At 55.4% G+C, this 57,346-nt stretch carries 57 protein-coding genes and 3 tRNA genes (1 of these 60 only partly in view); 8 read left to right on the top strand and 52 right to left on the bottom strand.

The features are described from left to right. The 3 genes from argS to DWZ54_RS00925 all read right to left on the bottom strand — a co-directional run. Positions 1-128, bottom strand: partial view of an arginine--tRNA ligase gene (gene argS / locus DWZ54_RS00935; protein ID WP_118474114.1) — the start only. It extends 1,528 nt beyond the left edge of the window; the window shows 128 of its 1,656 coding nt (coding positions 1-128); it begins with the start codon at positions 126-128; the stop codon falls past the left edge of the window. 101 nt (positions 129-229) lie between these two features. After that, complete coding sequence (locus DWZ54_RS00930; protein ID WP_118015561.1) at positions 230-682, bottom strand: DUF1934 domain-containing protein; 453 nt, start codon at positions 680-682, stop codon at positions 230-232. A 126-nt stretch (positions 683-808) separates the two neighbouring features. Further along, complete coding sequence (locus DWZ54_RS00925) at positions 809-2,188, bottom strand: NAD(P)/FAD-dependent oxidoreductase (RefSeq protein ID WP_199497539.1); 1,380 nt, start codon at positions 2,186-2,188, stop codon at positions 809-811. A gap of 331 nt (positions 2,189-2,519) precedes the next feature. On the opposite strand from DWZ54_RS00925, the gene putP reads away from it, so the two are divergent. Then, complete coding sequence (gene putP, locus DWZ54_RS00920; protein WP_370245700.1) at positions 2,520-3,998, top strand: sodium/proline symporter PutP; 1,479 nt, start codon at positions 2,520-2,522, stop codon at positions 3,996-3,998. A 301-nt stretch (positions 3,999-4,299) separates the two neighbouring features. Here putP and DWZ54_RS00915 read toward each other — a convergent pair whose 3' ends face one another. The 8 genes from DWZ54_RS00915 to DWZ54_RS00880 all read right to left on the bottom strand — a co-directional run bounded on the left by DWZ54_RS00915 (position 4,300) and on the right by DWZ54_RS00880 (position 9,395). Further along, entirely contained in the window at positions 4,300-5,583 is a 1,284-nt protein-coding gene (locus tag DWZ54_RS00915; protein ID WP_118474112.1) for an ArsB/NhaD family transporter, read from the bottom strand. A 21-nt stretch (positions 5,584-5,604) separates the two neighbouring features. Next, a complete protein-coding gene (locus tag DWZ54_RS00910) occupies positions 5,605-5,910 on the bottom strand; it encodes a hypothetical protein (protein WP_118015557.1) in 306 nt (101 codons plus the stop codon). A gap of 34 nt (positions 5,911-5,944) precedes the next feature. After that, positions 5,945-7,621 (bottom strand): glutamine--tRNA ligase/YqeY domain fusion protein, encoded by a 1,677-nt coding sequence (locus tag DWZ54_RS00905; protein WP_118474111.1) that lies wholly within the window; start codon positions 7,619-7,621, stop codon positions 5,945-5,947. Between the two features lie 51 nt (positions 7,622-7,672). Next, positions 7,673-8,470, bottom strand: coding sequence for an HD domain-containing protein (locus DWZ54_RS00900; RefSeq protein WP_118474110.1), 798 nt, complete (start codon positions 8,468-8,470; stop codon positions 7,673-7,675). A gap of 85 nt (positions 8,471-8,555) precedes the next feature. Beyond that, positions 8,556-9,098, bottom strand: a complete 543-nt coding sequence (locus DWZ54_RS00895; protein WP_118474109.1) for a transcription repressor NadR — start codon at positions 9,096-9,098, stop codon at positions 8,556-8,558. Between the two features lie 65 nt (positions 9,099-9,163). Beyond that, positions 9,164-9,239, bottom strand: a tRNA-Val gene (locus DWZ54_RS00890). A gap of 3 nt (positions 9,240-9,242) precedes the next feature. After that, a tRNA-Glu gene (locus DWZ54_RS00885) sits at positions 9,243-9,317 on the bottom strand. A gap of 2 nt (positions 9,318-9,319) precedes the next feature. After that, positions 9,320-9,395, bottom strand: a tRNA-Asn gene (locus DWZ54_RS00880). A 177-nt stretch (positions 9,396-9,572) separates the two neighbouring features. Here DWZ54_RS00880 and DWZ54_RS00875 point away from each other — a divergent pair. From DWZ54_RS00875 to DWZ54_RS00860, 4 genes are all read left to right on the top strand, one after another. Next, positions 9,573-10,610: an IS1595-like element ISSag10 family transposase gene (locus DWZ54_RS00875; RefSeq protein WP_002837184.1), complete on the top strand. Its 1,038-nt coding sequence runs from the start codon at positions 9,573-9,575 to the stop codon at positions 10,608-10,610. A 23-nt stretch (positions 10,611-10,633) separates the two neighbouring features. Then, a complete protein-coding gene (gene lnu(C), locus DWZ54_RS00870) occupies positions 10,634-11,128 on the top strand; it encodes a lincosamide nucleotidyltransferase Lnu(C) (protein WP_019543803.1) in 495 nt (164 codons plus the stop codon). A 164-nt stretch (positions 11,129-11,292) separates the two neighbouring features. Further along, complete coding sequence (locus tag DWZ54_RS00865) at positions 11,293-11,982, top strand: AzlC family ABC transporter permease (protein ID WP_118474108.1); 690 nt, start codon at positions 11,293-11,295, stop codon at positions 11,980-11,982. A gap of 3 nt (positions 11,983-11,985) precedes the next feature. Then, positions 11,986-12,318: a branched-chain amino acid transporter permease gene (locus DWZ54_RS00860; RefSeq protein ID WP_118474107.1), complete on the top strand. Its 333-nt coding sequence runs from the start codon at positions 11,986-11,988 to the stop codon at positions 12,316-12,318. Positions 12,319-12,394: 76 nt separating this feature from the next. Here the strand turns inward: DWZ54_RS00860 and DWZ54_RS00855 are convergent, their stop codons facing one another. The 30 genes from DWZ54_RS00855 to prmA all read right to left on the bottom strand — a co-directional run bounded on the left by DWZ54_RS00855 (position 12,395) and on the right by prmA (position 42,151). After that, entirely contained in the window at positions 12,395-13,888 is a 1,494-nt protein-coding gene (locus DWZ54_RS00855) for a UxaA family hydrolase (RefSeq protein ID WP_118474106.1), read from the bottom strand. Between the two features lies 1 nt (position 13,889). Beyond that, entirely contained in the window at positions 13,890-15,353 is a 1,464-nt protein-coding gene (locus DWZ54_RS00850) for a tagaturonate reductase (protein WP_118474105.1), read from the bottom strand. Between the two features lie 23 nt (positions 15,354-15,376). Further along, on the bottom strand, positions 15,377-16,408 hold the full coding sequence (locus DWZ54_RS00845; RefSeq protein ID WP_118474104.1) for a zinc-binding alcohol dehydrogenase family protein: 1,032 nt from the start codon (positions 16,406-16,408) through the stop codon (positions 15,377-15,379). A gap of 55 nt (positions 16,409-16,463) precedes the next feature. Beyond that, positions 16,464-18,302, bottom strand: coding sequence for a sigma 54-interacting transcriptional regulator (locus tag DWZ54_RS00840; RefSeq protein ID WP_118474103.1), 1,839 nt, complete (start codon positions 18,300-18,302; stop codon positions 16,464-16,466). A gap of 33 nt (positions 18,303-18,335) precedes the next feature. Beyond that, positions 18,336-19,625 (bottom strand): TRAP transporter large permease, encoded by a 1,290-nt coding sequence (locus DWZ54_RS00835; protein ID WP_118474102.1) that lies wholly within the window; start codon positions 19,623-19,625, stop codon positions 18,336-18,338. Further along, on the bottom strand, positions 19,625-20,113 hold the full coding sequence (locus tag DWZ54_RS00830; RefSeq protein WP_118474101.1) for a TRAP transporter small permease: 489 nt from the start codon (positions 20,111-20,113) through the stop codon (positions 19,625-19,627). The genes DWZ54_RS00835 and DWZ54_RS00830 overlap by 1 nt, the downstream gene beginning before the upstream one ends. 98 nt (positions 20,114-20,211) lie before the next feature. After that, positions 20,212-21,231: a C4-dicarboxylate TRAP transporter substrate-binding protein gene (locus tag DWZ54_RS00825; protein ID WP_118474100.1), complete on the bottom strand. Its 1,020-nt coding sequence runs from the start codon at positions 21,229-21,231 to the stop codon at positions 20,212-20,214. A 374-nt stretch (positions 21,232-21,605) separates the two neighbouring features. After that, on the bottom strand, positions 21,606-22,250 hold the full coding sequence (locus tag DWZ54_RS00820; RefSeq protein WP_118474099.1) for a bifunctional 2-keto-4-hydroxyglutarate aldolase/2-keto-3-deoxy-6-phosphogluconate aldolase: 645 nt from the start codon (positions 22,248-22,250) through the stop codon (positions 21,606-21,608). Further along, positions 22,250-23,209: a sugar kinase gene (locus tag DWZ54_RS00815; RefSeq protein WP_118474098.1), complete on the bottom strand. Its 960-nt coding sequence runs from the start codon at positions 23,207-23,209 to the stop codon at positions 22,250-22,252. Before DWZ54_RS00815 ends, DWZ54_RS00820 begins: the two co-directional genes overlap by 1 nt. Positions 23,210-23,357: 148 nt before the next feature. After that, positions 23,358-23,855, bottom strand: a complete 498-nt coding sequence (locus DWZ54_RS00810; protein ID WP_118015584.1) for a DUF523 domain-containing protein — start codon at positions 23,853-23,855, stop codon at positions 23,358-23,360. Positions 23,856-23,929: 74 nt separating this feature from the next. Next, the gene (gltA, locus tag DWZ54_RS00805) at positions 23,930-25,333 is read right to left on the bottom strand and encodes an NADPH-dependent glutamate synthase (RefSeq protein ID WP_118474097.1); all 1,404 of its coding nucleotides are present in this window, start codon (positions 25,331-25,333) and stop codon (positions 23,930-23,932) included. A 1-nt stretch (position 25,334) separates the two neighbouring features. After that, positions 25,335-26,177: a sulfide/dihydroorotate dehydrogenase-like FAD/NAD-binding protein gene (locus DWZ54_RS00800; protein WP_118015543.1), complete on the bottom strand. Its 843-nt coding sequence runs from the start codon at positions 26,175-26,177 to the stop codon at positions 25,335-25,337. Between the two features lie 518 nt (positions 26,178-26,695). After that, entirely contained in the window at positions 26,696-27,439 is a 744-nt protein-coding gene (locus DWZ54_RS00795) for a methylenetetrahydrofolate reductase (protein WP_118474096.1), read from the bottom strand. Positions 27,440-27,618: 179 nt separating this feature from the next. After that, the gene (locus tag DWZ54_RS00790; protein WP_118474095.1) at positions 27,619-29,286 is read right to left on the bottom strand and encodes a formate--tetrahydrofolate ligase; all 1,668 of its coding nucleotides are present in this window, start codon (positions 29,284-29,286) and stop codon (positions 27,619-27,621) included. A gap of 55 nt (positions 29,287-29,341) precedes the next feature. Next, the gene (gene folD, locus DWZ54_RS00785) at positions 29,342-30,205 is read right to left on the bottom strand and encodes a bifunctional methylenetetrahydrofolate dehydrogenase/methenyltetrahydrofolate cyclohydrolase FolD (RefSeq protein WP_118474094.1); all 864 of its coding nucleotides are present in this window, start codon (positions 30,203-30,205) and stop codon (positions 29,342-29,344) included. 47 nt (positions 30,206-30,252) lie between these two features. Next, the gene (locus DWZ54_RS00780) at positions 30,253-31,101 is read right to left on the bottom strand and encodes a 4-hydroxybenzoate octaprenyltransferase (RefSeq protein WP_118015539.1); all 849 of its coding nucleotides are present in this window, start codon (positions 31,099-31,101) and stop codon (positions 30,253-30,255) included. Next, on the bottom strand, positions 31,098-32,558 hold the full coding sequence (locus tag DWZ54_RS00775; RefSeq protein ID WP_118474093.1) for a menaquinone biosynthesis decarboxylase: 1,461 nt from the start codon (positions 32,556-32,558) through the stop codon (positions 31,098-31,100). The genes DWZ54_RS00780 and DWZ54_RS00775 overlap by 4 nt, the downstream gene beginning before the upstream one ends. Before the next feature lie 59 nt (positions 32,559-32,617). Continuing rightward, the gene (gene tatC, locus DWZ54_RS00770; RefSeq protein WP_118015537.1) at positions 32,618-33,412 is read right to left on the bottom strand and encodes a twin-arginine translocase subunit TatC; all 795 of its coding nucleotides are present in this window, start codon (positions 33,410-33,412) and stop codon (positions 32,618-32,620) included. A 17-nt stretch (positions 33,413-33,429) separates the two neighbouring features. After that, positions 33,430-33,642, bottom strand: a complete 213-nt coding sequence (tatA, locus tag DWZ54_RS00765; protein ID WP_118474092.1) for a twin-arginine translocase TatA/TatE family subunit — start codon at positions 33,640-33,642, stop codon at positions 33,430-33,432. 176 nt (positions 33,643-33,818) lie between these two features. Further along, positions 33,819-34,259: a twin-arginine translocase TatA/TatE family subunit gene (tatA, locus tag DWZ54_RS00760; protein WP_118474091.1), complete on the bottom strand. Its 441-nt coding sequence runs from the start codon at positions 34,257-34,259 to the stop codon at positions 33,819-33,821. 48 nt (positions 34,260-34,307) lie between these two features. Beyond that, positions 34,308-35,267 carry a polyprenyl synthetase family protein gene (locus DWZ54_RS00755; RefSeq protein WP_118015534.1) on the bottom strand — a complete coding sequence of 320 codons (960 nt, stop codon included), beginning with the start codon at positions 35,265-35,267 and terminating at the stop codon, positions 34,308-34,310. A gap of 148 nt (positions 35,268-35,415) precedes the next feature. Beyond that, a complete protein-coding gene (locus DWZ54_RS00750; RefSeq protein ID WP_118474090.1) occupies positions 35,416-35,979 on the bottom strand; it encodes a hypothetical protein in 564 nt (187 codons plus the stop codon). 42 nt (positions 35,980-36,021) lie between these two features. Continuing rightward, positions 36,022-37,020, bottom strand: coding sequence for a flotillin-like protein FloA (gene floA / locus DWZ54_RS00745; RefSeq protein ID WP_118474089.1), 999 nt, complete (start codon positions 37,018-37,020; stop codon positions 36,022-36,024). Between the two features lie 38 nt (positions 37,021-37,058). Beyond that, positions 37,059-37,697, bottom strand: coding sequence for an NfeD family protein (locus DWZ54_RS00740; RefSeq protein ID WP_118015531.1), 639 nt, complete (start codon positions 37,695-37,697; stop codon positions 37,059-37,061). 170 nt (positions 37,698-37,867) lie between these two features. Continuing rightward, complete coding sequence (locus DWZ54_RS00735) at positions 37,868-38,317, bottom strand: GatB/YqeY domain-containing protein (RefSeq protein ID WP_118015171.1); 450 nt, start codon at positions 38,315-38,317, stop codon at positions 37,868-37,870. Between the two features lie 90 nt (positions 38,318-38,407). After that, positions 38,408-38,590: a 30S ribosomal protein S21 gene (rpsU, locus tag DWZ54_RS00730; protein WP_005841552.1), complete on the bottom strand. Its 183-nt coding sequence runs from the start codon at positions 38,588-38,590 to the stop codon at positions 38,408-38,410. Between the two features lie 132 nt (positions 38,591-38,722). Beyond that, on the bottom strand, positions 38,723-39,070 hold the full coding sequence (locus DWZ54_RS00725) for a histidine triad nucleotide-binding protein (RefSeq protein ID WP_118015172.1): 348 nt from the start codon (positions 39,068-39,070) through the stop codon (positions 38,723-38,725). A 104-nt stretch (positions 39,071-39,174) separates the two neighbouring features. Beyond that, entirely contained in the window at positions 39,175-40,476 is a 1,302-nt protein-coding gene (gene mtaB / locus DWZ54_RS00720; protein ID WP_118474088.1) for a tRNA (N(6)-L-threonylcarbamoyladenosine(37)-C(2))-methylthiotransferase MtaB, read from the bottom strand. Next, positions 40,473-41,210, bottom strand: a complete 738-nt coding sequence (locus tag DWZ54_RS00715; RefSeq protein WP_118474087.1) for a 16S rRNA (uracil(1498)-N(3))-methyltransferase — start codon at positions 41,208-41,210, stop codon at positions 40,473-40,475. The genes mtaB and DWZ54_RS00715 overlap by 4 nt, the downstream gene beginning before the upstream one ends. Next, the gene (gene prmA / locus DWZ54_RS00710) at positions 41,207-42,151 is read right to left on the bottom strand and encodes a 50S ribosomal protein L11 methyltransferase (protein WP_199663139.1); all 945 of its coding nucleotides are present in this window, start codon (positions 42,149-42,151) and stop codon (positions 41,207-41,209) included. The genes DWZ54_RS00715 and prmA overlap by 4 nt, the downstream gene beginning before the upstream one ends. Before the next feature lie 151 nt (positions 42,152-42,302). Between prmA and DWZ54_RS00705 the strand changes: the two genes are divergently transcribed. Continuing rightward, entirely contained in the window at positions 42,303-43,064 is a 762-nt protein-coding gene (locus tag DWZ54_RS00705; RefSeq protein ID WP_118474085.1) for a S9 family peptidase, read from the top strand. A gap of 68 nt (positions 43,065-43,132) precedes the next feature. Here DWZ54_RS00705 and DWZ54_RS00700 read toward each other — a convergent pair whose 3' ends face one another. Further along, the gene (locus tag DWZ54_RS00700; protein ID WP_118474084.1) at positions 43,133-44,044 is read right to left on the bottom strand and encodes a LysR family transcriptional regulator; all 912 of its coding nucleotides are present in this window, start codon (positions 44,042-44,044) and stop codon (positions 43,133-43,135) included. 204 nt (positions 44,045-44,248) lie between these two features. Here DWZ54_RS00700 and DWZ54_RS00695 point away from each other — a divergent pair, with 204 nt between their 5' ends. Further along, on the top strand, positions 44,249-45,373 hold the full coding sequence (locus tag DWZ54_RS00695) for a 5-methyltetrahydropteroyltriglutamate--homocysteine S-methyltransferase (protein ID WP_118474083.1): 1,125 nt from the start codon (positions 44,249-44,251) through the stop codon (positions 45,371-45,373). A gap of 79 nt (positions 45,374-45,452) precedes the next feature. Here DWZ54_RS00695 and dnaJ read toward each other — a convergent pair whose 3' ends face one another. The 9 genes from dnaJ to DWZ54_RS00650 all read right to left on the bottom strand — a co-directional run bounded on the left by dnaJ (position 45,453) and on the right by DWZ54_RS00650 (position 55,889). Beyond that, on the bottom strand, positions 45,453-46,631 hold the full coding sequence (dnaJ, locus tag DWZ54_RS00690; protein ID WP_118015179.1) for a molecular chaperone DnaJ: 1,179 nt from the start codon (positions 46,629-46,631) through the stop codon (positions 45,453-45,455). A 91-nt stretch (positions 46,632-46,722) separates the two neighbouring features. Beyond that, positions 46,723-48,582 (bottom strand): molecular chaperone DnaK, encoded by a 1,860-nt coding sequence (dnaK, locus tag DWZ54_RS00685; protein WP_118015180.1) that lies wholly within the window; start codon positions 48,580-48,582, stop codon positions 46,723-46,725. A gap of 62 nt (positions 48,583-48,644) precedes the next feature. Continuing rightward, positions 48,645-49,277 carry a nucleotide exchange factor GrpE gene (gene grpE, locus DWZ54_RS00680; protein ID WP_370245699.1) on the bottom strand — a complete coding sequence of 211 codons (633 nt, stop codon included), beginning with the start codon at positions 49,275-49,277 and terminating at the stop codon, positions 48,645-48,647. 33 nt (positions 49,278-49,310) lie between these two features. Continuing rightward, positions 49,311-50,345: a heat-inducible transcriptional repressor HrcA gene (gene hrcA / locus DWZ54_RS00675; RefSeq protein ID WP_118474082.1), complete on the bottom strand. Its 1,035-nt coding sequence runs from the start codon at positions 50,343-50,345 to the stop codon at positions 49,311-49,313. A gap of 212 nt (positions 50,346-50,557) precedes the next feature. Continuing rightward, positions 50,558-50,842: a glutaredoxin domain-containing protein gene (locus DWZ54_RS00670; RefSeq protein ID WP_118474081.1), complete on the bottom strand. Its 285-nt coding sequence runs from the start codon at positions 50,840-50,842 to the stop codon at positions 50,558-50,560. A gap of 109 nt (positions 50,843-50,951) precedes the next feature. After that, positions 50,952-51,317: a DUF488 domain-containing protein gene (locus DWZ54_RS00665; RefSeq protein WP_118015183.1), complete on the bottom strand. Its 366-nt coding sequence runs from the start codon at positions 51,315-51,317 to the stop codon at positions 50,952-50,954. Between the two features lie 85 nt (positions 51,318-51,402). After that, the gene (gene hemW / locus DWZ54_RS00660; RefSeq protein ID WP_118474178.1) at positions 51,403-52,566 is read right to left on the bottom strand and encodes a radical SAM family heme chaperone HemW; all 1,164 of its coding nucleotides are present in this window, start codon (positions 52,564-52,566) and stop codon (positions 51,403-51,405) included. Positions 52,567-52,596: 30 nt separating this feature from the next. Further along, the gene (gene lepA / locus DWZ54_RS00655) at positions 52,597-54,393 is read right to left on the bottom strand and encodes a translation elongation factor 4 (protein ID WP_118474080.1); all 1,797 of its coding nucleotides are present in this window, start codon (positions 54,391-54,393) and stop codon (positions 52,597-52,599) included. Between the two features lie 80 nt (positions 54,394-54,473). Beyond that, a complete protein-coding gene (locus tag DWZ54_RS00650) occupies positions 54,474-55,889 on the bottom strand; it encodes a hypothetical protein (protein WP_118474079.1) in 1,416 nt (471 codons plus the stop codon). A gap of 158 nt (positions 55,890-56,047) precedes the next feature. On the opposite strand from DWZ54_RS00650, the gene rpsT reads away from it, so the two are divergent. Beyond that, entirely contained in the window at positions 56,048-56,314 is a 267-nt protein-coding gene (gene rpsT, locus DWZ54_RS00645; RefSeq protein ID WP_118015186.1) for a 30S ribosomal protein S20, read from the top strand. A gap of 67 nt (positions 56,315-56,381) precedes the next feature. Here the strand turns inward: rpsT and DWZ54_RS00640 are convergent, their stop codons facing one another. Further along, on the bottom strand, positions 56,382-57,083 hold the full coding sequence (locus tag DWZ54_RS00640; RefSeq protein WP_233541571.1) for a hemolysin III family protein: 702 nt from the start codon (positions 57,081-57,083) through the stop codon (positions 56,382-56,384). Between the last annotated feature and the right edge of the window lie 263 nt (positions 57,084-57,346).

Raw genomic sequence — 57,346 nt, 5'->3', positions numbered from 1 at the left:
CCGAACTCCTTCTGCGGCGGCACCTCCAGCACGACCTGCGGCAGCTCGCCTGCCGGGAATACGCCCTCGGCCACAGCGGCCTTTGCGGCCTCTTCAATGGCCTTTGTCAGTATCTCTTTGATCTCCAAGAAATTTTCCTCCTATCCGACGTTTGCCAGATTTCGTACCATCGATCCCAGTAACTGGCAAGCTGGAATCGAATCCATTCTATCTATCCTAAATATTTCCTTTATTTATCCTGTTTGTTCCTGTCTTCTTCAACCTCGATGTGCAGCCGGTTGCTGCTCTGAAAGGCACCATTGACAAAAAGGTCATAGCGGATATCCACGATTCCCTCGGCTTCCCCGTCCTCATAGTGAACGGACAGTTCCTCGGTGCGCACGGCCAGGTCGATATTCCCATACGGGGTGCGGTACGTGCTGCGTTTCTCCGTGCCGCGCTCGAAACGCTGCTCCTGTTCCACGCTGCCGTGCCGCAGAAGCGTCATGGCTTCCTGCCCGATCTTCAAGACAGTCGGTGTTTTGGTACCCTGCTGCAGGTCTTCATCATCGTAAAGCACATAATGCTTGTCCCGATGAAAATAATGACGTCCCTTCGCCACGGTCAGGATTTCATCTTCCCTGCCCTCCGCATCGCGAAAGGAGCCCTTGACCCGCACTACGACCGGATTCTGCTCACTCATCCAGCTGCCTCCTTGAAATTACACTGTATATTATTATATCTCAACGGACGGGCCTTGCCAACAAAAATTTTAGGGAAAGAAGCGCGGGCAAAAGCCCGTCTCCCTTCCCTTTTCCTACGGATATTTTCACGCCATGCGGCTGAGGATCCTGCGCGCCACGTAGACACCGCTGGCCGCTGCCTGCGAAAGGCCGCGCGTCACGCCGGCGCCGTCACCGATGGCAAAGACGTTCTTGAGCTTCGTCTCAAGTTCCTTCGAGAGGACGACGCGGGAGCTGTAGAACTTGACCTCGACGCCGTAGAGCAGCGTATCGTCATTCGTCATGCCCGGTGCGACGTAATTGAGCGCCTGAATCATCTCGATGATGTTGTCGAGATGACGCTTCGGCAGAACAAGCGAGAGATCGCCCGGCGTCGCTGCGAGCGTCGGTTTCGTGAAGCTCTTGCTCATGCGGTGCGCATTCGTGCGGCGCCCCTTGATGAGATCGCCGTAACGCTGCACAATGATGCCGCCGCCGAGCATGTTCGAGAACGACGCGATGCGCTTGCCATACTGATGCGGCGCCTTGAATGGTTCTGTAAAGTGATTCGAGACGAGCAGCGCAAAGTTCGTGTTGTGGCTCTGCAGCTTCGGGTCGCTGTACGAGTGGCCGTTGACCGTCACGATGCCGTCGGTGTTCTCCATGACGACGTGACCATGCGGGTTCATGCAGAATGTGCGCACGAAATCACCATATTGCTTCGTGCGATACAAAAGCTTGGCCTCGTAGACCTGGCTCGTGATATCGTTCCAGACCTCATCGGGCACTTCGACGCGGACGCCGACATCGACGCGGTTGTTCTCCTGCTCGACGCCAAGGCGGTCGCATTCATCCGAAAACCATTCCGAACCGGCACGGCCAGGTGCGACGACGAGATACGCAGCTGCAATCGTCTCGCCGTTCTCGAGTTCCAGGCGGTTATCCCCCTGCCCGTCCGATTCGATATGTGCGACCGGGCATTCAAAGCGGAACTCCACCTTGTCCTTGAGATATTCATACGTGCGTTCCAGCATGCGGAGGTTGTTCTCCGTGCCAAGATGGCGCACACTGGCGCTCAGGAGGTGCAGATCATGCTGCAGCGCCAGACGGCCGATGTCCGAGCCCTTCGTCGAATAGACCTGTGCGGGCGCACCATGCTTCATGTTGATCTTGTCGACATACTCGATGAGATCCATAACTTCATCGTCCGGCAGATACTCGTTGAGCCAGCCGCCGAACTTCGTCGTGAAGTTGTATTTGCCATCGGAGAACGCACCGGCGCCGCCGAAGCCGCGCATGATGCTGCACGGCTTGCAGCCGATGCAGCTCTTGACCTTGCCTGCCGAAATCGGGCAGACGCGGTGATAGATATCCTTGCCGCTCTCAAGCACCAGCACGCGCAGATCCGGCTTCTTCTCCACAAGCTCATAGGCCGTCATCACACCGGCCGGACCGCCGCCCACCACTGCCACATCATACCGTTCCATAGGAAATCCTCCATTCATCATTCTCAACCTTATTGAAATCGCAATAATCAGAAAAGGAGTCCCATTCCTTTATCTGCCGCGCCCGAAGCAGCGCACAGCAAAAGAGCGCAGACTCCTTTGGCCCCATTCAAAGCCATCTCCTGCGTTCAAACCTTATGTATTATAAGGGAATGAGCTTACAAATGCAAGTCTTTTTTAGAAAAATTTTATATATTTTGTTCACTATGCCATATTTTTATGCATACCATATAAATAAGTATTGCATTCTCCCTCTTTTCTCCCCTATAATTGAACTATTCATGTAAACATGATAACAAAAGGAGGATTCACCTTGACACATGATCTTGCAATCATCAATACCTTTATATTGTACATTGGTTTCATGATGGCGATTGGCGTCTACTACTACCGGCGCACGCGCAATATGAGCGATTACTTCCTCGGCAACCGTAAACTCGGTGCCTGGGTCACCTCGCTCTCGGCCGAAGCATCGGATATGAGCGGCTGGATGCTCATGGGCGTACCGGGCTTCGCGTATCTTTCCGGCCTCAACGCCGGCTGGATTGCCGTCGGCATCGCCATCGGCACCTGGGCCAACTGGCATTTCGTCGCAGCGCGCCTGCGCAAATACACGGAACTTGCCAACAATTCCCTGACCCTGCCGGAATTCCTGCAGAACCGCTATCATGACAAATCGGGCCTGCTGCGTATCATCCCCGCCATCTTCATCCTGATTTTCTTCGTCATCTACACGTCCTCAGGCTTTGTCTCGGCCGGCCGCCTCTTCGAGACGGTCTTCGGCATCCCTTACGAATACGCCATCTTCATCGGTGCCGGCTCCGTCGTCTTCTATACGCTCGTCGGCGGCTTTCTGGCTGTCTCGCGCACTGACTTCATTCAGGGCGTCATGATGTTCTTCGCCATCCTCGTCGTGCCGATCTGCGGCGCCATGCAGTGCGGCGGTTTTGAAGCCACCATCAGTGCCATCCAGAATGTGCAGGTCTCCATGCTCGAGCCTCTGACCAAGGCCGACGGCTCCACGCTCGGATTCATCGAGCTCATCTCCCTTCTGGCCTGGGGTATCGGCTACTTCGGTCAGCCGCACATCCTCGTGCGCTTCATGGCCATCCGCACGTCCAAAGAAGTCAAACAGGCGACGCATATCGCCATGACCTGGGTCATCCTGTCCCTGGCAGCGGCCGTCGCCGTCGGCATGGTCGGCCGCGTCTACCTCACGACGCCGCTTGAGGGCCCGGCCTCGGAAACGGTCTTCCTCGTCATGACGAATGAACTCTTCCCGCCGATTGCAACGGGCCTCATCCTCTCGGCTGTCCTCGCAGCCATCATGAGCACGGCCTCCTCGCAGCTGCTCGTCGCGGCTTCGGCCTTCGCGCAGGACTTCTATCGCACCTGGCTGCGCAAGGATGCCGAACAGACGGAGCTCGTCTGGATTTCCCGCGCCAGCGTCCTCGTCATCGCGAGCCTCGCCATCTTCCTCGGACTCAATCCGAACAACTTCATTCTCGACATGGTTTCCTACGCCTGGGCCGGCTTCGGCGCCGCCTTCGGCCCGGCTCTGCTCATGAGCCTCTTCTGGAAGCGCACAACGCGCAACGGCGTGCTCGCCGGCATCGTCGTCGGCGGCCTCACGGTCCTCATCTGGAAGCAGTTCGCCTTCTTCGGACTCTACGAGATCGTACCGGGCTTCCTGTTCTCCGCAGCTGCCATCTGGATTGTCAGCCGCTGTGGCGAAGAACCCGACCGAGCCATCCTCGAGACTTTCGAGAAAGTCAATCACAGCAACATCTAAAACAACTCTCCAGGCTGCCGCCTCAAAAACGGCAGCTTTTTTATTGCAAAAAAAATGCTTCCAACCATCCTGCACTACCATCACCTTGTATTTTCGCAAGGAACAGCCGGCAGGCCGGGCTGGGCAAAAGCGGAGCGTTGTCGCGCTGCGTGAAAAATCGATTTAGCAGCCCGACTTCGTGAAGCGTTGCCCGGCCTGGCCCTGCCCTCTGTTTCTTTTAAGAAGGATACCTATCATGGCATAACAAAAGCCGCTGCCCAAGTGACAGCGGCTTTTGACCTATATTCACATGTATGATGGCTCAAAGATAACGCAGCCAGACGTACACATTCGAGATCAGGATTGTCAGAATCATGACGGGGAATGCGATTTTCATGAAACCCAGGAACGAAATCTGCTTGCCGCGCTGGGCAGCCATCGAAGCCACCACCACGTTGGCGCTTGCACCAATCAGCGTACCATTGCCGCCGAGGCAGGCACCGAGCGACAGCGACCACCAAATCGGGTCGAGATTCGTGATGCCCATCTGGCCCATATCCTGGATTAGCGGGATCAGCGTCGCGACAAACGGGATGTTATCGATGAACGCCGAAGCAAAGGCACTCATCCAGAGCACGAGCATGGCCGTCGCATTGACGCTGCCGCTCGTCAGCTGCATGGCCTCTGCGGCCAGCATCTTGATGACGCCCGTCTCGACCAAAGCGCCGACCAGGACGAAAAGGCCGGCGAAGAAGAAGATGGCCAGCCATTCCACTTTGGAAAGCACCTTGGCGATCATGCTCTCATTGCGCGTATACGTGAGGAGCAGCAGCAGGCCCGCACCTGAGAGTGCTGCCGTAGCCGTCTGCAGACCCAGCTTGTCGTGGCAGACGAACAGGCTGATCGTAATGAAGATGACAAAGAGGCATTTCTTCAGGAGCTGTGGATTGGCAATCTGGCTCTTGGCATTGAGGCGCATGACGCGCTCCTGCAGATCCGGCTGCGTGCACAGCTTGCGTCCGTAAATAGCGATGAGCACCAGCTCCACCACGAAGAAAATCAGGATGCAGATGCCCGTCAGGTTATTGACGAAATCCATGAAGTTCAGGCCGACGGCGCTGCCGATCATGATGTTCGGCGGGTCACCAATAAGCGTGGCCGTGCCGCCGATATTGGACGACAGGATCTGCGAGATCAGATACGGCTTGACATCGACCTTGAGCTGTGACGTGATGCTGAAGGTGATTGGCACGGTCAGAAGCACCGTCGTAACATTGTCTAGCAGGGCCGAGCAGACCATCGTCAGAGCGGAAAGGGCAATGAGCAGGGCGATTGGCCGTGCCTTGACCTTTTTTGCCGACCAGATGGCCAGGAAATTGAAGAGTCCCGTCTCACTCGTGATGTTTACGATGATCATCATGCCCATGAGCAGGCCCAGTGTATTGAAATCAATATGGCGTATGGCCGTATCCTGATCGATGATGCCGCAAAGGATCATCAGCATGGCACCGCAAATCCCCACAATCGTGCGGTGCACCTTTTCCGAGATGATTAGTGCATAGGCAATCACGAAAATCGTGATTGCCAGAGTGGTTGAACTAACCAATGGATTCCACTTCCTTCTCTCTTACTGCTTATACTTCGGTGTCAGGACGATGCTTTCCCCATCGCGCTTAATCTTGAACGTATACGACTTGACGCCGGCACGGAAGAGCTCCATCTTGAGCTGCAGCAGCGCGCGTCCCAGTTCATCCGTGAGCTGCGGCGTAAAGCCGGCGCGGGTAAGTTCAGCCGGAACCGGCTGCTCGGCCTCCTGCTGACGCTTCTTCTTCGCCGTCTGCTCCGCACGCACGAAATGATCTTCGATGGACATGTCCTCCACGTAATCCTTGAACATATCCTTATCCGTCAAGTTCTTTGGTATTTTCGTCATCTTCAGCCCCTCTTTTCTCTGAATCCTCTCAGCCTCACTTGGCGCTGACCTTTGCCCAGCTGTCGCGCAGGCCGACGACACGGTTGAACACAAGGTGATCCGGCGTCGTATCGGGGTCAACCACAAAGTAGCCAACGCGCAGGAACTGATAGTGCGTTCCCGCCGCCGTGAGCTTGACCGAAGGCTCTACCAGGGCATGATCGATGACCTGCAGCGAGTCCTTGTTGAGCGCAGCAATGAAATCCTTCGGCACATTGCCGTTTTCATCCGTCTCGATGAGGTAATCATAGAGGCGTACCTCGGCGTCGAGAGCCGTCTTCTCAGCCACCCAGTGAATCGTGCCCTTGATCTTGCGGCTGGCTGTCCTGCCGCCCGTCTTGGATTCAAGATCCGCCGTGCAGCGAAGCTCCGTGATATTGCCCTGCCCATCCTTTACGACTTCCTCGCATTTGATGATGTAGGCATGCTTGAGACGTACCTCTCCGCCCGGCTTCAGGCGGAAGTATTTCTTGGGCGGCTCCTCCATGAAGTCTTCCTGCTCGATGTAGATCGTGCGGGAGAACGGCACGAAGCGGTGGCCGCCGTGCACGGGGTTGTTGTCCGCCAGCAGCCATTCTTCCTTGTCTTCCGGATAGTTCGTGATGACGACCTTCAGCGGGTGCAGCACAGCCATGACGCGGTCGGCATTCTCGTTGAGATCCGCACGGACCTCGTGCTCAAGCATTGCGACGTCGACGATGCTGTCGGCCTTGGCGACGCCGATCTCCCTGCAGAAGTTGCGGATGGAAGCCGGCGTGTAGCCGCGGCGGCGCAAGCCCGAGATGGTCGGCATGCGCGGATCGTCCCAGCCGCACACATAGCCCTCTTCGACGAGCTGGCGCAGCTTGCGCTTGCTCGTGACCGTGTTCGTGAGGTTCAGGCGGGCAAATTCGATCTGGCGCGGACGCGCATTCGGATCAAAGCCGAGAGAATCGAGCAGCCAGTCATAGAACGGACGATGCTCCTCAAACTCCAGCGTGCAGACGGAATGCGTGATGCCCTCGATGGCATCGGAGAGCGGATGCGCGAAATCGTACATCGGATAGATGCACCACTTGTCGCCCGTGCGATGATGATGCGCATGGGCAATGCGGTAGATGACCGTATCGCGCATGACGAGATTCGGCGAAGCCATGTCAATCTTGGCGCGCAGGACTTTTTCGCCGTCGGCGAATTCACCGGCCTTCATGCGCGCAAAGAGATCGAGGTTTTCCTCGACGCTGCGGTTGCGGTACGGGCTCTCCTTGCCCGGCTCCGTCAGCGTACCGCGATACGCCTTGATCTCCTCAGCCGAAAGATCGTCGACATAAGCCAGGCCCTTCTTGATGAGTGTTACAGCAAAATCATAGAGCTTGTCAAAGTAGTCCGATGCGTAGAATTTGCGGTTGCCCCAGCTGAAGCCGAGCCAGCGGATATCCTCCTGGATGGAATCAACGTATTCCGTATCTTCCTTCGTCGGATTCGTATCATCAAAACGCAGGTTGCAAAGGCCGTGATTGTACTCGGCAAGGCCGAAATTCAAGCAAATGGATTTGGCATGGCCGATGTGAAGATAGCCATTCGGTTCGGGTGGGAAACGCGTATGGATGCCTTCCGTATACTTGCCATTCTTGAGATCTTCCTCGATCATGTTCTGGATGAAGTTGGAAGCCATGGTGATCTTTTCTGCCATCTGATATCTCTCCTCGTCTCTCTATTCCTGTCCAAACGTCCAGCCAGGAACTCAGATTCCCGCTGAATCCTCTTCTTTACATCGTTTCTCCACATACGTGCGCAGGCGTGCCACGCCCTCTTCCATGCCCGGCTGATCCGGCAGGTACCTGATGATGCGTTCAATGTAGCCCCGCTTGACGATTTCCCGCAGCGTCCAGCTGAAATAAATGTCGTAGACCCAGAGCAGACGCACGAGCTTGCGGTCGCCATGCGTGCGCAGCTTGCGGTAATCCGCCTGCCGTCCAGCCTTGAAATCCTCGATGAAATCCGGGCTGACAAGCTGACTGGCATCAGATGCGATGAACTTCGGCGCCTTTTCCGCACCATCCGGCGTCAAGAACGGCGACAGGACACGATAAATATCGAGCTTATCGGCATCGCGGATGATCTGGGCAAAGACAAGATGACGCCGGTCCGCCACCGGGCCGATTTCCTTTTTATTGTGGCGTGAAATCGCGAACCGCACGAGCTCCTCATCCTCGGGGAGCAACTTCTTCATGAAGTCAAGCTCCGACAAGACCTTCAGCCCAAGATCCGCGTGATCTTCTGATTCGGCATCATTGAAGGTCTTGTAGAGGCTGTACTGGCGAAAGCGCCCCACATCATGAAAAAGGCCCATGATTTCCGCCAGGGCAACATCATGCGGAGAAAGGTGCAGATGTTTTGCCAGGGCGATGGCATGGGCGGTCACGTACCCCGTATGGATTTCCTTGATGCGGATTCCCTGCATCACTTCTTCGTCATCGGTATGGAACGATTTCATATAGGCATCCATCCAGGCATGCATTTCTTTGAGCAATTCCTGCATCGTATGTTCCTTCCCTTCCAGGCAATCGTCACCTCGTGACTAATGCTTACATTATACTACGAACCATGTTTTGACGCAATTCCATCTATTTGCCGCCGCTGTGCTTCACCTCGTCCTCCACAAGGATACCAAGGTTCCGCAAATCATCACGGATGGCCGCCAGAGTCTCCTCGTCGGGGATGCGGACGGTATGCATGTGGATGCCGCCCGTCACGACCAGCAGCGGATTGGCCTGGCACTTCTTCATCTTCGTCAGGAAGCGGCGGATATCGCGGCGGCTCTCGAGCAGGAGATCGCCGCGGATTGCCCCGTAAACAGGATGTTCGACGATGACATCGAGCACGGCACCGCCATTGTCGACAATGGCCTGGAGTTCCGGCTCCATACCGGCCGCATCGTGACGGCAGACAAGCGTCGCCAGCATCGCAGCCCCCTCACCGGACTCCGGCAAGATATACCCGCGCGGCGTGGCAAAGATCTGTGCGCCCTGCGCCCGCAGGATGCTGATATCGCCGACAATGATCTGGCGGCTGACCTCAAGTTCCCGGGCCAGCTTGGTCCCGGTCAGCGGCTGCTTTGCTTTTCTGAGCCGTGCCAAGAGCAGGCGGCGCCGTTCTTCCGTATGCACGAATACCACTCCCCCATAAACCAGCAAAACAAAAAAGCTGCCTCACGGCAGCTATGCGTACAAAATGGTGGGCGATAACAGGATCGAACTGCTGACATCTTGCTTGTAAGGCAAGCGCTCCCCCAGCTGAGCTAATCGCCCGAATGGTGACGCCAATGGGATTCGACCCCATGAACCCGCCGTGAAAGGGCGGTGTCTTAACCGCTTGACGATGGCGCCATTGGGTCCTCGAGCGGGGGTCGAACCTGCGACAGCCTGATTAACAGTCAGGTGCTCTACCGGCTGAGCTATCGAGGAATATCAGATACTCGCGTATCGACTTGTATTATTATACTGGATAATCGAGAGGATTGCAAGCCTTTTTTTCCAGGAATATGATATAATAAGGCTCTGTCACAACAAATGGTTGATTTTTGACGAGAAATAGCGTATAATAATAGTAAGAAACAGTACCACCGAAGGAGGTAATTGGATATGCCTACTATCAAAGACGCATTAGATATTATCGGTAAGTTGACTGTCGCAGAGCAGGAAAGCCTTAAAACAATGCTTTTAAGTCCTGCCTTTGTAAAGTCTTTGAATATTGAAGATTTCGTAGCAAAGGAACGCTTTGCAAATGGTCGTGTATGCCCTCTTTGTGGCTGTATCCATGTGGTTCGCAATGGTCATCGTAAAGATGGCACACAGCGATATGTATGTAAGGATTGTGGCAAGTCCTTCGTGATTGCTACGAACTCCATTGTGTCTGGTACAAGAAAAGACTTGTCCGTGTGGGAGCAGTACATTGATTGTATGATGAATGGCTTATCCATTCGTAAGACTGCTGTTGCTTGTGGGATTCACAGAAACACCGCATTCCTTTGGAGACACAAGATTTTGGATGCACTTCAGAATATGGCAGACGATGTTACCCTTGACGGCATTATTGAGGCTGACGAAACTTTTTTCGCCATCTCGTACAAGGGCAATCATAGCAAGAGTAAGACATTTGCTATGCCACGCAAGGCTCATAAGCGTGGTCATTCTACACATATCAGAGGCTTGTCCCAAGAAAAGGTATGTGTTCCTTGTGCGGTTAATAGGAATGGCTTGTCTATCTCCAAGATTACGAATACTGGTAGAGTTTCTACAAGAGATTTACATCATATTTATGATGGTAGGATTAAGACCAATTCCACTCTTGTTACGGACAAGATGAACTCCTATGTGAGATTTACAAATGCCAATGGCATTGACCTTGTGCAGTTAAAGACTGGCAAAGCCAAGAAAGGCATTTATAATATCCAACATATCAATAGCTACCATAGCCAGCTAAAGAGGTTTATGCGTGGCTTTAACGGTGTTTCTACCAAGTATCTGAACAACTATCTTGTGTGGAATAACCTTGTAAATTACGCCAAAGAAAGCGACATGGAGAAAAGGAACATCTTCTTAACTTTTGTTTTGGCAACATTGAAAACTGCTAAATGCAGAGATTTATCAAACAGACCAGCAGTTCCTCTGGTCGCCTAATTAGAATTTGTGGAGATGATAAGATGGTCAATATAACAGATGTAAAACAGATTCTTCAATTTGCAATAGATGCGGAGATTAAAGTCTTTCTTGATGGTGGATGGGGTGTAGATGCTCTTCTTGGATATCAGTCAAGAGCCCATAATGATATTGACATTTTTGTAGAAAAGAACGATTATCAGAACTTTATAGAAATAATGAAAGCTAATGGCTTTTATGAGATTAAGATGGAATATACAACATTGAACCATACTGTATGGGAAGATTTGAAAAACAGAATTATTGATTTGCATTGTTTTGAATATACGGACGAAGGTGAAATTCTTTATGATGGGGATTGTTTTCCGGTAGAAACTTTTTCGGGTAAAGGAAGAATTGAGGAAATAGAGGTTTCCTGTATTGAACCATATAGTCAAGTAATGTTCCATCTGGGATACGAGTTTGATGAAAATGATGCACATGATGTGAAGTTATTGTGTGAGACACTTCATATCGAAATTCCAAATGAGTATAGATAACTGCAAATAACAGTTTGTAGGGGAGTTCTGATACTCCCCTATAAAAATGGCTATTTATCAACTGTTTGTTGTGACATAGCCTATAATAAAAAGGATTTTCGCCGCTTGCTGCCGCCGCCCGGCTGGCAGCGTATGTTTCAACTGCCAAAAAGGAGTGAGACGCTATGAAATGGGCTGCCCTGCGCGCTGCCTTCCCCCACACGATCCCCATCTTTGCCGGCTTCTGGTTCCTGGGGCTCGCCTACGGCATCTACGCCAATGTATCCGGCTTCTCGTTCCTCTATCCGATGATCATGAGCATCGTCATCTTCGGCGGGTCGCTTGAATTCGTCACCATCACGATGCTGCTCTCACCCTTTGCCCCGCTGCAGGCCTTTCTCATGGCCATCCTCATCCAGGCGCGCCACCTCTTCTACGGCATTGCCATGCTTGACCGTTTCAAGGATACGGGCTGGAAAAAATATTATCTGATTTACGGCATGTGCGATGAAACGTTTTCCATTAATTTTGCCACAAAAGTGCCGGACGGCATCGACCGCGGCTGGTTCATGTTCTTCGTCACACTGCTCAACGAATTCTACTGGGTCAGCGGCGCGACCATCGGAGGCCTCATGGGCTCCCTGCTGACGTTCGATACGCAGGGCATCTCCTTCGTCATGACGGCGATGTTCGTCGTCATCTTCCTCGAGCAGTACGAACGCGAACATTCCCATATCACCGCCTGGGTCGGACTCGCCGCCTCCGTCCTCTGCCTGAATCTTTTTGGCAGCCAGGCCTTCATCATTCCCTCGATGATCGTCATCCTCGCCATACTTACCCTTATACGTGGGCCACTTGAAAGGAAGGGGATCTAAACTATGACACTGACTGAACAAGTCATCACCATCGCTGCCTGTGCCATCGGCACGATGCTCACGCGTTACCTTCCCTTCCTGGTCTTTTCGTCCAGGAAGCCCACGCCCGATTACATCCAATATCTCGGCCGCGCCCTGCCCTGCGCCATCTTCGCCATGCTCGTCGTCTACTGCCTCAAGGATGTCACCATCACCGCAGGCAGCCACGGCCTCCCGGAAGCCATCGCCATTGCCGTCACAATCCTCCTGCACAAGGCCCTGCACCAGATGCTGCTCTCAATTGCCGGCGGCACCATCTGTTACATGCTGCTGAGCCAGTATCTCTTCACGCATTGATGCACATGCGCTTCTTCAAAAGACAAGCCCGCAGCAAAAGTCCCATGCTGCGGGCTTGTTCAGTAAATACAAGAAATCAAAGCGTCACACCATCTTTGAAGATGGCCAGTTCATGCTTGTCCAGGGCCTCGGATTTCGTATGGCACGTTCCTGAAGCCACAGTTAAAATGAATTGCAGGAATTCCTCGGACAAAGCTTCCATGCTCTCGCCGCTCAGGAGTCTGCCGGCATTGAAATCAATCCAGTCCGCTTTAAACGAGGCCAGACGGCTGTTGCTTGCAATCTTGAGCGTGGGGACCGGACAGGAAAACGGCGTGCCGCGTCCTGTCGTAAAAAGCACCATCTGCGCACCGGAAGCAGCCAGCGCATTCGAAGAAACAAGATCATTTCCGGGTGCCTGTAAAAGCGACAGGCCCTTTTCTTTTACGGATTCGCCATAAAGCAGCACATCCTCCACGGGAGCGATGCCGCCTTTTTGTACACAGCCCAGAGATTTATCCTCCAGAGTCGTGATGCCGCCCGCCTTATTGCCCGGTGACGGATTCTCATTGATTTTCTCGCCGTGCTTCTGAAAATACGTCTTGAACCCATTGATGAGATGTACGGTTTTCTGGAACACCGCTTCATTTCTGCAGCGGTTCATCAGCAAGGTCTCCGCACCGAACATTTCCGGCACTTCGGTCAGCAGGGCAGTGCCGCCCGCTGCCGTAACACGATTGACAACGGACCCGACCAAAGGATTGGCCGTCAAACCGGAAAATCCATCGGAACCGCCGCATTTTACGCCGATGCACAATTTCGCCAACGGTTGCGTCGTCCGTTTTGTTTCAGCCGCATGAGCCGCCAATTCCTTTACCAGGCGCACGCCTTCTTCTACTTCGTCTTCTGCGTCCTGACAGATAAGGAATTTTATTCCAGCTTCGTCCACACCGGTAAGCAGCTGGCGCATTGCGTCCATCTTGTTGTTTTCACAACCGAGCCCCAAAAGCAATACGCCCCCCGCGTTGGGATTATGTGCCAGTCCTGCCAGAAACTTCTGTGTATAGCGCAAATCATCGCCCAGCTGCGAACAACCGTAAGGATGGCTGTAGGCGTAAATCCCATCCACATGCGGACCGGCAAAGGCCTGAGCCCGCCTCTCAATCTCCCGAGCTATCGCATTGACACAGCCGACAGTCGGGATAATCCATACTTCATTGCGGATTCCGACACGGCCATCACGGCGTTCATAGCCCTGAAAGGTATGAACACGGTCCTCTGTCGGCTGCCATACCGGTGCCTTCTGCGGTTCATAGCGATACTCCAGCAAATCTCCCAACTTGCTTTTGACATTGTGCGTGTGCATCCACTCGCCCGGCTGAACCGCCACGGTCGCCTGTCCGATGGGAAAACCGTACTTGATGACGTCCTCACCTGCTGCTATTGGCACAATAGCCATTTTATGACCAGCGGGGATATCTTGTCGCACCATGATGTTTTTCCCGGCTGCCGTAACCGTCTCACCTTGTTTCAAGGCAGAAACGGCCACTGCCACATTATCCGCAGGATGAATCCTGATCAGCTGTTCCATCTCATTCCTCTTTTCCCAAAGATTCAATGTAAGCTTTTGCACCATATGTCCGGATCTGCCGGAAGTGATCCTGCACGGCTGCCGCAAAGCCCGGAATGGCCGTGAGGTCCTCCCCCCACCAGTCTGCGGATTTCAGGATATGATCGACATATTCTGCATCCGGCAGGGCTGCCCAGGCGGCAATATGCTCCAGCTTATCCGCATCATCATGGATCTCATACACCTGTTCACCGCGATGACCAATCAGGCAGCCATCGCCCCGCTCCGTCGCATGATAAAAGGCCAAGAGTGCCGCCATGGAATACGTGAGCCATTTCGGCAGCTTTCCTGTGGCAGCCAGACTGTCTTTCAACGTGGGCAGGACCCGCGTACGCCACTTGGAAATGGAATTCAGGGCGATGGACAGCAGAGCATGATGAACGAAAGGATTCTCAAAGCGCTCAAAGACAGCATCGGCAAATGCCTTTGCCTTCTCCTGCGGCAGATGGACAGTCGGCACGATCTCCCCGTAGACAGACTGGTTCAGCTGGCGGCGTATGAAAGGATCCTTCATGCAGTCACCAACATAATCAAACCCTGCCAGATAAGCTCCCAGAACCATGGACGTATGCGCACCATTCAGGATCCGGACCTTCTGTTCCTTGAATTTGGCGATATCCGCCGTAAATTCTACCGGGAAATCCGGTGCATTGAGCGGCAGTTTGTCTTTAAGCTGCGGGTCCCCGATTACCCAGAGCGCAAATGGCTCACACTGAGTCATGAGCGCATCGTGATAACCCAGTTCTTCCTCATAGGCAGCGGCCTCTGACTTCGGATAGCCCGCCACAATACGGTCGACCAGAGTATCCGCAAATGTGCAGGCAGTATCCAGCCAGGACGAAAAGCCCGATTCGAGCTGCCAGTGCTCCGCATATTTCTTTACGCAGGCTTTGAGCGCAGCACCATTGTGATCAATGAGTTCCACCGGCAGCATGATGAGCCCTTTATTGGCTGCACCATGGAAATACTGGTAGCGCGCAAACAGGAATTTCGTCAGTTTTCCCGGAAAAGACTGCGGCGGCGCATCTTCAAACCGGTCCGCCTCACGAAAGACAATGCCGGCCTCCGTCGTATTGGAGATAACAAATTCCAGCGTATCAAGTTTGGCCAGCTGCATATAGGCCTTCTCATCTTCATGAGCGGCAATGATGCGTTCCAGGCAGGTGACGACCCGGTTCTCCTTGTACGGCTTGCCAGCCCGCTGACCGCGCAGACAGACGGTATAAAGATTGTCCTGCGTCAGGAAACGCGCATTCACCTGTTTTGCCCGCGGCATGACCACGGCTACGCCGGCATCAAAGCCCTGCTCCTCATTGGCACGGTCGATTGCATAATCGACAAAGGCACGCAGGAAATTTCCTTCACCGAACTGCAGCACCTTGATGGGATGCTCTGACCGATGGTAAATATCTTGGATATTCTTCATTCTCGACTCTCCCCTGACAGGATTCATTCCGGATCCGCAAAATGAATGACGACTTTGAGCATCTTCGAGGCATTTTCGGAGAAATCGCGGAAGGCCTTGGCGGCATCCGCCATCTCATAAACATTGGTCACGACTTTCTCGACATCTGCTTTACCAGCTTTCACCAGATCGATGAGGTCCAGGAAATCCTGCTTCAAAGCATTGCGGGAACCGAAGACATTCAATTCTTTTTTCTGCAGAAGCGTAAAATCAAAGTCCGCATTCTTCTTGCCGACGCCAATCTGGACAAAACGTCCGCCATAGGCTGCCGCATCAATGCAGCTGAGGAAGGTAGACGGAAGGCCGACTGCCTCAATGGTCACATCAAAGCCTTTGCCTGCCGTGATTTCCTGTACGGCCTGCTTGAAGTGCTCCGGACTGTCATTCAGGATCGTGCCGGCGAGATCAAAGCTCTTCTTTGCATAAGCCAGCTTCTCCGGTGCGATATCCGCGATATAGACTTCTGCACCAGCTGCTTTTGCGGAAGCAGCGGCCAGAACGCCAATCGTGCCCGCGCCGACAACCAGGACTTTCTCACCCGGCTTGATGTGCGCGCGCCCGGCGCCATGGTAACTGATGCAGAACGGCTCGATGAGTGCCAGCTGTTTCGGCGAAAGGCCCTTGCCGTCATAGATTCTCTCAATCGGCATCGTGATGTATTCCATGAATGCACCATCACGCTGCGCGCCCATCGTCTCGTTGTGTTCGCAGCAGTTCAGGAGTCCGCGCTCGCAGGAATAGCACTTCCCGCAGTTAAAATACGGATTGCAGGTAACAATCATGCCCTTCTTGAGCCCACGGTCATTTTCTCCGATTTCCATGATCTGCGCCGAAAATTCATGACCCGGGATACGCGGATAAGAAGCATAGGCAAACGTACCGCGATACGTTCCCAGATCACTGCCGCAAATGCCTCCATATAGGATTTTCAAAAGCGCCTCACCTTTTTTCGGCACGGGCTTTTCCGTCTCAAAAATTTCCACTTCTCCAGGCTGATTGATACGAATTGCTTTCATGAAAAATCCTCCTCTTATCTTCACCCTTGCGGGTGAATCAGTAAAAATGGACAGTCTAAACTTCACGACGGCATTTACGCCAAAGTGTCACACGGCTGATTCCCAATTTCGCACACGTTTCCTCTGGCGTATACTGCTCCAGCATGCGGTCGATAACCGCAATCTCAATTTCTTTGAGTGACAATCCCAAAGGAATTTCTATCGTATTCTCGTTATTGCTCATACGGCTTCCATCCATCAGTTCATCCAGATGGATGCAGCTGCCGTAACCGTCAGCATAGCAGGCAAAAACTTCTGCCATATTGCGCAGCTCGCGTATATTGCCCGGCCATGCGTAATTCATCAGGCGATTTTTTAATCTTTTATCAAACCAGGAAGAAAATTCTATCTTGGGCGCAAATTGATGAAAATAATACTGCATGAGCATCATGATATCTTCTCTGCGCTCGCGCAACGGCGGTATGTTGATTTTCAGCACATTGACGCGATAATAAAGATCCTCACGGAAATTTCCTTCATCTACCATATCACGCAGATTCTTATTCGTAGCACATATCACGCGGATATCAAGCGGGATGATCTTATCATCCCCGACGCGCATGATTTCATGCTCCTGCAGGACACGCAGGAGGCGTCCCTGTATATTCAGGGGGAGTTCGGCAATCTCATCCAGGAATATCGTGCCACCATCTGCCAGTTCAAAGAGCCCTTTCTTGCCGGAGCGTCTGGCACCGGTAAATGCACCTTCCACGTAACCAAACAATTCACTTTCAATCAGATTGGGCGGTATGGATGCACAGTTGACCGAAACAAACGGCTTGTGGCTTCTCTGGCTGACATTGTGAATGCTCTGTGCCATACCTTCCTTGCCCGTTCCCGTCTCTCCTGTAATCAGTACATTTGCCTCCGTCTGTGCGAATTTCTCGGCTAAAGCGAGCAATTTCTTGACCCGGGGCGAAACGGTCAATATGTCTGAAAAATGCTTTTTGGCATAAAGGCCTTTTTGATACATCGAAGTGCGTATCTTCTGTTCTGATTTGGCTATGCTGCCAGTTTCATGAAAAACGAGCACGGTATTCTCATGCTGATCCCTCATACCTATGGGAATCATGCGGAAAAGAGCTGTATTTTCGCCAATGGTAATCAGCTGCTCTCCAGTGTAGTCCTTGATATATGGTTCCATTTGCTTCGGCAGATTACGCAGGATATTCCCCTGAAACAAGCGATTGGCTTCCTCGTTGAAAAAGAGCGGATGCTTGTTTTCATCCAGGACCGCAATCCCCTCCTGGATATTTTGCACAACGGCCTGCAGCTGCTCCAGCTGCAACGCTTCCTTTTTCTTGGCATCCCGGATTTTCACCGCATCGTTGATGGCCTTCTCAATGGAGGATTCGCTGGAATCCACATACGAATTGAGCATGCCATTTTCTTCTGCTACACGGATGGCATAGCGGCAGCCGGCAATCCCATCCACCGTCTTGCCAATGACCAGGCTCCTGACCGTTGCCTCAATTTCCTCATAGGTCCGGCACGGACGCACGAAAATATCCGTATCCGCCAGAGAAAAATTCTGCGGTATATCAAAAAGGATATTGTCGCGCATGACAATGGCAATGCGATGACAATCCTTACTGCTCAGGTAAGCAACAGCCGTGAGAATGTCATTGAAGGACGTCGTGACCTCGACTACCGTTTTTCCCGGGATTTTCTTGATCTCCTCAGCCACGCCACCGCGGCTGATGATTACGAGCGCTTCCGGATGCGATTCTATCTCCGCACACGCCGATTTGTCATCGGTTACCAGAACGGGTATGGAAAGGCCTTTCCTGCGAATGATTTTTCTTGCCTTGCGTCCGACCTCTTCAGTCGGCGCAGCAAATAGAATGAGTGACATATGCTTCCTCCTGCAACGATTGAATCAATTGCTTTAATTATATAGCAAATTGATTACGCCCGTACTGAATACAGGGAAAATCGTCAAGAGAAGCAGGCATACAAGGAGCAGGAGGTAAAATGGCACGGCTTCACGAATAAAGGCACTCATCTTACACTTGGTAACACCGCAGGTAACAAACATCAGCGTGCCCATTGGCGGCGAGAGAGCGCCAATTGCCAGGTTAAAGATGAACATGATGGCAAACTGGTACTCATTGATGCCAAAATGCGTTGCAATAGGAGCAAGCAGCGGTACGAGGATGATCATGGCAGCATTGCCTTCCAGGAACATACCGACAAAAAGCAGGAAAATGTTAACGACCAGGAGGAACATCCCAGGGCTCTGCAGGAATGTAATCATCATCTGTGCGAGTTCCTGCGGGATACGCTCTTTCGTCAAGATCCAAGCAAAAGTAGATGCAGCACCAATGATAATCATGATGGAAGCCGACGTCGTGATCGTTTCTTTAATGCCCGTCACGATATCCGCCATGCGCATCTCCCGGTAAACGAGGCCAAGGAACAGGGAATACACAATGGCAACAGCACCGGCTTCGGTCGGCGTGAAAAGACCGATGCGGATGCCGCCGATGATGATGATTGGCAGGCAGAGCGGCAGGAAAGCTGCCTTTAAAGCGCTCCAGAATTCACCTGCCGTCGCATGATGTTCGCGCATTGGCTTGTACCCGCGCTTGTGCGAAATCACAGATACGAGCATCATCATGGCCACGCAGAGCAGCAGGCCCGGTCCAATGCCGCCCATAAAGAGCTTGCCGATGGACAGATTGCCGATGGAACCGTAAATAATCATGGCAATTCCCGGCGGGATGAGCGGCGTGATAATGGCGGAAGTAGCTGTGACAACTGAAGAGAACTCCAGGGAGAAGCCGCGTTTCTGCATCTCCGGAACAATCATTTTCGCTTCCATCGCTGCATCGGCAAGGTTCGACCCCGAAAGTCCGCCCATCAGGGTACTGAGGAGAATGGCCACCTGTGCAAGACCGCCGCTGAAGGTTCCCAGCAGGACTTCACAGAAATTCATGATGCGTTTGGTAACGCCTGTATAGTTCATGAAGACGCCGGCACAGACAAAAAACGGGATGGCCAGCAACGGAATGCTTTCTGTTCCTGCAATGACGCGCTGCACAAAAATCTGTCCAGGAATATTCGGTGAGAGCAGGAAATACATGACGCCGCCGGAAAGAACAGAAAGGAAAACCGGTACTTTCAAGAACAAAAGGACCAACAGCACAATGGTTGAGATTGCAATACTGCTTTCCATCAGTCACGCACCTCCTTGAATTTTTTGATAATCACGCGCGTATAGTTATACATCATCAGGATACAGCCGATTGGCACTACCAGATAGATAATTGAATTGGGAATATGAAGGATATTCGTGCTGCGCCCCATCTGCACCATCGAGTAGACAATGACATCACTGTAATAGAAGAAGAACAGCAGAATGCCCATCGAGATGACATAGCCGCCAAGTTCAATCCAATGTCCCACTTTTTTCGGCAGGCGCTCCACCACGATCTCAATGGCCACATGGCTGCCTGTCCGGAAGGCTGCACCGACGCCCAAAAAGGTAATCCAGACAAAGCAGGCCAGCTGGACCTCTTCTTCCCAGGCGAACGGGCTTCCCAGAAAATATCGTGCAAAAACACCGAAAAACGTTACAAATACCAAAACCGTCAGGGCAATTCCTGCAATAAAGAAGTCCAGATTGTTGAGAATGGATCTGCCAAGATTTTTTTGCTCTTCCATAATTTCACCAGTCTCCCTAAAAACATACACAAACATTCAAGAAGCAAGGCGGAAGGACTCCATTTCCTCGGGCCTTCCGCCTGCCATAGACTCAGGGATTATTGCATAGCTGCTTTTACCGTATCATAGAGATTCGGCGACCAGTCTTTGAAATCCGGAAGCGAATAGAATTTCTTGCTTGCAGTACGGAATTCATCAAGTACAGCTTGAGAAGGCTCGACCACCGTTACACCTTCTGCCTTGAATTTCTCCAGGACATCCTGTTCTGCTTTTTTCTGAAGCTCGTTATTGTAGAGGCCGGCTTCTTCGCAGGTGGAAACCAGCATATCCTGCTGTTCCTTGGTCAGGCTGGTCCAGAATTTCTCACCACAGACAAGCGTCGTAAAGTTTTTAACATGACCATCGAGAATCAAATACTTTGCCACTTCCTGGAATTTACCGTTATACAGAACCGGCAGCGGATTTTCTACACCATCAATGGTGCCCTGCTGCAGAGCCGTGTAAACATCACCAAGAGCCATCGGCGTCGGTACGGCACCAAGAACTTCAAAGCCCTTAACCTGGATTTCGTTGTTCGGGACACGGATCTTCATGCCTTTGAGATCAGCCAGAGAATTGACCGGTTTCTTCGTCAAAAGGTGACGATCGCCATAAACCCAGTTCGAAGCAATGATCTTCAGGCCATTGTCTTCCAGCTCTTTGCTTTCCTTTGCATACCAGTCGCTCTTCGTGAGCTTCCAGCACTGATCCCAGTTATCAAACAGGAACGGACCAAAGACGATACCGAAGTCCTTGACGCCACGGTCTGCGTAGAAGGCACCGTCTGCCAGTGTCACAACCGGCTGTCCGGCAATCATCTGGTCAATCAGATCATTTTTATTGCCCAGCTGGCTGGAAGGATATGCTTCAATCTGCATGGTACCATTGCTTTTTTCTTCCAGAAGCTCTTTCCACTTGTTAATGCCCTGATCAAACGGTTCACCCGGATTGTTCTCATAACCAACCTGGATGACGATTTTTCCATCTTTCGTCCCAGCTGCCTGCTGTTGTCCGCCACACCCAGTCAACAGGCATGCTGACAATACCATCGTCGCCAGCGCCAACAAAGTTTTCTTCATGCCAAAGCACTCCTTTCAAAAGACCCTCTTTAGTTGGGGTGATTTGCTTACCCCATTCTTCCTTTTACTCTATTATAATAGCAATATGCATGCCAATTTATTCTGAATACGTAAAATTTTTCCAACACATCTGGGATAAGTTGCTGAATTGTCTTGATTTTTATAGCTTCAAATTGTAACAACAGGATTAAAATTTATTTTTGATTGTTATAAAATTATTCCGATTTTTGAGAGTATACCACTGTTTCCTCGATATTTTTGCTCTATTTATTTCATTATGAAATGCATTATATTGCTTTATGAAATAACACCCGCAAAAAAGAACTGCATTGTGCAGATTCTCTGACAATGCAGTTCTTCTATGAACAGACTTATTATTTTCTTGCTTCGGCTACGGCTTGTACAAAGCGCTGTGCCATGGCCGTCACACCATCGTAATCTCCTGTTTTCGCAGCACCGGTCAGGCTGCTGCCGGCAGATACGGCGATGCAGCCGGCCTTGAGCCAGTCTGCCACGTTATCGACATTGACACCGCCGGAAGGCATCAGAGGAGCCTGCGGCAGCGGCCCGTGGATATCCTTGATCATCTTGGGCCCGACAATGTCACCGGGGAACACCTTGACGATATCCGCACCCGCTTTCAGAGCATCAACGGCGCCGCCCGGCGTCATGACCCCCGGGCAGGAAACCACACGGTAAAGATTGCAGAGACGCACGGTTTCTTCATCAAAGGCCGGAGAAACGATGAACTTTGCTCCTTCCACCATGGCCAGGCGCGCAGTCGTCGCTTCAAGGACCGTGCCCGCACCAATCACAACCTCGGGATCTGCCTGATATTCTTCGACCAGCGTACGGATGGCTTCCTGTGCTCTCGGCGTTGTGAACGCCAGCTCAATCGCCTTTACGCCGCCTTTGATGCAGGCCTCAGCCGTACGGATGCCGTCTTCCATGTTTTTTCCGCGTACAACGGCAATGATACCCTGTTTCTTTAATTTGGCCATCACTTCAAATTTGTCCATCATGAATCCCTCCTGCTCTGATTTTCTGCCATAAAAGTCTGCAGCTGCATTCTTGTCGGCAGGCCTTCATTATCACCTGGTGACATGACTGCCAGGGCGCCAATGGCAGCTCCACGTTCTGCCGCCCGCGCAAGGCCCTGATGTTCCAGGAGTGCGCTGATAACGCCTACAGCAAAGCCATCACCCGCTCCAACCGTATCCACGACTTTGGCAACATGGAAGCCGGGAGATACGAAAGCCTCCTGACCAGCTTCCTTTACGAGAGAGCCCCTGGCTCCCAACTTAACGATGACGGCTTTAGCACCTTGTGTCAGATAGAAATCTGCAATCTGTTCCGGGTCCGAGGTCCCTGCCAGCTGTTTTCCTTCTGAAATCCCCGGCAAAACGAGATCTGCCTTTGCAGCCATTTTATTGAGCACGCGTACCATCTCCGCCTTATCCGGCCAAAGTGCCGGACGGATATTGGGATCAAACGAAACGTATACGCCCCGTTCTCGTGCCATCTCCATCAAGCGTATGGCCGCTGCGCGGCAGCTTGCAGAAAGAGCCGGCGGGATGCCCGTCATATGTACGTGGCGCACACCTTCCCAGTCAAGCTTCTCCAGGTCTTCCGGTGCAAAATGAGAGAAGGCGGTTCCCTGCCGGAAGTTGACCACTTCCGGGTCACCCGTTTCCACTTTGGCTTTCAGCTGCATCCCCGTCAGGAATGTATCATCCTGCAGGATATACTGCGGATCGATACCGTTGGCCTGCAGAAAGTCAATGATATGCGCACCAAACGGGTCTTTCCCCACGCGCGATACGTAAGCAACCGAATGCTCCAGCCGGGCCAGGCCGACAGAAACATTCACTTCCGCACCACATACATAGCGCGTAAAATGTGTTACGTCCTTCAGCGGCCGTGCTTCTTCCGCCGCCATCAAGCCCATGGGTTCACCAAATGTCAAGACTTCATGCATACACTCACACTCCCCGTATTCACAAATTTGGTTCCTGCTTGTTTAATATGCATAAATCGTGCCATTTTATATACAAAAATGCAGCCATCCATCAGGATGACTGCAAATGCATGAGCGTTACGATACAATTGGTTGACTCTTCACGAAATCAGACGCGGTCGCGGCGCAGATCTTCTGCCAGGAGCGTCTCGAGGCGGCCAACGGTCATGTCCTTTTCGGAATAAACGGTCAGGCCGTGCTTCTGCAGCAGTGCAGCTGCTGCGCCGGCACCTCTGATCTTGCGTCCGCGGAAGGTACCGTCGTAGATATTGTGGACGCCGCAGGAGGGGCTGCCCTCCTTGAGGATGGCCACCCTGGCATGGTACGCCTCTGCGATCTTCAGGAGCTTTCTCGCGCCTGTCAGGAGGTATGCGGTCGTATCCATGCCGTCCTTATCCATGGCCTTTGCCTTTCCAGCCAAGAGTTTCTTGCCGTTGCCGCCCTGGATCTCCATGGGCGGACGCGGCACGGGCAGCATCGCGAAACATTCCGGGCAGACCGCAACGAAGCGCCCGCGCGCATTGTATTTTTGCAAGAGTTCGTTGGCATTATTGCCGCCGTTGTATTTGACATTATGCCCCAGCAGACAGGCACTGACCAGGATCATGATAAACTCCTCTTCTGCCCTGGAATTGCTGGCCTCTGCGGCATCACCCAAGGCCTATTGATGCCGGGAATCCTTCAGGAGCGCTTGCTCTTCAGATATGCATCGATGGCGGCAGCTGCCTTGCGGCCGGCGCCCATCGCGAGGATGACCGTGGCGGCGCCCGTGACGATATCGCCGCCGGCGAATACGCCTTCCTTGGACGTCATGCCCGTTTCTTCATCCGCCATGATATTGCCGCGCTTCGTCGTCTCAAGCCCCTTCGTCGTATGGGCGATGATGGGGTTCGGACCCGTACCGATGGCGATGATGACCGTATCCATCGGCAGCTCAAATTCCGATCCTTCGACCGGCAGCGGGCGGCGGCGTCCCGAGGCATCGGGCTCGCCGAGCTCCATGCGGATACACTTGAGTCCCTTGACCCAACCATTCTCATCGCCGAGGACCTCCACCGGATTCGTCAGCAGCTGGAACTCGATGCCCTCTTCCCTGGCATGCTCGACTTCTTCTGCACGCGCCGGGATCTCGGCGGCGCTGCGGCGGTAAACGATGGTCACCTTCTCCGCGCCGAGGCGCAGGGCCGTGCGGGCTGCATCCATCGCGACGTTGCCGCCGCCCACGACGGCCACGCGCTTACCCACGCGGATTGGCGTCGCATATTCCGGGAATTTATAGGCTTTCATGAGATTGCAGCGCGTCAGGAACTCATTGGCCGAGTACACGCCGTTGAAGTTCTCGCCGGGGATTCCCTGGAAGCGCGGCAGGCCGGCGCCTGTGCCGATGAATACGGCATCAAAACCTTCCTCCTGCATGAGTTCGTCAACCGTGTAGAGGCGGCCAATAACGGAATCCACCTCAATCTTGACGCCGAGCTTCTGGATGTTCTCAATCTCTTTCTTGACCACGGTGTCCTTCGGCAGACGGAATTCCGGGATGCCGTAGGACAGCACGCCGCCCGCCTTGTGCAGGGCCTCGAAGATCGTGACATCGTAACCCTTCTTCGCCAGGTCGCCGGCGCACGAGAGCCCCGAGGGGCCAGCACCGATGATGGCTACCTTCTGCGCATCGGCTGCGCGCGAAACGGGCTGAATGTCGTCTTCCCTGGCCAGCTGGCGGTCGGCGGCGAAGCGCTCGAGACGGCCGATGGCCACAGCTTCGCCACGCTTGGCGAGGATGCAGTGTTTCTCGCACTGATTCTCCTGCGGGCAGACGCGGCCGCAAATGGCCGGCAAGGCATTCGATTCCTTGATGGTCGCAATGGCGCCGTCAAAGTCACGCTCCTTGATCTTGGCGATGAATGTGGGGATATCGATGGAAACCGGGCAGCCCTTGCGGCACTGCGGCACCTTGCAGTGCAGGCAGCGCTCCGCCTCGGCAACAGCCGTCTCCTCATCGTAGCCCAGTGCCACCTCAGAGAAATTATGGGCACGGACCTTGGGATCCTGTACCGGCATCGCGTGTTTCTTCAATGAAAGTGCCATTTCAATCCCTCCCCAGGCCAATACGGCAAACATGATCTTTTTCTTCTGCTTCCAGATCACGGTACATGCGCTGACGACTCATGAGCCCCTTGAAGTCCACGAGATGGCCATCAAACTCCGGCCCGTCGACACAGGCGAACTTCGTCTCGTCGCCCACCGTCACGCGGCAGCCGCCGCACATGCCCGTGCCGTCGACCATGATTGGATTCAGCGAGACGACCGTATGGATGCCGAGATCGCGCGTCGCATCCGCCACGCTCTTCATCATGATGACCGGGCCGATGGCCGTGATCTGCGCAATTTTCTCACCGCGGTCAACGAGTGCCTGCACGGCATTCGTTACAAAGCCCTTGATGCCGTAAGAGCCGTCATCCGTCGTCACGAGCACCTCATCCGTCACGGCCTTCATCTCATCTTCCATGATGAGGATGTCTTTCGTCTTGGCTCCCATGATGGCGATGACCTTGTTGCCCGCTTCCTTCATGGCCCGGGCAATCGGATACGTCGGCGCCACGCCGATGCCGCCGCCGACAACGACCATCGTGCCGTCAAGCTTCTGAATCTCAGACGGGCGTCCGAGCGGTCCGACGAAATCCAGCAGGCTGTCGCCTTCCTTCATGGCCGCGAGTTCCATCGTCGACGCGCCAATGGCCTGGAAGACGATGAGGATTTTCCCGGTTTCCCGGTCGAAATCCGCAATGGTCAGCGGGATGCGCTCGCCTTCTTCATTGACGCGCAGGATGATGAACTGACCCGGTTCGGCTTTCCTGGCCACGCGCGGCGCCTCGATATCCATGGCATACACATGGGGCGACAATTCCTCTTTCCTGAGAATCTTAAACATAATCCACTCTGCTACTTAAAACATAGACAAATATATCTATGTCAAGATGTTTCGCTACAATCTCACGATTTGTAGTTCCTTGTTCATCGTATCCGTCCTCGCCATCAAAAGACAGGCTACTAACGTTTGCGTGATACTCCAAAGGCGTAAATTCCCGACTAGCCATCGGTACACATTGACAGTATCTTATTTGTGATATTCTGCCAATTACATCTAGTAGCTTTCTCCTTTCATAATATTTTGTTTTTGCGTATTGGTTCGCCAACCTTGCTTGGTTCTCGCATTTACCATTGTCCAACGGCTACCATCAGGGTGCTATCCCGTAGTTAGACGGACTGTTTCAACCGCCTCTGGCTTATTTCCAGCCGTTCCGACTGCTGTAAAGTCAGCACAAACTAACTCAATGGATTCTTTGAGTCTTTAGCATATCGCTACACTTTTGTTCATATTTGAGCATCCTTTCAGTTACTTAAGTTTCCTCCTATCACTAGATGATTAAACTACTTGTCACGCCGTCTTCAAGCGAAGACCCCGGCGAGGTAAGCGGCAAGATTCGTCTTGATGGGCATGAGGTAAACATTCGCCTGCTCGCGTTCTGCATACTCCATGACCTCGTGCGCAAAATCCACGCTCCACTCCAACGTCGGCTGGAACGAATGCGGGAAAACAACGTTGTTCTTGCGCTCCCAGTAACTCTGGGAACGCGCGCTCATGACGGGCGAAACACCCCAATAGACCTCAAGTCCCTGCAGCATATCGGCATAGACCGCAAGATAACGCATATCAAAGAACGGCTGCGTGAAGAAGCCGGCTGCCCCCGCCTGGAGCTTGCGCTTGATGCGGTAGAGCTCCTGTGCCATCGATCCGCGGTACTGATCGATGCCGGCATAGACCTTGACCTCCGGCATCTCCTTGCGGAATTTCCAGATGACATCGACGCTATTCGTCGGATAGACTTCATGCATCATGTCCTGCGGAGGATCGCCTTCGATGACGAGCACTTCGCGGATATCGTGCGCCCGCAGGTATTCCTTCATCGAGAGCTCTTCTTCAAGATTGATATCCATCGCCCGGATATGCGGCATGGATGCCGGGAAAAAATCCTTCGCGACGGCCGCCCCCTGCCAGCTCCGCAAGGGAAAGCGCAACAGGTCCGGAATGTTGATGACATCGACTTTTTCTTGATACTGCTGCAGGAGCGCGAGCTCCTGGCGCAACGCTTCTTCGTCACGCGGCACGAGTTCTACCGAGATACGCTTCATACGATTCCTCCACTGCCATCAGACTACCCGATGGATAAAAAATACAACCGTTACATTACCATCATTGTAAAATCTTTTTATCGATTTTGCAAGTATCGAAGCTGCATCTATCATAAATTATATAAATTATAATATAAAATAAAAAATCCCGCTCCGAAGAGCGGGATGTGCTGATGGGATCAGAACAGACCTGTGATCTTGCCGTTGACATCGATGTCCATGTTCTCCGCTGCCGGATGCTTCGGCAGGCCTGGCATCGTCAGGATGTTGCCCGTCAGGGCGACGATAAAGCCGGCGCCGGCGCTGATGCGCAACTCCTTGACCGTGATGCGGAAGCCGGTCGGACGGCCGAGTTTCGTCGCATCATCCGAGAGTGAGTACTGCGTCTTGGCCATGCAGACCGGCATCTTGTCGAAGCCGAGCTCTTCAATCTCCTTGAGCTGCTTCCTGGCCGCCGGCGTGAAATCAACACCGTCGCCGCCGTAGATTTCCTTCGTGATCTTCTCGATCTTCTCGGGGATGCTGTCCTCGACATCGTAGATGAAATGGAAATCATTCGGCTTCTTCGTCGCCTCGATAACCTTGTCGGCAAGCGCGAGGCCGCCTTCGCCGCCCTTGGCCCAGACCTCAGACAGAGCGACTTCAGCACCAAGTTCATTACACTTCTTTTCGACGAAGTCGAGTTCTTCCTTCGTATCCGTCGGGAAGGCGTTGATGGCGACAACTGCCGGCAAGCCGAACTTCTGGATATTCTCGATGTGCTTCGTAAGGTTCGCAATACCCTTCTCGAGTGCAGTCATGTCGACCTTGCCGAGTTCCTTCTTGTCGAGGCCGCCGTGCATCTTGAGCGCACGCACCGTCGCGACGATGACGACGGCATCCGGCTTGAGGCCGGCGAAACGGCATTTGATGTCGAGGAATTTCTCGGCGCCGAGGTCTGCACCGAAGCCGGCTTCCGTGATGACGTAATCCGCAAATTTCAAGGCAAACTTCGTCGCCATGACGCTGTTGCAGCCATGGGCGATATTCGCAAACGGGCCGCCGTGGATGAAAGCCGGCGTGCCCTCGAGCGTCTGCACGAGGTTCGGCTTGATGGCGTCCTTGAAGAGCAGCGTCAAGGCACCCGTTACATTCAGCTCTTTGGCGCGGATGGCGCGGCCATCACGGCTGTAGCCGATGACGATCTCGCCGAGGCGCTGCTTCATGTCCTCGAGATCCTTCGCGAGGCAGAGAATGGCCATCATCTCGGAAGCTACCGTGATGTCAAAGCCCGTCTCGCGCGGTGTGCCATGAGCCTTGCCGCCGAGGCCGATGACGACGTGGCGCAGCGCACGGTCATTGAGGTCGAGCACGCGCTTCCAGGTGATGCGGCGCACGTCGATATCAAGGGCATTGCCCTGCTGGATGTGATTGTCGATGACAGCGGCGAGCAGATTGTGCGCCGTCGTAATAGCGTGGAAGTCTCCCGTGAAATGCAGGTTGATATCCTCCATCGGCACGACCTGCGCATAGCCGCCGCCGGCAGCACCGCCCTTGAGGCCGAAGCACGGTCCGAGCGAAGGCTCGCGCAGCGCGACGGCCGTCTTCTTGCCCTGGCGGTGGAACGCATCGGCAAGGCCGACACTCGTCGTCGTCTTGCCCTCACCTGCCGGCGTCGGATTGATGGCCGTCACGAGAATGAGCTTGCCATTCGGCTGGTCCTTGACGCGGTCCCAAGCGGAAAGGGCCACTTTTGCCTTGTACTTGCCATAAAGCTCGAGTTCGTCATCCGAAATCCCCAGTTTTGCTGCGATTTCCTGGATGGGGCGCATCTTCGCTTCCTGTGCGATTTCAACATCGGTTTTCATTTCTGTACCTCCTGCACATTGTAAGGGAAACACTTTGCCGCTCCTGCGGCTCTCTTTATGCCTGAAGCTGCATCTCTGCGGCACGGACAACATTTTCCATGAGCATGGCGACGGTCAAGAGGCCGACGCCGCCCGGGACCGGCGTGATGGCACCGGCCACTTCCTTGACGGCTTCAAAATCCACATCGCCGACGAGTTTCTTCGGCGCGATGCGGTTGATGCCGACATCGATGACCGTGGCACCGGGCTTGACCATATCCGCCGTGACAAAATGCGGACGACCGACAGCGGCCACGAGGATATCCGCCTCGCGCGTGACAGATGGCAGATCCTGCGTATGGCTGTGGCAGATCGTCACCGTGGCATTCCTGCTGAGCAGCAGGTGCAGCATCGGCTTGCCCACGATGTTGCTGCGGCCGATGATGACAGCACGCTTGCCGTCAATCGGGATGCCGGCAAGCTCGAGCATGCGCAGGCAGCCGAACGGCGTGCACGGCACGAGCCCCGGCTGCCCCGTCACGAGGCGGCCGACATTGACGGGATGAAAGCCATCGACATCCTTCTCGGGGCGGATGCGCTCGAGAATCTCGGACTCATGTGCGGCAATCTGCTTCGGCAGCGGCAGCTGCACGAGGATGCCGTGGATCTTATCATCCGCATTGAGTGCATCAATCCTCGCCAGCAGCTCTTCCTTCGTCGTCGACTCGGGCATCTCGATGACCTCCGAGTAAATGCCGAGTGCCTCACAGGACTTGTGCTTGTTGCGCACGTAAACCTGGGAAGCGGGATTCTCACCGACGATGATGACGGCAAGGCCCGGCTGTACGCCGTACTTCTCCTTCAGGGCTTCCGCCTTTTTCTTGGCATCCTCACGGAACTGCTGGGCAAAGACCTTGCCCTCCAAAATACGAGCTGTCATAAAATCACCTTTCCTATCTCTGAAAAAACAAAGTCAAAAAGCGTATGTCAGATATAGAAACTCAGCCAGGTACAGACAAAGATGGCAACCGAAACGATGCCATTGCGCATGAAGTACCGCTGTGTCACGCGGGAAAAATCCGTCGGGCTCACGATCTGATGCTGGTAGTAGAGCGTGCCGCCGGCAATGCCGACGCCGACGAAATAAAGCCAGGACAGATGCATCATGATGCCGACGGCAAAGAAGCAGACGAGGCAGACGATATGGCAGACAACCGCGATGCGGAAGGCACCAGCTGCTCCGTAGCTCACGGCCAGGGAATGCAGCCCCTGGCTGCGGTCAAATTCCTCATCCTGCGCGCCGTACATGGCATCGAAGGCGCCAATCCAGAGTGCCACTGCCGTGCAGAGCACAATGAGCGGTGCGGTGATTTCGCCGCTGACGCCGACCCAGCCCCCGGCAGGAGCCATCGCGATGGCGAGGCCCAGGAACATATGGACCCAGCCCGTCACGCGCTTCATGAACGGATAAATGATGAACGGGATGGCAGCCAGTGGCAGCAGATAGATGCAGATGGGCTGCAGCTGCAGGACGGAGAACACGAGCAGGATGAAGCACAGGACGATGAAGATGAGTGCCTCGCGCTTCGAGATGCGTCCCGCGACCATGGCGCGGTAGGCCATGCGCGGCTGCTGGCTGTCGTACTTGAGATCGGCGAGGTTGTCGATGGCAAGCGCCGCCGCGCGCCCGCTCGTGATGGCCAGGGCAATCCAGAAGAGATCGACGAGACGCGGATGGCCGCCCGCTGCGAGCACAGCGCCCATAAAGGCGAACGGCAGGTCAAAGATGGTGTGATGGAGTGCCACATTATTGATGTGTGCCTTGATGGAAATCAATCGAGTCCAAGCTCCTTCCACTTCGCGTCAACCTTGGCCCGGATGTCCTCGGACATCCGGATCTCATCCGGCCACTGCCGGCTGTGGCCTTCCTCCGGCCACGTCTTCGTCGCATCGATGCCGAGCTTGGCACCCCATTTGGCCATCGGCGAAGAATGGTCGAGCACATCGAGAGGACCTTCGACGATCTCGAGGTCGTGCTTTGCATCGATGTTGTTGAACACGCGCCAGGCCACCTCGCTGATATCCTGGACATCGACATGAGCATCGACGACGATGATCATCTTGACATTCATCATCTGCCCCATGCCCCAGAGTGCGTGCATGACCTTGCGCGCCTGCATTGGATACGATTTCTTGATGGAAACGATGCAGCAGTCATGGAAGACGCCCTCGAGCGGCATGTTGATGTCGATGATCTCGGGCTGCATCTGCTGCAGGAGCGGCAGGAAGATGCGCTCGGTCGCCTTCGCGAGATAGCAGTCCTCCATCGGCGGCTTGCCGACGACCGTCGACGCGTAGATGGCGTCCCTGCGGTGCGTGATGGCCGTGATGTGGAAGACCGGGTAATCGTCAGCCAGCGAGTAATAGCCCGTGTGATCGCCGAACGGCCCCTCGCGGCGCAGTTCATTCGTCAGGACATAACCCTCGAGGATGATCTCCGCCGTCGCCGGCACCTCGATGTCCACGGTCTTGCACTTGACCAGCTCGACGGATTTATGACGCAGAAACCCCGCAAACACCATCTCGTCGATATCGCGCGGCAGCGGCGCCGTGGCTGCATACGTGAGGACCGGATCCGTGCCGATGGCTACGGCCGCCTCGATGCGGTCGCCGCCCTGCGCCTTCATGTCGCGGAAATTCTCCGCGCCGTTCTTGTGGATATGCCAGTGCATGCCCGTCGTCCGGCTGTCGTACTTCTGCAGACGGTACATACCGACATTGCGCTTGCCCGTCTTCGGGTTCTTTGTGAAGACGAGAGGCAGCGTCACGAAGGGACCGCCGTCATCTGGCCAGCATTTGAGAATGGGGATATCATCAAGGCTCGGATTTTCCGTCTCGACGACTTCCTGGCACGGTGCATGCTTGACGTATTTCGGGAAATTGATGGCACGCTTGATCATCGGGATCATCGTCACGACGCTCATCTTGTTCTGCAGCGAGACGTACGGCAGCTTCATCATCTCCCGCAGTTCGTCGGCCACATCGTCGAGCTTCTCGACGCCGAGAGCCATCGCCATGCGCTCATAGCTGCCGAATGCATTCATGAGTACGGGCATCTTCGAGCCCTTTACATTCTCAAAGAGCAGGGCCACGTTCTTCTTGCCTTCCTGTTTGGAAACGCGGTCCGTAATTTCCGTGATTTCAAGCTCCGGATTCACTTCCGTCTGGATGCGCTTCAGAAGGCCCTTTGCCTCGAGCGCCGCAATGAACTCACGCAAGTCCTTATATGCCAAAACAATCACTCCTCATTATATGTTCGTTCGTGTTCTCTGTGCGATATCCTATCCTGTTCTCACTTGCGCAGGATATAGCGGACAATGAAATAGCCGACCTCATACAGCACGATCATCGGCAGTGCGATCATCGACTGCGTAAAGATATCCGGCGTCGGCGTGATGATGGCGCCGATGACAAAGGACAGGAAGATGACGATGCGCTGGAATTTCTTCAGGCGTGCAGACGTCAGGATCCCCATCTTGCCGAGTATCGTGATGATGAGCGGCAGCTCAAAGACAAAGCCAAAGGGCAGCACAAAGGTGATGACAAAATCAAAATACTTGTTGACGGAGAACAGGGCCTCGAGTTCCGAATTGCCAAAGCCCATGAAAAAGCGGATGCCGGCCGGCAGGACCAGGAAAAAGGAAAAAGCCAGACCGCAAAAGAACAGGATGACGGAGGTCGGCACGACGATGCCAAGCACCGCCCGTTCCTTATGCGTAAGTGCGGGCAGGAAAAACCGCCAGACATGGTAAAACACGACGGGCAGTGCCATCAGGAACCCCGCTACGACAGCAACCTTCAGATACGTGAAGAAGGCCTCGGACGGCTGCATGTAGTAGAGCTTGCCAGCCGGCAGCGTCAGGTAATGCATGATATCTTCGATGAAATAATATCCCACACAGCTGCCGATGCCGATTGCCACCAGGCATTTGATCAGGCGGCTGCGCAGCTCCGTCAGATGTGCGACGAGCGACATGGTCCCGTCATCCTCGGCATTCTCCTCCGTCACGGCCGGAGATGGCGTCTCCTCTGCTGCACGCAGTTCCTCGGGCGCTTCGATTTCTTCATATTGTCTTTCTTCTGCCATGAAATCCTCTCACCAGCTCACTTCTGTTCATCTTTCTTATCGGCCGGCTCCTGGGATTTCGCCGTCACGTTGACCATCTTGTCATCCTTTTTCTCATCCGTGCTGGCCTGCTTGAATTCGCGAATGCTCTTGCCCAAGGCTTTGCCGACATCGGGCAGCTTGCCCGGTCCGAAAATGACAAGGCCAATGATCAAGATAATGACGAGTTCCGGTACACCTAATCCAAACATAATGTTCCTCCTGAAATACTGAATTAAACATGAGACAACGCTCGTAAATCTACGACTTTATTATACCGTCAGACTGGTAAAATCACAACGATACATCGCCGCATCCATCTCTTATAATTTTCGTTTATTACGAGTCCCCATATAATAGAAAAAGGGCGCAACGGTGCGCCCTTCCCTCAATCTTTTTTCTGCTCTGCCCCGCTCTGCGTGGCAGCCAGCTGCTGGCGCACACTCTCCTGCGTCGGTGCCTGATAAGCAGTGGGCTGCTGAGGCGCCTGTCCGGCTGCCTGCGGACCGGCTGCTGCAGGCTGCTGTGCCTGCGGGCTGGCAGCCGGCTGTGCGGGAACCGGTGCGGCCGGCTGCACCGGGGCGCTGGCCGGAGCTGCCGGCTGTACCGGTGCAGCTGGCGCCTGTGCCGCAGGCTGCGCGGGAGGGACTGGCGGCTGTGCCGGCTGCTCCGGTGCATTGATGGCCTGCGACAGCGCATTGGAAGCCTTGCGGAATTCCTGGATGCCCTTGCCAAGCGTGCGGCCCATTTCCGGAAGTTTGCCGGGGCCGAAGACGATGAGTCCAATGATCAAGATGAGTACCAGTTCCGGTACACCAATTCCAAACATAATCGTTCCTCCATGAATCGAGAAATCTCAGCAGGGTCCTGCCATCCCTTAAAAGTCGCGGTCGCCAATAAAATCAGCCACCATGACATAGGCTTCGCGGATTTCCTCCGGCAGTTCCTCCGGCAATACTTCCTTGGCATGCGCCAGGTATTCATCGGCCTTGTCCTTGGCAAAGTCCACGGCATCGGTGGCCTTGACGATGGCAAGCGCACGCTCGACCATCTCATCCGTCATATCCATATCCGTGACAATGGCACGGAGTTCCTCCGCGTCAGGGCTCGTCTCAAGCGCACGGATGACGGGCAGCGTCACGATGCCCTGGCGGATGTCATTGCCCGCCGGCTTGCCGATTTTCTCCGACGTCTGCTCAATGTCGAGCAAATCATCCGTGATCTGAAATGCCATGCCGATGGAATGACCGTACTCCGCGAGCTTTGCCGCTGCTTCCACCGAAGCACCGCCCACGAGAGCGCCGAGCTCGCAGCAGATCTCAAGGAAATCGGCCGTCTTCTTCTGGATGCGCTCATAATAGTCGTCCATGCCGCGCGATGCCTGGTAGACTGCATGGTCCTGGATGATCTCACCGACACTGAGGTTGCAGACGAGTTCTGCCAGGCGCATGGAGACGCGCTCTCCGTATCCCTGATTGGCAATCAGATGGAAGGCCCGTGCAAAGATGTAATCCCCTGAAAGGATGGCAACCTGATTTCCCCAGCGGGCATTGGCCGTCTCCGAACCGCGGCGCGTATCGGCTTCATCGATGACATCGTCATGGACCAGGGAAGCCGTATGAATGAGTTCCAGAGCCTCAGCCAGAGGCAGGACATGCGCGAGCTCAAAGGACGGCCCTCCATGGGCAGAAAGCAGGCAAAGCGCCGGACGGATCCGCTTGCCGCCCGATGTCACCAGATGCGTGCCCACTTCTGTCACCAAGTCATTTTCAGAAGAAACTGCTTCCAAAAGACCTTCTTCCAGGACCTCCAGGTCACTTTTTATCACATCAAACATGTGGTTTGACAAATTCATCACCTACAAAACCTTACTCGTTATTTATACCTCATTTATGATACACGATGCATTCTATAATTTTACTACACTTTGCTCCTTTTGTCATCGAAAAAGCCTGCCATTTCTGGCAGGCGCTCAAAAATCTTCCTCATTCATGCCTGTGATGCTGCTGCCAGCGCCCCGGACGGTGGGCGCGCGGCTCGCCGAGGATTTCCGCGAGGACAACGGCCTGCTGTGCCGATTCCGGCGTCAGCACCGGCAGGATTGTCCGAGGGCCGCCAGCATCCCCCTGTGGAATCTTCGCATCCCTTGTATAAACGGCCTGTTCCTCCGCACGGATGCGCGCTTCCTCCAGCCGTTTGGCCTGTTCATACGCCTCATGATGGCGTCTGGCTGCCTGCTCTTCCTGCTGCAGTTCATGCTGTTCCTTGAGCACGGCTCCCGCCTCGCGGTAAACACCACCGGCATCGATATGGCCGGGTGCCGGGGGTGCTCCCTTGATTTCGGGTATCTTGAAGCCAAGCCGCCCCTTCGCGGATTCTGTCTGCCCGCCCCGCTGCGACGGCCACGGCCGCGGCAAAGGCGGCGGCAGCGTCGCAGATGGCTCCGGTCGCTTCGGCGCGCGCGGCAGCTTCCTGCCTTTCTTTCCCAGCCGGTCCATGACAATGGCAAACAAAGCAAAGAGGATGATGACGAGAAGAGAAGAATCCATATGCTGCACCTCTCTTTTATGCTGTTCTGCCCCGCTCTGTCATCACTTGACCGGCTTGGCAGGCTTCATCTTATCGGTTGCACCAGCTGTACTGATGGCATTGCGCATATCCGTATCGGCCTGGACATTGTTGAGGTTGTAATAATCCATGACGCCGAGACGGCCACTGCGCAGCGCTTCCGCCATGGCATGCGGTACTTCGGCCTGGGCCTCTACGACCTTGGCCTCCATTTCCTGCGTATACGCCTTCATCTCCTGCTCCTTGGCCACGGCCATCGCACGGCGTTCCTCAGCCTTGGCCTGCGCAATGCGCTTGTCAGCCTCCGCCTGGTCCGTCTGGAGCTCGGCACCGATGTTGCGTCCGACATCGACGTCAGCGATATCGATGGAAAGGATCTCAAACGCCGTACCGGCATCAAGGCCCTTGCCAAGCACCGTCTTGCTGATATCATCCGGGTTTGCCAGCACATCGTTGTGGCTTTCCGAAGAACCGACGGTCGTGACAATGCCCTCGCCGACACGCGCGATGATGGTCGGCTCACCGGCACCGCCCACGAGACGGTCGATGTTCGCGCGCACCGTGACGCGCGCCTTGATCTTGAGCTCGATGCCGTTGCGTGCAACGGCCGAAACCACCGGTGTCTCGATGACCTTCGGGTTGACGCTCATCTGCACGGCCTCGAGCACATCGCGGCCTGCGAGGTCGATGGCGGCAGAGCGCTCAAAGGGGAGCGGAATCTGGGCGCGGTGTGCCGCGATGAGGGCATCGACGACCTTGTCGACATTGCCGCCTGCCAGATAATGCGCCTCAAGCTGATTGACCACCACATCGAGTCCTGCCTTGTTCGCCTTTATGAGCGGCAGGATGATCTTGCTTGGCGGCACGCGGCGCATGCGCATGCCTACGAGCGTGATGATGCTGACGTGGACATCGGCAGCCAGAGCCGAGATCCAGAGCCCCAGCGGCACAAAGTGCAGAAAGAGCATGACCACAGCCACGATGAGCACGAGGATAAAACCGGAACTGATTAACATCGCCATAAAAACGCCTCCTACCAAATGCATTCCATCTACTTGTCTTACGAAGATTCCGTACGCCGCACGACGACGCGGCTGCCGTGAACCGAGATGACCTCCACTTCCTCGCCCTTGCGGATGAACGCCCCCTCCGACACGACATCCACCGGACGGCCGTCAATGCGGGCAGAGCCGGAAGGACGCAGTTCTGTCAGGACCGTGCCGCGCTTGCCCACGAGATCATCCTCCTGGACGGCACTGACGTACCCGCGGCTCGAAGTCGACTGATCCTTGAGCACGAATTTGTTCCAGAGCTTGCTCGAAGGCAGTTTCTTGACGATCAGGGCAAAGATAACAACGGCTGCGGCGAAGGATACGGCCATGGCGACAATCGCGTTGATGTCGCCGCCGAGCGCCAGCACGACGCTGTAGAGCATGGCAGCCACGCCCACGCCGGCCAGCAGACCAACGGTCGGCAGCAGGATCTCGACGATGATGCACAGGATGCCGAGCAGGAAAATGGCAATCTGATAGAGATCAACAAGTCCCTTGACGTACTGGCTGCCCCAGAAGACGCCGGCTGCCACGATGCCCAGCATGACGCCGGCGCCCATGCCGCCCGTCTTGATCTCGACAAAGATCGCCAGGAACATGATGGCCAGCAACAGCATCTGCAAAAGCGGCATATCCACGATTCCCATGCGGATTCCCCCTTTCGGATTGAGAGCCTTGGGCTCACAGGTATTCGTTTTATACTATTCGACACGTAAGGGAAAATACCTTTATGCCTCCGTCCATCCCATACACAAAAACGGGCCGCGGCAGGAGCATCCCACTCCCGCCACGGCCCGCCTGTCCGGATAAACGCGACTCAGCCCTGCAGCATGCTGCGGACGATCGTATTGACCATCTTGCCATCGGCACGTCCCTTGACCTTCGGCATCAGCATGCCCATGACCCTGCCCATGTCCTTCGGCGTCTTGGCTCCAGTCTTCTCGACAGCTTCCTTGACGAGTGCCCTGACTTCCTCCTCGGAGAGCTGAGCCGGCAGATATGGCATGAGCACGTCAATCTCGGCCTGCGTCTTGGCGACGAGATCCTCACGGCCGCCCTTCTGGAACTCATCGATGGAATCCTTGCGCATCTTGACTTCCTTGCTGATGACGCCGATGACGGCCTCATCATCGAGTTCCGTGTGGCCACCGTCGATCTCCGCCTGGCGGATAGCGCCGCGTACCATGCGGATGACAGACAAGCGGTCCTTGTCGTGGTTCTTCATGGCATCCTTCATATCAGCAGTGAGCTGTTCTTTCAGTGACATACTTCATCAACCTCTCTTTTCCTGCACGACCGTACTAAAAAAGGCACCCGCGAATCTTTCAACTCGCAGGCGCCTGGCGCAAATGACAGATTAACCTCTGTACTTGCGTTTACGAGCTGCCTCAGACTTCTTCTTGCGGCGAACGCTCGGTTTCTCGTAATGTTCACGTTTTCTCACTTCAGCAAGCGTGCCAGCTTTCTGGGACATACGCTTGAAGCGGCGGAGAGCACTATCGATCGATTCGTTTTTACCAACTTTGATTTCGTTTGCCATCTATTTTTCCCCCCCTCCACTTAACATGGGAGTTTGTGTCGTTAGAATTACACCACACCATTATACCGCAGGGCATAATACACTGTCAACACTCTCCTGAAGTTTTCGGAACGGACAGAATGCCGTTCCCGATCAGCCTGGGGGCCATTGCATAGAGCGGCCGCCAAGGAGGTGGAAATGCAGATGCTTTACGGTCTGGCCGCCTTCCTCGCCGGTATTGGCCACGACGCGGAAGCCCTTTTCAGCCACACCGAGATCGCGCGCGAGCTGCGGGATGACATCGACGAGGATGTGGGAAACGAGCGCCTTGTCCTCATCCTTGAGCGCCAGCAGGCTTTCCACATGCTTCTTCGGAATCACGAGCACATGCTCAGGGGCCTGCGGCTCCAGATCGCGGAATGCCACGACGCTGTCATCTTCATAGACCAGCTTGGACGGAATCTCTTTCTGTGCAATCTTGCAAAAGATACAATCTGCCATCATATTCACCCCCTTCACCATTCAAGGCCCACGGAGGACCCATCTTTAAATACAATTCGTCATTCCCGGGAAAATACCTTCTTTGAAAAAAGATTTTTTCAAGATTATTCGTCCCGCGTCACCACATGCCCCAGAAGGCCGTCGCGCCAGATTTCATCAAGCTGGACCTCGTAGATATCGCCGCAGGTCACGGGATCCTTCGTGTAGACGCGGATGTAGTTGTCGGTGAGTCCGTCCGTCACACCCGCGCGTTCCGTCTCAAACAGCACGCGCATCGTGCGGCCGAGGAAACTCTCATGGAATTCCTCCGCCTTGCGGTCTGCCAGCGCCTGCATGCGGTGCACGCGCTCCTTCTTGACGGCCTCATCGACCTGGTCGCGGCGCGCGGCAGCCGGCGTGCCCGTGCGGCGCGAATACGGGAAGACGTGCATGCGCGCGAAATTCATGCGTTCAACGAAATCGAGCCCCGCCTGGAAATTCTCCTCCGTCTCCCCCGGGAAGCCCACGATGATATCGGTGGAGATGGCAACGCCCGGCACCTCATGTTCGACATGCTCGATGAGGCGCGCAAACTCCGCCGTATCGTAATGGCGGTTCATGTCGTGCAGGACCTTGTCCGAGCCCGCCTGCAGCGGCAGGTGCAGATGTGCGCAGAAGCGCTCGTTCTCACGAATCAGCGCAAAGAGCTCAGGCGAGAGCTCGATGGATTCCAGCGACCCCAGGCGCAGGCGCTTGAGTCCCGGCACCTGGAGCACCTCGCGGCAGGCATCCGCCAACGTCACCTGCCCCGGCAGATCCCGGCCGTAGGCACCGAGATGGATGCCCGTCAGCACGATCTCCTTGAAGCCCATCGCGACCAGCTTCTCCGCTTCGCGGCGCACATGCTCCGGCAGACGTGATTTTACCGGCCCCCTCGCATACGGGATGATGCAGTACGAGCAGAAATTCTGGCAGCCGTCCTCGATCTTGAGGAAGGCTCGCGTGCGCTCAGGGCTGTCGTAGAGCGGAATATCCTCAAACGTCCTGGCCTGCATGATATCCGTGATCGTTCCCTGGATGCCGTCTTCCTGCATGGCCTTCTCGACGTAATCGACGATATGCGCGCGCTCCTTGGTGCCGAGCACGACGCGCACGCCTTCGATGGCCTCGATTTCCTTTGGCGCGACCTGCGCGTAGCAGCCGCAGACCGCGATGATGGCCTGTTCATTCTCGCGGTGCGCACGGCGGATGATCTGACGGCTCTTGCGGTCGCCGAGGCTCGTGACCGAGCAGGTATTCACGACATAGACATCGGCCTTTTCCTCGAAGGGCACCACCGTGTAGCCCCTCTGCTTGAACAGGCCTTCCATGGTTTCCGTTTCAAACTGATTGACCTTGCAGCCAAGCGTAGTCAAAGCGACTTTCAACTTCCCAAATCTCCTTTTTCATATTGTACGATACTGAGCCCGGCAATGGCCGCCGTCTCCGCCCGCAGGATGCGCGGGCCAAGGGTCACGCTGTGACCGCCTGCCGCCATGACGGCCTCAGCCTCCTCAAGCGTAAAGCCGCCCTCCGGGCCGATGAGCAGCACGATGCGTTTGCCCGCCAGCTTCTGCAGGCAGGCCTTTGCCGTCTCCTGTTCTTCATTCTCATAGCAGAATACAACCTCTGTCCCCTCCTGCTGCATATCCGCGCAGAATGAGGCCAGCGATGCAATCGGGCAGACCTCGACGAGTGCAGTGCGGCCGCACTGCTTTGCCGCCTCATCGGCAATCTTCTGCCAGCGGCTGCGGCGGCTCTCGGCCTTCTTCGCGTCGTAGCGCACGACGCAGTTATGCGAGCGGATGGGCATGACGCCCGTCGCGCCGAGCTCCACGGCCTTCTGCACGACGGTATCCATCTTGTCCGCCTTCAAGAGGCACTGCGCGAGGATGAGTTCCAGCGGCGACTCTGTATCGGCGGCCAGCTCCTCGCGCAGCTTCAGCGTCACAGCTTCCGGAGAGAATGCCACCATCTCCATGCGGCCCACTTTGCCCGCATCATCCACGACCACGACCTCCTGACCGGGCTTGGCGCGCATGACATGCATGAGATGATGTGCATCGGGTCCCGTGATGGCAATCGTTTCCGCCAGGCGGCCCTTGTAGAAAAGCCTTCTCATGCCTCGTCCCCCCGGCTGATGACCATGGCGGCCCAGCCGCTCTCCTCCATGACCTGGTCGATGACGAAGCCATGCGCAATCGCAGCTTCCGTGACGTCGGCCACGCGCTCGTCGATGATGCCCGAGGCCAGCAGGCGCCCGCCGGGTGCCAGATGTTCGTCGAGCTCATCGAAGAGACGGATGACGATATCGGCAATGATGTTGGCGATGATGAGATCCGCCTTGCCCGCAAACTGCTTCAGCAGGTCAGAGACCCCCGTCGTCACGCGGTCCTCGACGTGATTCAGCTGCACGTTCTCCGCAGCGACATGCGCGGCCGTGCGGTCGTAATCCATCGCCACGACCTCGCCGGCACCGAGTTTGGCGGCAGCCACAGCCAGCACGCCGGACCCCGTGCCTACATCAAAGACGCGCATGCCGCCCTTGACGAGTGATTCGAGCGCCCGGATGCACATGGCCGTCGTCGGATGTGTGCCCGTGCCGAAAGCGGCACCGGGGTCAAGCTTCACGACAATGTCATCGGGACTCGCTTCATACTCTTCCCAAGATGGCTGGATGACAATGAGGCCGCCAACCTTTTCCGTATGAAAGTACGCCTTCCAATTGTCAGCCCAGTCCTCATCCTGGACCGTCTGGCAGGAGATCTCGACTTCCTTCTCATCGCGCCCGTCACGGCGTGCCAGCTCTTTGACCCCCTGCTCAAAAGCCCGCAGCTTCGCATCGAGCTCCTCATCAGCCGGCAGATAAGCCTTGACTGTGACAAGCTCCGTCTGCTCCGCCTTCGGCAGGTCGGAATAATCAAAAAGACCGCTATCGATGTAGCTGTTCAGGAGTTCCGGGTCCTCGATGACCACGCCGGATGCTCCGACATCGTGGAAGATTTCCGCCACGATATCCGTTTCCTCATGTGTCGTGCGAATACTGACTTCGGCCCATTTCAAAGCGCATCGTTCCTTTCTTTCTATGGTCATTTCATTATACGTGTTCTCCCGGCAAAAAACAAGGACGAAAGACACTGAGAAATCCCCGCTCTTCTGTGGTATACTTAATCCTGTCCCCCGGGACGGATTACACAGCAAAAGAGAGGTTCCCATGGAAAAACACTTTGATATCAATCAGCAGGGCTTCAGCATCCGCTGCAAGCTTTTTGTAAAAGACAGCGATAAAAATACCCGGACATTTTCCAACGTCGTCCTCGTCACGCACGGGTTCGGCAGCAGCAAGGAAACGGCCGGTACCGTGAAATTTGCCGAGCACCTGACGAGCAAATACAAGGGGTATGCCGTCATCGCCTTCGACTGGCCCTGCCACGGCGCCGACGCCCGCAAAAAGCTCAGCGTACCGGAATGCCTGACCTATTTGACCATCGTCACGCAGTACGCCAGGAACGAACTCAAAGCCGAGAATCTTTATATCTATTCTACGAGCTTTGGCGGCTATCTGACGCTGCGCTACCTCATCGAAGTCGGCAATCCCTTCCGGAAAATCGCGCTGCGCTGCCCCTCCACCGATATGTATCGCGCCATGAGCAACCACATAACGGACGACGACCGCGCCAAGCTCAAGAAGGGCAAGGAAATCCAGGTCGGCTACGAGCGCAAGATGAAGATGGACCAGAGCTTCATCGACGACCTCAACGCCTTCAAGGCCACAGAGCACGAATACTTCGACTTTGCCGACGACATGCTCATCCTGCATGGCACGGAGGATGCGATGGTCCCCATTGCTGAGTCGAAGGCCTTTGCCGAAAACAATGTCATTGAATTCATCCCCATCGAAGGAGCCAATCATCCCTTCCAGAACCCCAATCACATGGCGCTCGCCATCCACAAGATCGTCGAGTTTTTCGGCTGATCCGGCAGATGACAGGCGTGCAGCCAGATAGTGCCATCACAGCAGATGCCAGCGTGCATCTGCTTTTTTTATGGCACCACCTTGCTGACGCGCCGGCGCAGCTTCTCGATGTACACCCTGCCGAAGCGGCTGAGCTTGATGTCACGGCGGGTCAGATAGCCAATCTCCATGAAGTCATCGACGGCCAGGGGCCGCGCCACGATATCCGGGCCATTGAGCTCCTCGTTGATGACGCCGCTTGATATCGTATAGCCGTCGAGACCGATGAGCAGGTTAAAAAGCGTCGCCCGGTCCGTCACAATGATGTCCTTCTTCACGGGACGCGTGCTCTGGATTTCCTCCGCATAGTAAAAGGCATTGTGCGCGCCCTGCTCATACGAAAGGCGCGGGTATTCCGCAAGCTCCGGGAGCGTGATGACCTCTTTTGCCGCCAGGGGATTGTGCTTGCTGATGAAGACATGCGGGCGTGCCGTGAAGAGCGGCGTGAAGATGAGCCCGTGATCCTCGATGGCGCGCCGCACGATGGTTTCATTATAGGGATTCAGATAGAGGATGCCGATCTCGCTGCGAAAACCGCCCACATCCTCCAGGATCTTGTACGTCTCCGTCTCCCGCATGTGGAATTCATATTCGGCACCGCCGTATTCCCGCAGGAGATCGACGAACGCTTCCACGGCAAAGGAATAATGCTGAGCAGAGACGCAGAACAGCAGCTTTTTCTGCCGCCGCCTGCTGTACCGTTCCCGGATCAGCGCCTCCTGCTCGAGCATCTGCCGCGCATAGGCGAGGAACTCCTCACCCTTCACCGTCAGCGTGATGCCCTTGTTCGTGCGCCGGAAAATCGTAATGCCGAGCTCCTCCTCAAGCAAATGGATGGCTGCCGTAAGGCTCGGCTGCGTGATGAAGAGCCGCTGAGCCGCTTCCGTGATGGAACCGGATGACGCTGCCTCCACGACGTAACGCAATTGATTGAGTGTCATATTCTCCCCTCCCGCTCCATCATACTACAGCCCCGCCCATTTTGCCATAGTCTGAACCTATGGCCAGGCAGTGGTTTTAAGTATTTTTCAAGCGGCCTCATTTGCGGTAAAGTATAGCCATCAACCGATCGGACAGCAAAGACAGAACAACTTACCGGATTACCGGACACCCGGCCGGTATCTGATTGACAGGAGGTCATCCCTATGAGCAAGCAGTTTTCCACCCCATTCCGTCACGATTACGTCGGCAGTTTCCTGCGTCCGGCAGAGCTGAAAAAAGCCCGCCAGGAATTCGCGGACGGCACGATTTCCCAGGAAGAACTCAAGGCCGTCGAAGATACCTGCATCCGCGATCTCGTCGCCAAGCAAAAGAAAGCCGGTTACCAGGTAATCACGGACGGCGAGTTCCGCCGTGCGACCTGGCATCTCGACTTCATGTGGGGCTTTGCGGGCATCGCCCATCAGAAGACCGATAAAGGCGTCTGCTTCCACGGCGAGCCGGCCCTGATCGACGACACCTGGCTGACGAGCCCGCTCTCTGCCGAACATCATCCCTTTGTCGAGCATTTCAAATTCGTACAGGCACTGACCGATGAGAACACCGTCGCCAAGCAGACCATCCCGGCACCGGCCCAGTTCTTCCAGCAGCTGATCCTGCCCGACAACATCGAGCGCACGCACAAGGTTTATGCAACGGACGAGGAGCTCATCGAGGCCATTGCCCAGGGCTACCGCACGGTCATCCGCGACCTCTACGCGGCGGGCTGCCGCAACCTGCAGTTCGATGACTGCACCTGGGGCGTGCTGGCTGCCGGCGGCAAGAAAGGCGGCAAATTTGCCTACGTCGAGGGTTCCGATCTCCGGAAGCTCGCCGAGCAGTTCGTGACGGTCAACAACCTCGCCATCGAGGGAAGCCCTGACGACCTCGTCATCAACACGCACGTCTGCCGCGGCAACTACCATTCCGTTTACTTCGCCAGCGGCGCCTACGACCCGATTGCTGACCCGCTCTTCACGCGCGAAAATGTCAATGCCTATTATCTCGAATTCGATGATGAGCGTTCCGGCGGCTTTGCGTGCCTCAAACAGGTCACGCCGGGCAAGAAAGTTGTGCTCGGCCTCATCACGACGAAGCGTCCGGAACTTGAGGACAAGGCGGCCATCATCGCCCGCATCCATGAGGCAGCCAAGTACGTGCCGCTCGAAGACCTTTATCTGAGCCCGCAGTGCGGCTTCGCCTCCTGCGAGATTGGCAACAAGCTCACTGAAGCACAGCAGTGGGCCAAGCTCGCCCTCGTCAAAGAGATTGCCGATGAGGTCTGGGGCTGATGGATGGCTCCATCTGACAACTGAATGCATAAAAAATGCCATGCGAAGCAGCTGCCTCGCATGGCATTTTTCGATGAGATTATTTCTTGAAGAAGCGCTTGAGGTCGTCGAGGAAGCTCTTCTGCTCCGGATTGACCTTGTCGCCGCTGATCTCGCCGAATTCGCGCAGGAGTTCCTTCTGGCGCGAGGAAAGATTCTGCGGCGTCAGCACCTTGATGTGCACGAGCTCGTCACCGCGTCCCGAACCGCGCAGGAACGGGATGCCGTGATTGCGGATGCGCAGGACCTTGCCGGACTGGATGCCTGCCGGAATCTTGAGGTCGACGGGGCCGTCGAGTGTCGGCACCTGTACCGTGCCGCCGAGTGCGGCCTGCACGAAGGTAACCGGCACTTCCACGATGACATCGTTGCCCTGACGCTTGTAGAGCTTATGCGGCTTGACAAAGATGTAAACGTAGAGATCGCCGTAGCCGCCGCCGTTGCGGCCGGCCTCGCCGGCCCCCGACACGCGGACGCGCGAACCCTGGTCGACGCCCTTTGGGATGCCGACCTTGACCGTCTTCGTCTCGCGTTTGCGGCCAGTACCATGACAGTCCTTGCAGGGCGTCTTGATGACCTTGCCCGTGCCATGGCAGTGTGAACACGTCTGGCTGCTCATCATGCGACCAAAGGCTGTGTTACGGACAACCTGCTGCTGGCCGGTGCCGTGGCACACGGAGCAGGTCTCAGGACTCGTTCCCGGCGCCGCGCCCGTGCCATGGCAGGTAGAGCACTCGACCGTGCGCGGGATTGTGAGTTCCACTTCCTTGCCAAAAGCGGCATCCTCGAATGAAATCTCGAGATCATAACGCAGGTCATTGCCGCGCTCCGGCCCCGGCTGACGGGCCTGACGGCCGCCGGCACCGCCGAAGAACATGTCGAAGATATCCCCGAAGCCTTCGGTACCGGCACCGCCGCCGAAGCCTCCAAAGCCGCCGAAACCGCCGAAACCACCGGCACCAGCACCGCCGCCGAAGCCACCGGTTCCGTCAAAGGCAGCCGAGCCGAACTGATCGTACTGAGCACGTTTCTTCGGGTCTTTCAGGACATCGTATGCTTCATTGATTTCCTTGAATTTGGCTTCAGCCTCTTTCGGATTATCCGGATTGAGGTCCGGATGATATTTACGGGCCAGCTTCTTATAGGCGCGTTTGATTTCTTTCTCATCCGCGCTCTTATCGACGCCAAGCACCTCATAGTAATCGCGTTTCTCGCTCACGTTGCACCACCCTTATAGAAAAATTGGGAGTCTGCGGGAAGGGACCAGGCCCTTCCCACGTCAAACTCCCAACTCTTACCACTTCAATCGCTTATTTCTTGTCGTCCTTGACTTCCGTGTAATCGGCGTCGACGACATCATCATCGTCTTTCTTCTGCTGCTGAGCACCCTGTGCGCTCTCGGTACCAGCCTGAGCACCCTGGGCACCGGCAGCCTGTGCCTGCTGATAAGCAGCGGCGCTGAGCTCATAGAGCGGCTTCTGCAGCTCTTCGGTTGCCTTCTTGATGGCTTCCGTATCATTGCTCTTGATGGCCTCTTTGACCTTCTCGCAAGCAGCCTTGACTTCCGAAACCTTGCCGGCATCGGCCTTGTCACCGAGCTCCTTGATAGTCTTTTCAGCCTGGTAAACCATGTTGTCGGCGTTGTTCTTGGCGTCGATGGCTTCCTTCTGCTTCTTGTCCTCTGCCTCATGAGCCTTGGCTTCGTTGACCATGCGGTCGATATCTTCCTTGCTCATGCCGCTGTCAGACTGAATCGTGATCTTCTGCTCCTTGCCCGTGCCGAGGTCCTTGGCGGATACGTGCACAATGCCGTTGGCATCGATATCGAAGGAAACTTCAATCTTAGGTACTCCGCGCGGAGCCGGCGGGATATCCGTGAGCTCGAAGCGGCCGAGCGTCTTGTTGCCGGCAGCCATCTCGCGCTCGCCCTGCAGGACGTGAATATCAACAGACGGCTGGTTATCAGCGGCCGTCGAGAAGACCTGGCTCTTATGCGTCGGGATTGTCGTGTTGCGCTCGATGATCTTCGTGCAGACACCGCCGAGCGTCTCGATACCGAGGGAAAGCGGCGTAACATCGAGGAGCAGGACATCCTTGACTTCACCGACAAGAACACCGCCCTGGATGGCAGCACCGACGGATACGCACTCATCCGGGTTGACGCCCTTCGACGGCTCCTTGTGCAGGATGTTGCGGATGGCATCCTGGACGGCCGGGATACGGGAAGAACCGCCGACGAGGATGATCTTGTCGATGTCGTCAGCCGAAAGGCCTGCATCGGCCATGGCCTTGCGCGTCGGGCCCATCGTGCGCTCGACGAGGTCGCTCGTAAGCTCATTGAATTTTGCACGCGTCAGCGTGAGGTCGAGGTGTTTCGGGCCCGAAGCATCCGCCGTGATGAACGGCAGGTTGATGTTCGTCTGCGTCATGCTCGAGAGCTCGATCTTGGCCTTCTCAGCAGCTTCCTTGAGGCGCTGAGCAGCCATCTTGTCCTGGGAAAGGTCGATGCCATTCTCCTGCTTGAATTCGCCGACCATCCAGTCGATGATCTTCTGGTCGAAGTCATCGCCGCCGAGGTGCGTATCACCATTCGTGGCCTGGACTTCGAACGTGCCCTCGGAGAGCTCGAGGATCGAGACATCGAACGTGCCGCCGCCGAGGTCGAAGACGAGGATCGTCTCATCCTTGTCCTTGTCGAGGCCGTAAGCGAGTGCTGCTGCCGTCGGCTCGTTGACGATACGCAGGACTTCGAGGCCTGCGATCTTGCCGGCATCTTTCGTAGCCTGACGCTGGCTGTCGTTGAAGTAAGCCGGGACCGTGATGACGGCCTGCGTGACCGTCTCGCCGAGGTAGGCCTCAGCATCGCCCTTGAGCTTCTGCAGGATCATGGCCGAGATTTCCTGCGGCGTGTAATCCTTGCCGTCAATCGTTACTTTATAGTTCGGATCGCCCATATGACGCTTGATGGACGAGATCGTGCGGTCCGGGTTCGATACAGCCTGGCGCTTTGCCAGCTGACCGACGAGGCGCTGGCCATCCTTCGTGAAACCGACGACAGACGGCGTGATGCGGCTACCTTCCGGGTTCGTGATGACGGTCGGTTCGCCGCCTTCCATGACAGATACAACGGAGTTCGTCGTACCTAAATCGATACCAATTACTTTAGACATGGTAACATCCTCCTAAACTTTATGAAAAAACTTTTATCATCTATATCATGAAGCCAGCATCATCAGTTGGATACGACCTGGACCATGCTTGGGCGGATGACGCGTCCTTTGACCATGTAGCCCTTCTGGAGCTCCTGGGCAATGGTGTCGTCCTCGCGCTCGGGATCCTCGATGCGCATGACAGCCTGATGATAGTTCGGATCGAACTTCTGGCCTTCTGTCTCAATCTTTTCCAGGCCGTTCTTCTTGAGGACTTCCTGGAACTGGGTGAAGATCATCTCGACGCCCTTCTGGAACGCCTCGACATCCTTCGTTTCTGCAGCCATGGCACGCTCGAAATTATCGAGCAGAGGCAGCATATCCTTGCAGAAGCCCTGCGTGACCACGGCGGAAATCTCCTCGCGTTCCTTGGCGGAACGGCGGCGGAAATTATCGAAATCCGCTTGCAGGCGGAGCAGCCGGTCATTCTTTTCCTGCAGTTCGGCCGTCAGTTTCTCGACCTGCGCCTTCAGGGCTGCAAGCTCTTCCTGATTCTCCGCCGAAGCCTCGGTATCGGATGCCGTGGCTTCCGCTTCCGAATCATCAGCAGTCTCACCGGCGGCCTCTTCTGCTTCCGCCTCATTGATTTCCTGCTGCATCTCCTCCAGCTTCTGCTCATCTTTCTTTTTCATTTCGTCTTTGATAAACGATGGCAAAACCCTCACCTCTTCCCAACGACTTCTGCGGCTCTACCAGTGGAACCGCTTGATGACTTCTGTAAGATTTGAATTCATGTATTCCAAAAGGCTCATGGCCTTGGCATACTCCATGCGCGTCGGCCCCAGCACGGCAATCGTGCCCAGGAGCTCACCATCGAGATGGTACGTCGCGGTGATGATGCTGCTGTCCTTGAAGTGGCTGTCCTCATTCTCCTTGCCGATTGTGACCTCTAGGCCGTCGCCCATATGGGCATGCAGGACATCCTTCATGAGTTCTTCCTTCTCGAGGATCAGCAGCGTCTCCTTGACCTTTTCCACATCGTGGAATTCCGGCTGCTCGAGCATCTGCGTCGTGCCGCCGAGATAGAGGCGTTCGCGCCTGCCCGAGTCAAGAGCCCGGTTGATGATCTCAAGGGCCGAGGTGTAAAGCGGCTCGTCCTGGATCTCATCGCGGATGCGCAGCAGGGATTCGTGCTCGATTGTCGCCAGCGTGTGACCGGCGAGGTTCTTGTTGATGACCTCCGCCATGCGCTGGAAATCCTCGAAACTGGATCCCGGCGGCATCGGCACAATCTTGTTCTCGATGAAGCCCGCATCGGTCATGAGCACCGTGATGACGCGCTGGTCATCAAGCGGCAGGAACTGCAGGCACCGGAAGGCAGCCTGCGTCATCTGCGGGGCCAGTACCAGTGAAACATTCTTCGTGACCTGCGAGATGATTCGTGCCGTTTCCTGGAAGACCTCATCGAGCCGCTTGACCCGCGCCTTGTACCATCTGTCGATCAGGACCTTTTCCTCGTCGCTCACCGGCTTCGGAGGAATCAGTCCGTCGACGTAGAAGCGGTATCCCTTCGAGGAAGGGATGCGGCCGGAGGAAGTATGCAGCTGTTCGAGATACCCGAGCATCTCGAGATCGGCCATCTCGTTGCGGATGGTCGCCGGGCTGACGCCCAGATCATACTTGCGGGCCAGGGTGCGCGAGCCGACCGGTTCTGCCGATTCGATGTAATCATCGACGACAGCCCGCAGCACGCGTTTCTTGCGTTCATCCAATTCGTCAGCCATCTGCCTGCCTCCTCTCTCTATGATCTTTTGCTGTTAGCACTCTTGCTGTCTGAGTGCTAACTTTGAATCTATTAAGAATATACACCGATAAAAACAAAAAGTCAATAGTTAAAAAGACAAAAAGTCAAAAATTTTTCATCCCATAAAAAGAAACGGTGCGATACGCATTCCCTGAGGATGCGCATCGCACCATGCCTGCCACGCAGAGACGCTTATTTGACCGCTTCGGCAAAAGCCTCCGCCACAGCGGCCTTGATCACCTCGTAATCGTGGCCCGGCTGAGCCTCGTAGATCTTCTTGCCATCCACGAACAGCGTCGGCACATAGTAATACTGGCCCTGATAAGGCTTGAGCTTATCCGCTTCGGATGTCTCGTCGATCTCATCGACCGGCACATCAAAATAAACCGGGTTTTCCTCCCGCAGTTCGCCGACGGCCTGACGGGCCTTGGCGCAATACGGGCAGCCTGGCATAACAATCATCGCAATGGATTTCATGAGGATCCCTCCTGTCTCAAAAACAGATGCATCCTGCCCGCAGCATCACGAGCAGCTGCCTTTACTTTACTACATAGTGCCGTTCCTGACAATCCCCTGACAAAAGTTGTCAGGAAAGCTGCCGGCGCAGCCAGGCCTGAAGGACCAGCGCATGGTTCTCTTCGGTGTTCTTCGCCGCATAGAGCAGGGTGACATCGCTCTGCTGGAGCCATTCCCGGCACTTCTCAGCGAAATCAGACGCGCCTTTGCTCCCGTTCAGTTCTTCTTCGTACCCTTCCGCAAAGCCTGCAAACGGCATCTCGCCGCGATGGTAGAGCGTGCGCAGCTCTGCTGATGGCGTGACCTCCTTGGCCCAGTAATCGTGCGGCAGCGCTTCCTTCCTGATGCCACGCGGCCAGAGACGGTCGACGAGCACGCGCACGCCATCTGCTGCCTCCGGCTTCTCATAGACGCGCTTGACCTTGATCGTATGCATGAAAAGACTTCCTTTCTCCACATTGCTGTCTTTTCCTTCAGTCTAGCACGTGATGGCGTCTTTTGCCATTGCCGATGTTACAAGTTCAGGTCAGCAGGAAAGCCTCAAATACCAGATTGCCATATTTCATGCCAAGCGGCGTTAGGCGCAGGCAGCCGTCCTGTTCCTCGAGCAGTCCCTTCTGCTTCATCTCGTGAATCGTTTTGCTGTAAATGCGTTCAAGCGAAACGGCAAAGCGCTTGAAAAAGGCCTCGCGGCTGAGCCCCTGCGACGTGCGCAGCGCCAGGAAGGCAAATTCCTCCATGGCGATGGCGCGGTCAGCCGGTTCTTCCTCCTCGCGCACGCTGCCGCCCGCCTGCATCGCCCGGATGTAAGCGGGGATATCCACACCATTGGCATAGCGCCTTCCCTCCAGATACGAGTGAGCGGCCGCGCCGACGCCGAGATACGGGACATCCTGCCAATACGAAAGATTGTGGCGGCTCTCATAACCAGGCCGGGCAAAATTTGATATTTCGTAGCGCGCATAGCCATGAGCAGGCAAAAACGACGTCATGAGATCGTACATCTGTTCAACCGTTTCCTCGTCGGGCAGCGCGAGCCTGCCGAGCTCTTTCATCCTATAGAAGGCCGTGCCCTCCTCCAGCTGCAGCCCGTAAATGGAGATGTGCTCAGGCTTCAGCGCGATCATGGTCTCAAGGTCATGCCGCAGCACGGCCAGGCTTTCATGCGGCAGGCCGTACATGAGGTCCATGCTGACGTTCCGGAATCCTGCCTCCCGCGCCAGCTGCATGGCCTCCTTTGCCTGCTGGCCCGTATGGATGCGGCCGATGGCCCGCAGCAGGCCGTCGTCAAACGTCTGAACGCCAAAGGAAAGACGGTTGACGCCATAGGAGCGAAGAAGGGTCAGCTTCTCCGCATCCACCGTCCCCGGATTGCACTCCACGGTAAATTCAAGCTCCGACGAATCCTCATCCCCTGTCAGGGCAAAGACGCGGCACACGGTCTGCAGCAAATGCTCCATGAGCGCCACGGGCAGGATGCTCGGCGTGCCGCCGCCCATATAGATGGTCGCTGGCCTTCCCCACTTTTCCCGATAAAGAACGCCCTGTTCCAGGAGTTCCCGGCACAGGGCGTCCGTATAATCCGCCTCATAGCGCTCCCGTCCGGCAAACGACGGGAAATCGCAGTAAAAGCATTTCTGACGGCAGAACGGGATGTGGAGGTAGAGGCCCCATTGTCGTTTCATGGTATTTCCCTCTTCCTTTCCATCCATGTATCAGTCAATCTTCAAGATAGCCATGAACGCTTCCTGCGGCACTTCGACACTGCCGACGGCCTTCATGCGCTTCTTGCCTTCCTTCTGTTTCTCGAGCAGTTTGCGCTTGCGCGAGATATCGCCGCCGTAGCACTTTGCAAGCACGTCCTTGCGGCGGGCGCGCACGTTCTCGCGCGCGATGACCTTCGAACCGATGGCCGCCTGGATGGGGATCTCGAACATCTGCTGCGGGATGATCTCCTTGAGCTTGGCGGCGAGCTGGCGGCCGCGCGCAGCCGCGCGGTCCTTGTGGACGATTGTCGAGAGCGCATCGACGGGATCGCCGTTCAGGAGGATGTCGACCTTGACAAGCTTCGATTCCTTGTAGTCGGCGAGCTCGTAATCGAGCGAGGCATAGCCGCGCGTCGCGGATTTCAGGCGGTCAAAATAATCGAAGATGATTTCATTGAGCGGGATGTGGTACGTGATCATGACACGGTTCGTATCGAGGTAGTCCATACCCTTGAATTCGCCGCGCTTGTCCTGTGAGATTTCCATGACGGCGCCGACAAAATCATTCGGGACGATGACCGTGGCCTTGACGTACGGTTCCTCGATGTGCTCGATTTCCGTCTGCGGCGGCAGTTCGGCCGGATTGCTGACCTTGATCATCGTGCCATCTGTCTTGTAGACGTGGTAGATAACGGACGGCGCCGTCGTGATGAGCTTGAGATTGTACTCGCGCTCGAGACGTTCCTGGATGACATCCATGTGCAGCAGGCCGAGGAAGCCGCAGCGGAAGCCGAAGCCCAGCGCGACCGATGTCTCCGGCTCGAAAACGAGCGCTGCATCGTTGATCTGCATCTTCTCAAGTGCATCCTTGAGGTTGTCGTAGTCGGAACTCTCGACCGGATAGAGGCCGCAGTAGACCATCGGATTGACGCCGCGGTAACCCGGCAGCGGCTCGCTCGCGGGATTCTCGGCGTACGTGATCGTATCGCCGACGCGCACGTCGCGCACATCCTTGAGGGAGCCTGCAACAAAGCCGACTTCGCCGACATCGAGGTAGCCGAGATCGACCGGCTGCGGCTTGAAGCAGCCGACGTCCGTGACCTCGAAGACCTTGCCGGAATTCATGAGCTTGAGCTTCATGCCCTTCTTGATGTGGCCCTGCATGACGCGGATGTGCGCAATGACACCCTTGTACGAATCGAAGAACGAGTCGAAAATCAGGGCCTGCAGCGGCGCATTCTCATCGCCCTCCGGCGCGGGGATGTAGTCGACGATCGCGTCGAGGATCTCCTCGATGCCGATGCCCGTCTTGGCCGAGGCCAGCACGGCATTCGACGTATCAAGGCCGATAACGTCTTCGATTTCCTTCTTGACGCGCTCCGGGTCAGCGCTCGGCAGGTCAATCTTGTTGATGACGGGAATGATCTCAAGGTCGTGCTCGAGTGCCATGTAGACGTTGGCGAGCGTCTGCGCCTCAACGCCCTGCGCGGCATCGACGACGAGCAGCGCGCCCTCGCAGGCGGCGAGGCTGCGCGATACTTCATACGTAAAATCGACATGACCCGGCGTGTCGATGAGGTTGAGCTCGTACTCTTCCCCATCCTTGCCCTTGTAATTCAGGCGGACCGTCTGCGACTTGATGGTGATGCCGCGCTCGCGCTCGATGTCCATGTTGTCGAGGACCTGCGCCTCCATCTCACGCTTGGAAAGCGTGCCCGTATACTCGATGAGCCGATCGGCAATGGTCGACTTGCCGTGGTCGATATGTGCGATAATCGAGAAATTGCGGATATTCTTATTCTGCATAATCTACTCCTCGTAATTGTATAAGCTCAGTGTGCCGGTACCAGATGCTGTACCTGCGGATAACTGTCATCTGCCCTTTATCATTTTTCGGCAGCAGCTTTCTTTTCCACTGCTGTTTCATAAAGTTCCCGTGTCGAAGGCTGTGCATAGGTGGGGTCGGCCTGTGAAAACAGTACTGGATAATTCCCTGCATCGACGACGGCTTCCTTGCTGCCCTTGACCTTGCCGGCCTTAAAGAACGCATCTCTGTCCTGCGGCAGTCCGGTTGTATTCTCAGGCTGATGCAGGACGGGCGCCATCTTCACCTCGCGTTCCTCTCCCGCCGGTGTGCGCAGGCGAAATGTTGCCGCATCCTTGTGCTGCAGGAGCTTCAGGCGCAGCTCGTTCGGCTTGTACCAGGCCAGCTCCTCGCCGTCGAGAGCCAGCAGTTCTTCGTTCGGCGCAAGGCTCGTGACGCCCTCCCTCACCTTCGTGACAAAGAACCGGTTGCCCTCGCCCTTCTTGTGCGTGCAATCCAGGACGAAACCGAAATCCGCATAGGGCTGGAACGTCTTGTACGCATCATCGAGGAAGCCATCCCACTGGTCATCGAGGTCACGCCATACCGAAGTCAGGCTCACGATGTCATCGGCGGCCGTCATCATGCCGACCGTGCGGGCCGTATGCCAGTACCGGTCTTCGAGAATCTGTTCCTTCATCATCGCCAGCATCGTGCCGCCCGCATACGGACGCGTCTCAAACGTGATGAGCGGCACGCCGTCGCCGATTGCCCTGCCCATGAAGAAGACGATGTCATCGTGCGACTTATGGTAATAGGGACGGAACTCCCCCCACAGCTCCCTGCCGAGCTTGTCCTGCAACAGAACCTGATGGTGCAGGACAAGCCATGCCTGCACTTCCCCCGGCGTGATGGACGGCAGGAAGACGCGCGGACGCGAATCGCGGCGCACGGAGTCCACGGCCTTTTCATCGCGCACGACACCCTCGCGCAAATACGAAGCGGGCACCGCCGCCAGGATCTTCTGGAAGGCCTCCGCGGTCTTTGACTTGCCCTGCTGCTTCCATAGGATCTTGCCTGCATCATCGACGAGCTGGAATTCGCATGAAGCGGCATGCGCCGCCTGCCGCAGGTCGTCTTCCGCGACACGGTACGAGCCGCAGAAGACATCGGCCGCATGCATATCAGCTTCTTCCTCCACAGGCTCCAGCTTCACATCCTGTCCATCGGCCAGCAGGCGCGCATGGATGAGTCCCTGCTCGTTCCCGATGCGCCGGTTCTGCGCCCAGAAGCGGAAATAATACGCGGGACGTTCTCCATCCCTGCCAAACACCTTGGTCAGCGGCACATCGGGGCCCGTCGCAAAGCTCAGGCTGCCGTCAGGCGATTCATGCGCCACGACATCTTTTGTCATCGGGAAATAGCCCGACGCCTCTGCTGACGGCTGCCAGAGCGCGCAAACAAGCAGGGCCGCTCCTAGGATATACCGGTAATGCATGTAAAACCGCTCCTCTCCACAGGATTTGTCACGAAAAATTTCTTTCATTATATCATCGCCGTTACTCTGCTTGCAAGAAATGGAAAGAAATAGTTGCTTTTTCATTTGACCCATGATATTATACTTAGGTAACGACATTAATTAAGGGGGTGAATTACTTGCCGAATATCAAAGCATCTATCCTGAGTGTAAAATCTGACGCTAAGCGCCATGCAAAGAACGCTGCTGAGAAGTCCCGCGTACGCACTGCTTCCCGCCGTGTCCTCGATGCTGTTGAGGCTGGAAACGCTGAAGAAGCGAAATCCCTCCTTACGGTTGCATGCAAGACGATCGACCAGGCTGCTGCAAACAAAGTTTATCACAAGAATGCTGCTGCCCGCAAAAAGTCCCGTCTGGCTCGCAAGGTCAACGCTCTGGCCAAATAATCTTTGCAGATGAGATAGAAAAGACCCGCTCCTCGGAGCGGGTCTTTTTCTATGTTCTGAAAGTCGTTCAGATCATCGCGATGGCTGAGCGCACGACCTCCGGCAGAGGCAGGACGTAATGGAACACCGTGTAGAAATGGATGGCACTGCCGCCCATGACGAAGAGATGCCAGATGACGTGGCTGTACGGCAGGCGGCGCATCAGGTAAAAAATCGCACCGACCGAATAGCAGAGGCCGCCGACCACGAGCCACCAGATGGCTTCCACCGGCAATGTCTCGAGGAGCGGCTTGACCATGAAGACGGCAAACCAGCCCATGACAAGATAGCAGACAGTGCGCAGGATGCGGAAGCGCTTCGCGGCAAAGCATTGGAAGACGATGCCAAGCACGGCCATGCTCCAGACGATGCCGAAGACGGCCCAGCCAAAGCTGCCGTGCAGCGGGATCAGCGCAAACGGCGTATAGTTGCCCGCAATCAGCACAAAGATGGCCGCATGGTCGATGACCTTGAAGACGCCCTTGACCTTGAGATTCCGGAAACTGTGGTAAAGAGTAGAGGCCAGGTACAGGAGGATCAGCGAGATGCCGTAAACGAGACAGCTCGTCGTGTGCCAGACGCCGTCATCCGCATAATAGACCAGCATGCCGATGAGGGCCGCCACGGCAAGTCCCGCCCCCACGCCGTGCGTCACGGCATTCAAAATCTCCTCCAGCGTAACCGGAGCCTTGAGTGTAACAGGCGCTTTGAGCGCAGCTGCATGTTTCATGAAAAAACCTCCCTCCATAAAAGAGGATTGATAAAAATACTACCCTTCCATTATCCTCCATTTGCGTCCGGATGTAAAATATCCGACCAGGCTCTGCGGAGATGCATACCGCCGCGTCCGGGCGTAAGGAGGATTTCTCCGTCTGCCAATGCCTGTACCACATCTCTTTCTTATTCACTAGAATTTTAGTAAAATTTATGATATGATTATCTCTTGATGAAGTAATGTGCTTTTTGATAATTAGGTGAGGAATTATCCAACAG

It is taken from the genome of Mitsuokella sp. AF33-22 (assembly GCF_003475755.1).
In the GTDB taxonomy this organism is placed as follows: domain Bacteria; phylum Bacillota; class Negativicutes; order Selenomonadales; family Selenomonadaceae; genus Mitsuokella.
The sequence above is the reverse complement of the archived record's forward strand: the minus strand, read 5'-3'. Positions and strand labels throughout refer to the sequence as shown.

What these genes read in the sequence shown, in the direction of transcription:
- DWZ54_RS00930 (WP_118015561.1), bottom strand. Translation starts at nt 682, where the DNA reads ATGAGTGAGCAGAATCCGGTCGTAGTGCGGGTCAAGGGCTCCTTTCGC.
- DWZ54_RS00925 (WP_199497539.1), bottom strand. Translation starts at nt 2,188, where the DNA reads ATGGAACGGTATGATGTGGCAGTGGTGGGCGGCGGTCCGGCCGGTGTG.
- DWZ54_RS00910 (WP_118015557.1), bottom strand. Translation starts at nt 5,910, where the DNA reads ATGACGAAAATACCAAAGAACTTGACGGATAAGGATATGTTCAAGGAT.
- DWZ54_RS00905 (WP_118474111.1), bottom strand. Translation starts at nt 7,621, where the DNA reads ATGGCAGAAAAGATCACCATGGCTTCCAACTTCATCCAGAACATGATC.
- DWZ54_RS00900 (WP_118474110.1), bottom strand. Translation starts at nt 8,470, where the DNA reads ATGCAGGAATTGCTCAAAGAAATGCATGCCTGGATGGATGCCTATATG.
- DWZ54_RS00875 (WP_002837184.1), top strand. Translation starts at nt 9,573, where the DNA reads ATGCCTACTATCAAAGACGCATTAGATATTATCGGTAAGTTGACTGTC.
- DWZ54_RS00865 (WP_118474108.1), top strand. Translation starts at nt 11,293, where the DNA reads ATGAAATGGGCTGCCCTGCGCGCTGCCTTCCCCCACACGATCCCCATC.
- DWZ54_RS00860 (WP_118474107.1), top strand. Translation starts at nt 11,986, where the DNA reads ATGACACTGACTGAACAAGTCATCACCATCGCTGCCTGTGCCATCGGC.
- DWZ54_RS00855 (WP_118474106.1), bottom strand. Translation starts at nt 13,888, where the DNA reads ATGGAACAGCTGATCAGGATTCATCCTGCGGATAATGTGGCAGTGGCC.
- DWZ54_RS00850 (WP_118474105.1), bottom strand. Translation starts at nt 15,353, where the DNA reads ATGAAGAATATCCAAGATATTTACCATCGGTCAGAGCATCCCATCAAG.
- DWZ54_RS00845 (WP_118474104.1), bottom strand. Translation starts at nt 16,408, where the DNA reads ATGAAAGCAATTCGTATCAATCAGCCTGGAGAAGTGGAAATTTTTGAG.
- DWZ54_RS00840 (WP_118474103.1), bottom strand. Translation starts at nt 18,302, where the DNA reads ATGTCACTCATTCTATTTGCTGCGCCGACTGAAGAGGTCGGACGCAAG.
- DWZ54_RS00835 (WP_118474102.1), bottom strand. Translation starts at nt 19,625, where the DNA reads ATGGAAAGCAGTATTGCAATCTCAACCATTGTGCTGTTGGTCCTTTTG.
- DWZ54_RS00830 (WP_118474101.1), bottom strand. Translation starts at nt 20,113, where the DNA reads ATGGAAGAGCAAAAAAATCTTGGCAGATCCATTCTCAACAATCTGGAC.
- DWZ54_RS00825 (WP_118474100.1), bottom strand. Translation starts at nt 21,231, where the DNA reads ATGAAGAAAACTTTGTTGGCGCTGGCGACGATGGTATTGTCAGCATGC.
- DWZ54_RS00820 (WP_118474099.1), bottom strand. Translation starts at nt 22,250, where the DNA reads ATGGACAAATTTGAAGTGATGGCCAAATTAAAGAAACAGGGTATCATT.
- DWZ54_RS00815 (WP_118474098.1), bottom strand. Translation starts at nt 23,209, where the DNA reads ATGCATGAAGTCTTGACATTTGGTGAACCCATGGGCTTGATGGCGGCG.
- DWZ54_RS00810 (WP_118015584.1), bottom strand. Translation starts at nt 23,855, where the DNA reads ATGATCCTGGTCAGTGCCTGTCTGCTGGGGCATAATGTCAAATACAAC.
- gltA (WP_118474097.1), bottom strand. Translation starts at nt 25,333, where the DNA reads ATGGCACTTTCATTGAAGAAACACGCGATGCCGGTACAGGATCCCAAG.
- DWZ54_RS00800 (WP_118015543.1), bottom strand. Translation starts at nt 26,177, where the DNA reads ATGTTTAAGATTCTCAGGAAAGAGGAATTGTCGCCCCATGTGTATGCC.
- DWZ54_RS00795 (WP_118474096.1), bottom strand. Translation starts at nt 27,439, where the DNA reads ATGAAGCGTATCTCGGTAGAACTCGTGCCGCGTGACGAAGAAGCGTTG.
- DWZ54_RS00790 (WP_118474095.1), bottom strand. Translation starts at nt 29,286, where the DNA reads ATGAAAACCGATGTTGAAATCGCACAGGAAGCGAAGATGCGCCCCATC.
- folD (WP_118474094.1), bottom strand. Translation starts at nt 30,205, where the DNA reads ATGACAGCTCGTATTTTGGAGGGCAAGGTCTTTGCCCAGCAGTTCCGT.
- tatC (WP_118015537.1), bottom strand. Translation starts at nt 33,412, where the DNA reads ATGGCAGAAGAAAGACAATATGAAGAAATCGAAGCGCCCGAGGAACTG.
- tatA (WP_118474092.1), bottom strand. Translation starts at nt 33,642, where the DNA reads ATGTTTGGATTAGGTGTACCGGAACTCGTCATTATCTTGATCATTGGC.
- tatA (WP_118474091.1), bottom strand. Translation starts at nt 34,259, where the DNA reads ATGTTTGGAATTGGTGTACCGGAACTGGTACTCATCTTGATCATTGGA.
- DWZ54_RS00755 (WP_118015534.1), bottom strand. Translation starts at nt 35,267, where the DNA reads ATGTTTGATGTGATAAAAAGTGACCTGGAGGTCCTGGAAGAAGGTCTT.
- DWZ54_RS00750 (WP_118474090.1), bottom strand. Translation starts at nt 35,979, where the DNA reads ATGGATTCTTCTCTTCTCGTCATCATCCTCTTTGCTTTGTTTGCCATT.
- floA (WP_118474089.1), bottom strand. Translation starts at nt 37,020, where the DNA reads ATGGCGATGTTAATCAGTTCCGGTTTTATCCTCGTGCTCATCGTGGCT.
- DWZ54_RS00740 (WP_118015531.1), bottom strand. Translation starts at nt 37,697, where the DNA reads ATGGGAATCGTGGATATGCCGCTTTTGCAGATGCTGTTGCTGGCCATC.
- DWZ54_RS00735 (WP_118015171.1), bottom strand. Translation starts at nt 38,317, where the DNA reads ATGTCACTGAAAGAACAGCTCACTGCTGATATGAAGGATGCCATGAAG.
- rpsU (WP_005841552.1), bottom strand. Translation starts at nt 38,590, where the DNA reads ATGGCAAACGAAATCAAAGTTGGTAAAAACGAATCGATCGATAGTGCT.
- DWZ54_RS00725 (WP_118015172.1), bottom strand. Translation starts at nt 39,070, where the DNA reads ATGGCAGATTGTATCTTTTGCAAGATTGCACAGAAAGAGATTCCGTCC.
- DWZ54_RS00715 (WP_118474087.1), bottom strand. Translation starts at nt 41,210, where the DNA reads ATGAGAAGGCTTTTCTACAAGGGCCGCCTGGCGGAAACGATTGCCATC.
- DWZ54_RS00705 (WP_118474085.1), top strand. Translation starts at nt 42,303, where the DNA reads ATGGAAAAACACTTTGATATCAATCAGCAGGGCTTCAGCATCCGCTGC.
- DWZ54_RS00700 (WP_118474084.1), bottom strand. Translation starts at nt 44,044, where the DNA reads ATGACACTCAATCAATTGCGTTACGTCGTGGAGGCAGCGTCATCCGGT.
- DWZ54_RS00695 (WP_118474083.1), top strand. Translation starts at nt 44,249, where the DNA reads ATGAGCAAGCAGTTTTCCACCCCATTCCGTCACGATTACGTCGGCAGT.
- dnaK (WP_118015180.1), bottom strand. Translation starts at nt 48,582, where the DNA reads ATGTCTAAAGTAATTGGTATCGATTTAGGTACGACGAACTCCGTTGTA.
- hrcA (WP_118474082.1), bottom strand. Translation starts at nt 50,345, where the DNA reads ATGGCTGACGAATTGGATGAACGCAAGAAACGCGTGCTGCGGGCTGTC.
- DWZ54_RS00670 (WP_118474081.1), bottom strand. Translation starts at nt 50,842, where the DNA reads ATGAAATCCATTGCGATGATTGTTATGCCAGGCTGCCCGTATTGCGCC.
- DWZ54_RS00665 (WP_118015183.1), bottom strand. Translation starts at nt 51,317, where the DNA reads ATGCATACGATCAAGGTCAAGCGCGTCTATGAGAAGCCGGAGGCAGCA.
- hemW (WP_118474178.1), bottom strand. Translation starts at nt 52,566, where the DNA reads ATGAAACGACAATGGGGCCTCTACCTCCACATCCCGTTCTGCCGTCAG.
- lepA (WP_118474080.1), bottom strand. Translation starts at nt 54,393, where the DNA reads ATGCAGAATAAGAATATCCGCAATTTCTCGATTATCGCACATATCGAC.
- DWZ54_RS00650 (WP_118474079.1), bottom strand. Translation starts at nt 55,889, where the DNA reads ATGCATTACCGGTATATCCTAGGAGCGGCCCTGCTTGTTTGCGCGCTC.
- DWZ54_RS00640 (WP_233541571.1), bottom strand. Translation starts at nt 57,083, where the DNA reads ATGAAACATGCAGCTGCGCTCAAAGCGCCTGTTACACTCAAGGCTCCG.